This window comes from uncultured Phocaeicola sp. (assembly GCF_948499155.1).
GTDB classification, from domain to species: domain Bacteria; phylum Bacteroidota; class Bacteroidia; order Bacteroidales; family Bacteroidaceae; genus Phocaeicola; species Phocaeicola faecalis.
In genome coordinates this window covers 57,672-115,342 of sequence record NZ_CAOOSE010000010.1, presented here as the reverse complement: position 1 = coordinate 115,342, position 57,671 = coordinate 57,672, and the positions used below count along the sequence as shown (strand labels likewise).

The 57,671-nt window shown below is 43.7% G+C and carries 42 protein-coding genes (2 of these 42 cut by a window edge); 27 read left to right on the top strand and 15 right to left on the bottom strand.

Features of this window, described 5'->3' with window-relative positions:
* Both QYT14_RS09645 and QYT14_RS09640 read left to right on the top strand, forming a co-directional pair.
* Window positions 1-1,113: the 3' portion of a TonB-dependent receptor gene (locus tag QYT14_RS09645; protein ID WP_288324643.1), read on the top strand. It extends 2,229 nt beyond the left edge of the window; the window shows 1,113 of its 3,342 coding nt (coding positions 2,230-3,342); its start codon lies off the left edge, out of view; its stop codon occupies window positions 1,111-1,113.
* Window positions 1,114-1,143: 30 nt separating this feature from the next.
* Window positions 1,144-3,099: a RagB/SusD family nutrient uptake outer membrane protein gene (locus QYT14_RS09640; RefSeq protein WP_237039171.1), complete on the top strand. Its 1,956-nt coding sequence runs from the start codon at window positions 1,144-1,146 to the stop codon at window positions 3,097-3,099.
* A gap of 334 nt (window positions 3,100-3,433) precedes the next feature.
* Here the strand turns inward: QYT14_RS09640 and QYT14_RS09635 are convergent, their stop codons facing one another.
* Complete coding sequence (locus QYT14_RS09635) at window positions 3,434-4,651, bottom strand: S-adenosylmethionine:tRNA ribosyltransferase-isomerase (protein WP_288324644.1); 1,218 nt, start codon at window positions 4,649-4,651, stop codon at window positions 3,434-3,436.
* Between the two features lie 1,064 nt (window positions 4,652-5,715).
* On the opposite strand from QYT14_RS09635, the gene QYT14_RS09630 reads away from it, so the two are divergent.
* The 8 genes from QYT14_RS09630 (at window position 5,716) to QYT14_RS09595 (ending at window position 17,341) form a co-directional block, all read left to right on the top strand.
* Window positions 5,716-6,318: an RNA polymerase sigma-70 factor gene (locus tag QYT14_RS09630; protein ID WP_288324645.1), complete on the top strand. Its 603-nt coding sequence runs from the start codon at window positions 5,716-5,718 to the stop codon at window positions 6,316-6,318.
* 68 nt (window positions 6,319-6,386) lie between these two features.
* Window positions 6,387-7,400: a FecR domain-containing protein gene (locus QYT14_RS09625; RefSeq protein ID WP_288324646.1), complete on the top strand. Its 1,014-nt coding sequence runs from the start codon at window positions 6,387-6,389 to the stop codon at window positions 7,398-7,400.
* Between the two features lie 235 nt (window positions 7,401-7,635).
* Complete coding sequence (locus QYT14_RS09620; RefSeq protein WP_288324647.1) at window positions 7,636-10,866, top strand: TonB-dependent receptor; 3,231 nt, start codon at window positions 7,636-7,638, stop codon at window positions 10,864-10,866.
* A gap of 11 nt (window positions 10,867-10,877) precedes the next feature.
* Window positions 10,878-12,509: a RagB/SusD family nutrient uptake outer membrane protein gene (locus tag QYT14_RS09615; RefSeq protein ID WP_288324648.1), complete on the top strand. Its 1,632-nt coding sequence runs from the start codon at window positions 10,878-10,880 to the stop codon at window positions 12,507-12,509.
* A 19-nt stretch (window positions 12,510-12,528) separates the two neighbouring features.
* Window positions 12,529-15,075, top strand: a complete 2,547-nt coding sequence (locus QYT14_RS09610) for a GH116 family glycosyl-hydrolase (protein ID WP_288324649.1) — start codon at window positions 12,529-12,531, stop codon at window positions 15,073-15,075.
* 4 nt (window positions 15,076-15,079) lie between these two features.
* Window positions 15,080-15,667, top strand: coding sequence for a hypothetical protein (locus QYT14_RS09605; RefSeq protein ID WP_288324650.1), 588 nt, complete (start codon window positions 15,080-15,082; stop codon window positions 15,665-15,667).
* Window positions 15,668-15,835: 168 nt separating this feature from the next.
* Entirely contained in the window at window positions 15,836-16,927 is a 1,092-nt protein-coding gene (locus QYT14_RS09600; RefSeq protein WP_288324651.1) for a DUF2027 domain-containing protein, read from the top strand.
* Between the two features lie 3 nt (window positions 16,928-16,930).
* Window positions 16,931-17,341, top strand: a complete 411-nt coding sequence (locus tag QYT14_RS09595) for a PaaI family thioesterase (protein WP_237039180.1) — start codon at window positions 16,931-16,933, stop codon at window positions 17,339-17,341.
* Window positions 17,342-17,465: 124 nt separating this feature from the next.
* Here QYT14_RS09595 and QYT14_RS09590 read toward each other — a convergent pair whose 3' ends face one another.
* The 5 genes from QYT14_RS09590 to QYT14_RS09570 form a co-directional block, all read right to left on the bottom strand.
* The gene (locus QYT14_RS09590; protein ID WP_237039181.1) at window positions 17,466-18,074 is read right to left on the bottom strand and encodes a histidine decarboxylase, pyruvoyl type; all 609 of its coding nucleotides are present in this window, start codon (window positions 18,072-18,074) and stop codon (window positions 17,466-17,468) included.
* A 184-nt stretch (window positions 18,075-18,258) separates the two neighbouring features.
* The gene (locus QYT14_RS09585; protein WP_288324652.1) at window positions 18,259-19,965 is read right to left on the bottom strand and encodes an acyl-CoA dehydrogenase family protein; all 1,707 of its coding nucleotides are present in this window, start codon (window positions 19,963-19,965) and stop codon (window positions 18,259-18,261) included.
* A complete protein-coding gene (locus tag QYT14_RS09580) occupies window positions 19,965-20,984 on the bottom strand; it encodes an electron transfer flavoprotein subunit alpha/FixB family protein (RefSeq protein WP_237039183.1) in 1,020 nt (339 codons plus the stop codon). The genes QYT14_RS09585 and QYT14_RS09580 overlap by 1 nt, the downstream gene beginning before the upstream one ends.
* A 5-nt stretch (window positions 20,985-20,989) precedes the next feature.
* Window positions 20,990-21,883 carry an electron transfer flavoprotein subunit beta/FixA family protein gene (locus tag QYT14_RS09575; RefSeq protein ID WP_237039184.1) on the bottom strand — a complete coding sequence of 298 codons (894 nt, stop codon included), beginning with the start codon at window positions 21,881-21,883 and terminating at the stop codon, window positions 20,990-20,992.
* Between the two features lie 129 nt (window positions 21,884-22,012).
* A complete protein-coding gene (locus QYT14_RS09570; protein ID WP_237039185.1) occupies window positions 22,013-22,393 on the bottom strand; it encodes a DUF4891 domain-containing protein in 381 nt (126 codons plus the stop codon).
* 184 nt (window positions 22,394-22,577) lie between these two features.
* On the opposite strand from QYT14_RS09570, the gene QYT14_RS09565 reads away from it, so the two are divergent.
* The 5 genes from QYT14_RS09565 to QYT14_RS09545 all read left to right on the top strand — a co-directional run bounded on the left by QYT14_RS09565 (window position 22,578) and on the right by QYT14_RS09545 (window position 30,190).
* Entirely contained in the window at window positions 22,578-23,120 is a 543-nt protein-coding gene (locus QYT14_RS09565; protein WP_288324653.1) for a hypothetical protein, read from the top strand.
* A 96-nt stretch (window positions 23,121-23,216) separates the two neighbouring features.
* Window positions 23,217-24,608 (top strand): TolC family protein, encoded by a 1,392-nt coding sequence (locus QYT14_RS09560; RefSeq protein WP_288324654.1) that lies wholly within the window; start codon window positions 23,217-23,219, stop codon window positions 24,606-24,608.
* Between the two features lie 48 nt (window positions 24,609-24,656).
* Window positions 24,657-25,793 carry an efflux RND transporter periplasmic adaptor subunit gene (locus QYT14_RS09555; protein WP_288324655.1) on the top strand — a complete coding sequence of 379 codons (1,137 nt, stop codon included), beginning with the start codon at window positions 24,657-24,659 and terminating at the stop codon, window positions 25,791-25,793.
* A gap of 3 nt (window positions 25,794-25,796) precedes the next feature.
* Window positions 25,797-28,913, top strand: a complete 3,117-nt coding sequence (locus QYT14_RS09550) for a multidrug efflux RND transporter permease subunit (protein ID WP_288324656.1) — start codon at window positions 25,797-25,799, stop codon at window positions 28,911-28,913.
* Window positions 28,914-28,999: 86 nt separating this feature from the next.
* A complete protein-coding gene (locus QYT14_RS09545; RefSeq protein WP_288324657.1) occupies window positions 29,000-30,190 on the top strand; it encodes a mechanosensitive ion channel domain-containing protein in 1,191 nt (396 codons plus the stop codon).
* Between the two features lie 9 nt (window positions 30,191-30,199).
* On the opposite strand, the gene QYT14_RS09540 is transcribed toward QYT14_RS09545, so the two are convergent.
* Window positions 30,200-31,699 carry a HAMP domain-containing sensor histidine kinase gene (locus QYT14_RS09540; RefSeq protein WP_288324658.1) on the bottom strand — a complete coding sequence of 500 codons (1,500 nt, stop codon included), beginning with the start codon at window positions 31,697-31,699 and terminating at the stop codon, window positions 30,200-30,202.
* 116 nt (window positions 31,700-31,815) lie between these two features.
* Here QYT14_RS09540 and QYT14_RS09535 point away from each other — a divergent pair, with 116 nt between their 5' ends.
* The 9 genes from QYT14_RS09535 to QYT14_RS09495 all read left to right on the top strand — a co-directional run bounded on the left by QYT14_RS09535 (window position 31,816) and on the right by QYT14_RS09495 (window position 42,274).
* Window positions 31,816-32,178 (top strand): DUF1232 domain-containing protein, encoded by a 363-nt coding sequence (locus QYT14_RS09535; RefSeq protein ID WP_237039192.1) that lies wholly within the window; start codon window positions 31,816-31,818, stop codon window positions 32,176-32,178.
* A 194-nt stretch (window positions 32,179-32,372) separates the two neighbouring features.
* A complete protein-coding gene (locus tag QYT14_RS09530; protein ID WP_237039193.1) occupies window positions 32,373-33,077 on the top strand; it encodes an FHA domain-containing protein in 705 nt (234 codons plus the stop codon).
* Window positions 33,078-33,115: 38 nt separating this feature from the next.
* Window positions 33,116-34,819 carry a serine/threonine-protein kinase gene (locus QYT14_RS09525; protein ID WP_288324659.1) on the top strand — a complete coding sequence of 568 codons (1,704 nt, stop codon included), beginning with the start codon at window positions 33,116-33,118 and terminating at the stop codon, window positions 34,817-34,819.
* Window positions 34,816-35,787 (top strand): serine/threonine-protein kinase, encoded by a 972-nt coding sequence (locus tag QYT14_RS09520; RefSeq protein ID WP_237039195.1) that lies wholly within the window; start codon window positions 34,816-34,818, stop codon window positions 35,785-35,787. The genes QYT14_RS09525 and QYT14_RS09520 overlap by 4 nt, the downstream gene beginning before the upstream one ends.
* A complete protein-coding gene (locus tag QYT14_RS09515; protein ID WP_237039196.1) occupies window positions 35,784-37,172 on the top strand; it encodes a protein phosphatase 2C domain-containing protein in 1,389 nt (462 codons plus the stop codon). The genes QYT14_RS09520 and QYT14_RS09515 overlap by 4 nt, the downstream gene beginning before the upstream one ends.
* Before the next feature lie 17 nt (window positions 37,173-37,189).
* Window positions 37,190-37,780: an FHA domain-containing protein gene (locus tag QYT14_RS09510; RefSeq protein ID WP_288324660.1), complete on the top strand. Its 591-nt coding sequence runs from the start codon at window positions 37,190-37,192 to the stop codon at window positions 37,778-37,780.
* Between the two features lie 23 nt (window positions 37,781-37,803).
* Window positions 37,804-39,393, top strand: a complete 1,590-nt coding sequence (locus QYT14_RS09505; protein WP_288324661.1) for an FHA domain-containing protein — start codon at window positions 37,804-37,806, stop codon at window positions 39,391-39,393.
* Window positions 39,390-40,949 carry a WG repeat-containing protein gene (locus QYT14_RS09500; protein WP_288324662.1) on the top strand — a complete coding sequence of 520 codons (1,560 nt, stop codon included), beginning with the start codon at window positions 39,390-39,392 and terminating at the stop codon, window positions 40,947-40,949. The genes QYT14_RS09505 and QYT14_RS09500 overlap by 4 nt, the downstream gene beginning before the upstream one ends.
* A gap of 8 nt (window positions 40,950-40,957) precedes the next feature.
* On the top strand, window positions 40,958-42,274 hold the full coding sequence (locus QYT14_RS09495) for a hypothetical protein (RefSeq protein ID WP_288324663.1): 1,317 nt from the start codon (window positions 40,958-40,960) through the stop codon (window positions 42,272-42,274).
* Window positions 42,275-42,558: 284 nt separating this feature from the next.
* Here QYT14_RS09495 and QYT14_RS09490 read toward each other — a convergent pair whose 3' ends face one another.
* From QYT14_RS09490 to QYT14_RS09465, 6 genes are read right to left on the bottom strand one after another with little or no spacing between them, the layout of a single operon-like run.
* Window positions 42,559-45,021, bottom strand: coding sequence for a PQQ-binding-like beta-propeller repeat protein (locus QYT14_RS09490; RefSeq protein WP_288324665.1), 2,463 nt, complete (start codon window positions 45,019-45,021; stop codon window positions 42,559-42,561).
* Between the two features lie 41 nt (window positions 45,022-45,062).
* Window positions 45,063-46,592, bottom strand: a complete 1,530-nt coding sequence (locus QYT14_RS09485; RefSeq protein WP_288324666.1) for an alpha-L-fucosidase — start codon at window positions 46,590-46,592, stop codon at window positions 45,063-45,065.
* Window positions 46,593-46,642: 50 nt separating this feature from the next.
* Window positions 46,643-48,265 carry a glycoside hydrolase family protein gene (locus QYT14_RS09480; protein ID WP_288324667.1) on the bottom strand — a complete coding sequence of 541 codons (1,623 nt, stop codon included), beginning with the start codon at window positions 48,263-48,265 and terminating at the stop codon, window positions 46,643-46,645.
* 40 nt (window positions 48,266-48,305) lie between these two features.
* Window positions 48,306-49,328 (bottom strand): zinc-binding alcohol dehydrogenase family protein, encoded by a 1,023-nt coding sequence (locus tag QYT14_RS09475; RefSeq protein ID WP_288324668.1) that lies wholly within the window; start codon window positions 49,326-49,328, stop codon window positions 48,306-48,308.
* Window positions 49,329-49,357: 29 nt separating this feature from the next.
* Window positions 49,358-50,281, bottom strand: a complete 924-nt coding sequence (locus QYT14_RS09470; protein WP_288324669.1) for an amidohydrolase family protein — start codon at window positions 50,279-50,281, stop codon at window positions 49,358-49,360.
* A 12-nt stretch (window positions 50,282-50,293) separates the two neighbouring features.
* Window positions 50,294-51,226, bottom strand: coding sequence for an aldo/keto reductase (locus QYT14_RS09465; protein ID WP_288324670.1), 933 nt, complete (start codon window positions 51,224-51,226; stop codon window positions 50,294-50,296).
* 150 nt (window positions 51,227-51,376) lie between these two features.
* Here QYT14_RS09465 and QYT14_RS09460 point away from each other — a divergent pair, with 150 nt between their 5' ends.
* Entirely contained in the window at window positions 51,377-52,411 is a 1,035-nt protein-coding gene (locus QYT14_RS09460; RefSeq protein WP_288324706.1) for a LacI family DNA-binding transcriptional regulator, read from the top strand.
* A gap of 365 nt (window positions 52,412-52,776) precedes the next feature.
* Here QYT14_RS09460 and QYT14_RS09455 read toward each other — a convergent pair whose 3' ends face one another.
* A complete protein-coding gene (locus QYT14_RS09455; RefSeq protein ID WP_237039211.1) occupies window positions 52,777-53,220 on the bottom strand; it encodes a DUF6078 family protein in 444 nt (147 codons plus the stop codon).
* Window positions 53,221-53,375: 155 nt separating this feature from the next.
* On the opposite strand from QYT14_RS09455, the gene QYT14_RS09450 reads away from it, so the two are divergent.
* Complete coding sequence (locus QYT14_RS09450; RefSeq protein WP_288324671.1) at window positions 53,376-55,466, top strand: BT4734/BF3469 family protein; 2,091 nt, start codon at window positions 53,376-53,378, stop codon at window positions 55,464-55,466.
* A 247-nt stretch (window positions 55,467-55,713) separates the two neighbouring features.
* A complete protein-coding gene (locus QYT14_RS09445) occupies window positions 55,714-56,085 on the top strand; it encodes a thioesterase family protein (RefSeq protein WP_237039262.1) in 372 nt (123 codons plus the stop codon).
* A gap of 75 nt (window positions 56,086-56,160) precedes the next feature.
* Here QYT14_RS09445 and QYT14_RS09440 read toward each other — a convergent pair whose 3' ends face one another.
* On the bottom strand, window positions 56,161-57,671 hold the 3' portion of the coding sequence (locus QYT14_RS09440; RefSeq protein ID WP_288324672.1) for a right-handed parallel beta-helix repeat-containing protein. The gene runs 211 nt beyond the window's last position; only the last 1,511 of its 1,722 coding nucleotides appear in the window; its start codon lies beyond the right edge, outside the window — the gene reads right to left on this strand; its stop codon occupies window positions 56,161-56,163.

Here is a 57,671-nt window from a genome sequence, read left to right as displayed (position 1 = left end):
ACCATGGGTAGTGTGAGTGCTCCTGTTACCAATACATCGAATATGCGTAACCGTGGTATTGAAATGAACTTGCGTTGGTCCGACAAAATCAAGGACTTTGAGTATAGTGTAGGTATCAATTTCGCTTACAACAATAATAAAGTAACGAAATATAAAGGCAAACTGAAACAAGGATGGGAAGTGGATGAAAATGGGAACCGTGTCTACGTGACCAACCGTGGTGATGTGGCAGACTATGGCAACACTATAGTAGTAGAAGACCACATATACAACGAACATTTCCTTTACGAACGTCACAAGGGTAACGGAAACGTTTACTTGGCAGACGGCGTGACTCCTGACCCCCATGGAGGTCCGCGTGACGGTATGATACGTACCAAGCAAGACCTTGACTGGGTACGCGCCATGATAGACTACCGCGATGCGGACGGCAACCGTGTGTACAACATCAACAACCAGAGTGTAGGGCAAGGCAAGGGCCTGTGGTACGGTGAAATGGTTTACGCGGATGTCAACGGTGACGGTATGTACGGCACAAACGACGATGACCGTGTATTCACAGGCAAATCCACCACTCCCAAATACACATACGGCATCAACTTCTCTGCTGCATGGAAAGGAATAGACCTGAACATGACCTGGGCCGGAAATGCGGGCATGTATCGCCGCATCTACGAACGCGGCTTCAATGACATGAGTGACGCAGGCTGGCAGGAAGGAACCATCGTGGCAAGAAACGCGCGCCACATCTACTATTATTGTGACCCGGAGCTGTCTGTTACCGATCCGAATTACGACCCTGCCAACGACCCGAACGCAAACATCTACGCGTCCTACATGCGTATAGGCAACACCAACAGTGCGCATCGTGCGAATACCGGCGAATTGTACAATGCTTCATACATCAAGCTGAAAACATTGCAGATTGGTTACACCTTTCCACAGGCATTGATGAGGAAGGCTTATATCAACAAGTTGCGTGTCTTCGCTTCATTCGAGAACTTGCTTACCATCACGAATTTCCCGGGTGTGGATCCTGAAATGGGCGGCTCCGGATTCCAGTCCTATCCTATTCCCCGTATGATTTCCGGTGGTTTAAATATTACTTTCTAAATCTACTGACTAACAACTGAAACAATGAATATGAAAAAAATAATTCTTCCTCTCATAGGATTAGCTTTTTGTGGGTTGCAAAGCTGTGTGGACCTGAACATGGCTCCCCACAACCAGATTGCTTCCGGAAACATGTGGACAAACTCCACATTGACCAACGCAGGTGTGGCTGCCATCTATCAGAACTTGCGCGGATGGGGCATCTACAATCAGGACTATACCAATGCGACTCCTGCTTTCGAAGCATTGAGCATGTCTACTGATGCTTACCGTACACCTCCTTATCTGAAGGGCACTTCAGGTTCCGGCGACGGACTGTTTTCAAACGCCTGGAAGTATTTATACGAAGGTGTCCATCGTGCCAACTCTGCCATCGATGTTCTGTCGGAGCCGGGCAGCGGCGGCGTGGACGACGAAACCCGCTTGCGCCTGTTGTGCGAGAGCAAGTTTCTCCGCGCTTTCTACTACACCAGGCTGAACGAGCTCTTCGGCCGTTATGGTCTGGGGGTGCCTCTCTATCTGGAGCCGTTGGGGTCTGTGGACGAATGTACCAAGGGACAATCTCCTGAAGACGAAGTCTGGGCACAGGTCATCCAGGACTTGACCGACTGTATAGATGAGCCGAATTTCCCCGACCATTATGCCGAAACAGGACGTGCCTGCAAGGGCGCTGCCTACACTTTGCGCGGACGTGTCTACCTGATGATGGGAGCAAAGTATAATTACGACAATAAAGTAGGCACCGTGACGGGTACCAAGATAGACGAAAGTCTGCTCCGCAAGGCCGTGGCCGATTTCGAGAAGGTGGGACAATGCGGTTTCAGCTTGTTCAAGGGCGGATACAAGCAAATCTTCACTGAAGCGAACGAAGGATGTGAGGAAATGATTTTTGCCGTTTCCAATACGGATAAGCTGAAGGGATACGGAAACTCCACTCAACGTTATTGCGGAACTCGTTCCATGGTGGGACACGACGGAGTGGAAGGCTGGTCTTACTTCGCGCCATCCAATGCCTTGGTGGATTTGTATGAGTATAAAGACGAGCAGAGGGATTTCGACTGGAATGACATTATCCCCGGTTATTTCGATATTTCCGAGAGAGACCGTCTGATTTATTTTCTCCGCGACTCCTTGGAAAACGGAGACGTGCTGGGTGGCCCTGAATTGAGAAAAATGATTGTAACGAAGATCAATACTGTATCGGAGAAAAACCGCGGTTTGTACTTGGGCGACGGAAACGAAGCCCGTCTGAAGAAAGCTTGGGAGAACCGTGACCCTCGTCTGCGTTACAACGTGATTCTGCCGTATGATGAACCTTACATGGGAGGCGATGCCAAGCGCCTGAATGCAGGCGACCTCAATCCGGTGCCCTACGTGTTCCGCTGGCCGGTGAAGCAATCGCGTCATTATGTGGATATGCAAAAAGACCCTTCCTGGGGTGTGGATGCTCCGTATGACCTGATGCAGGACGGTAACAGTGAAGCGGAATTTGCCTACCGTTACCGTAAGTTCGTCATGGAAGGCTATGAATGTGAATATGCGCAGGACAGCCCTATCGACGAACCTGTGTACCGCTATGCTTATGTCTTGCTGATGTGGGCTGAGGCATTAGCCCAGTTGGATGACTTGACAGGTGCGGCCGAAAAGGTCAACATGGTTCGTCAGCGTCCATCGGTAGAAATGTGGCCATATACATTTAGCAACAAGGAAGATGCGCTGAACAAAATCCGCAACGAGTCCCGTCGTGAGTTCTGTATGGAAGGAGTCAACTTCCTCGAAGAATTCCGTTGGGGTACTCTTCGCCAAACCAAGTTCGAACCTTTCATGAACTATCAGCCCGGTTCTAAGACTTGTCCCGGATTCCAGAGCAGTGGTAACGGTGGTGTAAGCTGGTCTACAACAAATGACTATAGCATCTTCCCTGTACCTCGGTCGGAAGTAGAAAAGAACCCGAATCTGACAAAAACTCCGGGTTGGGTGTACTAAAAGATTTCATGACCGTATAGGTGTTTTAATGTAAAAAAGGGGCCTGTCAAACTCTTTCTTGAGTTTGGGTAGGCCTCTTTTTTATTGGGCAAGTGGGGCCATATACCTGTTCGGATTTTCAAGCATGTGCTTGCGGATATCGTTCCGGCCGGAACTTGCACCACCGTTAAACAATGGCGAGCCCCTTTTCATACGGATGATTAAGCCTTTCCATACTGAATACTACTACGTCCTGCCGTAGCGGGACGTAGTAACCGTCTGTAAAAAAACCTTAATGGTAGGGAAGAAAACGCTTAGTGGTGCGGAAGGAAGATGTTATGCCTGTGACAGGTTCTCAGGGTATCAGCAACGAACTGTCTCCGTAGCTCAGGAACCTGAAATCATGTCCCAAGGCATAATTGTAAATCTTCCGCCAGTCTCCTTTCACAAAGGCGGAAACCAACAACAGTAATGTGCTTTGCGGTTGGTGGAAATTGGTAACTATCTTCTTCACAATTTTGTATTCGTAGCCCGGAGCAATGATGATTTGCGTACTAGTGTGCAATGCTTCCATGTGGTGACGATTCAGATAGTCAAGTATATATTGTAAAGCCTGTATAGTGCTGATACCATTGTTCTCTTCGTAAGGCATCCATTGTTGCACGTGCAGTTCTTCCTGATTGGCATCAGGATTGCGGCTGATAACTACACCTATATAATATAGGCTCTCCAATGTTCTCACCGAAGTGGTTCCTACGGCAATGGCACATCCTTCGTGTGCAATCAGTTTCTCAATAGTCTGTTTGTTGACAGAGATGTACTCTGTGTGCATTTCATGTCCTTCTATTTCTTCACTTTTGACAGGCTTGAAGGTACCTGCCCCTACGTGCAAGGTCAGTTCTTCACGGTCGATGCCGTGGGCGTCCAATGCTTTCAATACACGTTCGGTAAAGTGTAACCCGGCAGTGGGCGCGGCTACCGATCCCTTTATCTTGGAATAGACCGTTTGATAAGTTTCTTTATCGCTTTCCTGTGTATCACGGTTGAGGTAGGGAGGAATAGGCAGTTCGCCTACCACTTCCAGCAGGTCGGCAAAAGTAATGCTGTCATCATTCCATTCAAAATCAATCCAATGGCTTGTGCCGCGACATTCACCGCGTGTGGCAGTCAGTGTCACTTGTTTCCCTTTCACGTCTACCACGCGACTCAGTGCTCCTTCTTTCCACTTCTTCAGATTGCCAATCATGCAGAGCCAGCTGCATTTTTGCGTTTGCTGGAAAGACAGTACATAATCGTTCGGCTGTATAGGCTCCAGACAGAACACTTCAATCAGCGCCCCTGTTTCCTTGCGGAAGTGCAGACGTGCCTGAATCACCTTTGTATTGTTGAAGACCATCAGTTCGCCCTGTTCCAGATATTCCGGCAGCGAAGTGAATGTATCTTCGCTCACTTCACCGTGGCGGTATACCAACAGTTTGGATTGGTCACGCACCGTCAGCGGAAACTTTGCAATCCGTTCGTCGGGCAGCGGGTAGTTGTACTCGCTTATTTTGATATGTTTTGTATCTTCCATTTGATTTCGTTTCATAATTTGCGCAAAAGTACCGATATTTGCTCTGTACATTGAATATAAGTTTTTTATATTTAAATGTAACCAAACTCGTACGTGTATGTTTCTTATTGAACCTGACAAAGGTAACAATTATTTTTTATCTGATTCATCCTCTTTTCATTTTTTCTGGGTCAGTTATTATTGGGGGGGATTTAACATATCAAACACCTGTCTCCGGATGTTGTCTTCTCCGGTTTTCAACCTCTGCATACGTTTTGAACTCCCTAAGTCGTTTCATTAGGCGGAATAAGCGTTTTCGTCCTTTCGATTAAGCCTGTCTGTCAGTCGAATTACTACAGTCTTCGGCAGTGGACTGTATAGTCCGTTACTGTAGACCGTACAGTCCACCGTAACGGACTGTACGGTCCGCTGTCGGAGACTGTAATAATCTTCCGTTTAAGAAGACTTGGCTGACCCTAAGAAACGGCTTACTCTTCCCTTTGTTGGTGATATGACATGTTAAATCCCCAAGAGAACAATGTGACCCTTCTTTTCTCCTTTTCAATCCCTCTTAAATCTTTATATATATGAGAAAAGAAGATTTACTGGGGTAACCCTGTTTCGGTTGGTGGGCGGGATATTCATTCGAAGGTTATGAAATCGGAGGTAATTATACAGGCTTTAGTCGCTATACATTATGGAAACAAGAGTAGTGGAGGTAATTGGTACTGATGATATTTAACGAACTGTTGTTTGTTAGATGGTACAAAATGGGAAAAGTCATAAAATCCTATTCTTTTTTCGTCTAAAAATGTATCTTTGCGCCTGATATGGCAACAAAAAGAGTACTTGTAGATAGGAATTTTGGCTGTGTCATTATGCGTACACATCGTTTGACATGTCATTTATCATGTTATCGGATGATGTTACCATTTCATTTAATGGATTATGTATTGTAGCATGAATTTTCCCATTCCCATGGAATGAACTTCACAAGTTCAATACGGATTTTTAGGTTAAATGCTATAATCTACTACGATGGAACACCGTATTAGAGTTACTGATTTTTTGTTGTTATAACTTTAATGATGGCTATGGAAAAACTTATTATAGAGCAGTTGAAGCAAGGAAATGAAGATGCTTTTAAATACATATATAAACAGCATTATGTATTGCTTTGCCGTTTTGCGAACCAAATGTTGGCCGATGCTGCTTTGGCTGAGGAAATAGTGGATGATGCGATTTTTTATTTGTGGGAACACCGAGGTGATATTGAAATTGAATATTCAATTCGTGCATACCTTATGCGTGCTGTCCGTAATCATTGTTTAAATGAGCTGAATTCGCTAAGGAGGCGGGAGGAACTTTTGGTCTCTTCATTTTTCCTTCCGGAGAATATGGAGTTTCTAGACCGGATTTTTGTTGAAGATGAGCATCCTTTAGGTTATTTATTGGAGCAGGAATTGGAAAGTGAACTGATTCGGAATATTGAAGAACTTCCTTTAGAATGTCGTACGGTGTTTAAAAAGAATCGTTTTGAACAGAAAAAATACGAAGAAATAGCAATAGAACTTAATATTTCAATAAACACGGTTAAATATCACATGAAGAACGCATTATCCTGTCTTCAGCAACGGATGGAAAAGTACCTGAAACTACTTGTTCTCTATATTTTCTTAGGAAATTGAAAAAAAACTTCATTTAGACTACCCTTTAAAACTTATTTTTTGCCTTATATAATAACAGCACTTAATATATGCAGATGAAAGAAGAATATAACGATATAGACAGATTGATTACATCTTATTTATCAGGGAATTTGGATAAAGCATCTTTTTCCGAGTTGCAGAAATGGAGTATGGAATCGGAAGCCAACCGTATTTATGTTCGGAATAAGTTAGAACTTTGGTTTTCTTCGGGAGTATCGGGAAGTGTTGCGCCATTTGATGAAGATAAGGCTTTTACTTTGTTTCAGCAGCGGGTAGCTATACTCTCGAAAAAAGAAAAACCGGCAAGCCGTTCTTTCTCTTGGAAAATGTTATATCGTGTAGCTGCTGTGCTTTTGGTTTTATTAGTCCCTTTTGCTACTTATTACCAGGGAAAACATACAGTAAAACAGAACTTTTCGGATATAGTGGTGGAAGCTTCATTAGGTACACATACAAAATTAAATTTGCCTGATGGAAGTTTGGTTTGGTTAAACGCTGGTTCTAAAGTTACTTATTCTCAGGGGTTTGGTGTAGATGATCGTAAGTTGACATTAGAAGGAGAAGGTTATTTTGAAGTAGCCCACAATGAGAAAGTGCCCTTTGAGGTTTGTACTAAAGAGGTGAGTCTCCGTGTATTGGGCACAAAATTCAATTTTAAGAACTATTCTAATGACGAGGAGGTGATGATTAGTTTGGTAGAAGGGAAGGTGGCACTACAGAATGAGATTAAAGCGATGGCAGAACTTTATTTGGAACCGAATGAACGAATGGTACTGAATAAATTGACTGGTGAAATGGTTAAGTCGAAAGCGAATGTAGAGTATGCAAATATTTGGAGAGATAATAAATTGTTTTTTGATGAAGAGTTGTTAGAGGATATTGCAAAAAAACTGATGCGAAGTTATGATGTGTGTATAGAAGTTGCGGATTCACTGCGGGATAGACGTTTTTATGGTGATTTTATGATAAATAAAAATACCATCGAAGAGGTGCTTACAACCATAGCTTCTACCAGCAGGATGAATTACCGATACGAAAATGGAAAGTATATACTTTATTAATATATTGTAGAACCTTAAAAATCTAAATTTATGAAGCAAATAATTTCTACCGGTTGATGTGTAAAGTAGGAGATGCTTGATATAAAAAAGGAGGATGCGGCCACACCCTCCCGATTAAATCAAATCAAGTATTCTTTTTAAAAACACTTGTTGAGTTAAAGAAGTAGCAAATATAGTAAATCTTTAATTCTTATAACCCTATTCTAATTTATTTATTTTAAAAATCAGAAGAATTATGAGATGTTTTGATAAGGCTATTTTAGTAGCCTCAGTAGCACTTTGCTTTAATTTATCGGCTTTTTCGCAGGATATTACATTGAAAGCCAATAATATAACAGTTAAGGAAGCTATCGAACAAATAAAGAAATCATCAGGATATTCATTTGTCTTTTCATCCCTTGATTTGGATACGAAAAAGCGTGTCTCCATTTCTGTAAAAGATGCGATAATAGAAGAAGTTGTAAAACAACTTTTAAAAGGACAACCCGGCTTGAGTTATGAAATTCAAGATAAAAAAGTAATTATTAAAAGAGCACAGCAACCGCTGAAGCGTGAGCAGCAAGGTGAGGTGACAGGAAGGGTGATTGATGTAAATGGTGAGCCGATAATTGGCGCAACAGTTATAGTACAAGGTACTTCCAATGGTACAATAACTGATTTTGATGGTAATTTTACTCTAAATGCAATGAATAATGCTGTTTTGGAAATCTCTTATATTGGTTATGAGACCCAGCAGTTGAAGCCACAAAACGGCAAGATGCTGGTTGTGACCTTAAAGGAGGATACACAAGCATTGGAGGAGGTTGTTGTAGTAGGATATGGTATACAAAGAAAGGTTAATTTGACAGGTTCTATCGGAACTATTAAAGCAGATCAGGCATTGAAAGCGCGTTCTGTTACCAATGTTCAGGAGTTGTTGGCAGGTGCGGTTCCCGGTATGACAGTGACCAAAGGTAGTGGTGCGGTTGGCTCCGGAGCTACTATAAATATCCACGGTACTTCCACGATTGGGGGAAGTTCCGGTGTTCTTATTCTGATAGATGGTGTCCCCGGTAATCTTTATACATTGAATCCTAATGACATAGAAAGTATCTCTATTTTGAAGGATGCTGCTTCCGCTTCTATTTATGGGTCACGTGCAGCAAATGGGGTTATGTTGGTAACAACAAAGAAGGGGCAAACCTCAGAACGGCCGGTTGTTGATTTTTCTACCAATATAGGAATTCAGAATCCACAGTTCAAATTGGATTTTGTCGGTGCCGAAGATTATATGCGTTTGTATGATGAGGCAATGGTTAATGACGGTAAAGCTGCCTTTTTTGGTGAACAAGGCATACAGGATTTGAAGAACGGGAAATATGCAGATAATAAGTGGTATAAAGAAATATACCGTAAAAATACATTGATTAATAATATTCATGTGGCTGTTTCGGGTAAAGAGAAATCTATTACTTACCGTTTTTCTCTTTCGAATGACTATCAGGAGGGTACTTTACCTAACAATGATTATAACCGTTTGATATTCAAACCTGATTTGCACTTCCAGCTGTTAAAGAACTTGTCTGCACAAGTTAATTTGCAATATACACAGACAAATATAAAGAATCCGCAGGGAGGAACAACAATTTGGCAAACTCAGGCAGCGAGAATATCACCTGTTACCCCTATTTATGAGGCTAACGGACTATATGGGGTTGGTTCTTCGATGGGAGGAAACCCTATTGCCGGTGTCAATGAGGCTGGTTATTCAAAAGAGCGTCACAAAGAGATGCTTGCTATATTTAGTGCTACTTATACTCCTTTGAAAGATTGGAATATAAAAGCAAACATATCTGCCTATACGCATGACCAGACGACAAAAGACCGGGTCAAGACTTATTATTTATATGATGCCAAGGGAAATGTGGCAAAGACGGAAAATCTTGTTTCTTCTTTGAAAGACTCTAATGCTTATCAATACCGCACACAATTGCAGTTTACTTCTGATTATGCGCTTACGTTGGCTGACTCGCATCATTTCAAATTTTTGGCTGGTTATTCACAAGAATATTTCAAGCAGGAAGGATTTTGGGCCTCCAGAGATAATATGCCGTTTGATGATATTGATGTATTGGGGGTAGGTAGTGATAATAAGCAGAATGGAAGTTCGACAACTCGTGATGTGGCTATACAATCTTGGTTTGGACGTGTTAATTATGACTATCAAGGACGTTACTTATTTGAGGCAAGTTTAAGGGCGGATGGCTCTTCTCGTTTTGCAGAGGGGCATAGATGGGGTGTGTTCCCTTCATTTTCTGCCGGATGGAATATTCATCGTGAAAAATTTATGGAAGGTGCATCTTCGTGGTTGTCCGAATTAAAGATCAGGGGATCTTGGGGAACATTGGGAGATGCGGAAAAAGTTGGTTATTATCCGACTGCGCAAGTCTTAAGTTACGATCCTAAAATCTATTCGTTTAATGGGAAACTGGTTGGTGGTGCATATAATAATGTTGCTATAAATCCTGATATAACTTGGGAAATATCAGAATTGGCCAATATGGGGATTGATTTTGGGATGTGGGATCAACGTATCAAACTGTCTGTTGATTATTTTAATAATCTTCGTCGTAATATATTATATACTCCTCCTGTTCCCTCTGAATTCGGACTTTCTGCCCCAATTTCAAATTTGTTGAGAATGAGAAATCAAGGAATGGATATTCTGGTATCTTATAATGACGGCAAAGGGGATTTTTCATGGGGAGTAGATATGAATACGAGTTTCTCAAAAAATAAAGTATTGGAAATGGGGAACTCAGATAAGTGGATTGAAGGAAATGCGGTGACCTACTTAAATGGGCGGTACCAATTACCTTTCGGTTATGAGGCAGAGGGCTTATTTCAGAGTGAAGAAGACATAAAGAATCATGCCAAGCAAGGAAATGTTCTTCCTGGCAATATAAAATTTAAAGATCAAGATGACAATGGAGTTATTGACGGTAATGACCGTGTTATCTTGAATGATAAGTTACCGATTGATTATGGGGTCAATTTGCATTTTGGATATAAAAACTTTGATTTCTCTATGAATATGTATGGTAAATTGAATGTGAAGAAGTACATATCCGGTTATGAAGGATGGGCTTTCTATTTATCTCAGAATGCACGCCCTATGCATTTGGATGCATGGAGTGAAAATAATCCGGATGCCACTTATCCTCGTCTTACTTTAACGAATACGGCTAATGACACTCAATATAATAGCTATTGGTTGCGTAATGCTGATTATCTGAAAATCCAAAATGTGCAGATTGGTTATACCTTCTCAAAAACATTATTGGAGAAAGTGAATATTAAATATCTGAGACTTTATTTATCGGGACAAAATTTAGCGACCGTTACCGGTTACGATGGTTTTGACCCGGAGGGTGGATGGTATCCTTTGTCTAGAACATTTTCATTTGGTATAAATCTTCAATTCTAATAATAGATAGTATGAGACACTATAGTTTTTATATTTTATTTGTTGCTGTGCTTACATTGACTGGTTGTGCAGATTTTTTAGACCGTGATCCGTTGGAACAAGCTTCTGCAAATACTTTCTGGAAAACAGAAGTAGATGCAGAGAAAGGAGTAAATGCTTTATATCCGTTATTGCCAGGTGAAAGGGATTTTTGGAGAGATTGTGAAAGTGACAATTCCTTGATGACGAACTCGTGGGGAGAGAGTGGTTTAGGATATATTTGCCAGGGAATACATAATGCGGCTACAGGCTATTTGTCTGAAGAATGGAAATACGACCATATTTATCGCATCCTTTATTGTTTGGATAAACTTCAGGGAATGGAAATAAAAGAAGAAAAGAAACAGCGTTTTGAAGGAGAGATACGTTTTATTTTAGCGTTGAAATATTACAGGATGGCTCGGCATTTTGGGGATATTCCTCTCATTAAAGAAAAGCCTGTTTCTTTGGAAGAGGCTACATTGCCTCGCTCTCCTAAGCAGGAGGTTTTGGACTATGTCATTGAAAATGTGGATAAGGCGATAGAATATTTACCGGAAACTTATTCGGGAGATGATGTGGGTCGTATTACTAAAGGAGCAGCCTTGATGTTGAAAGCTGATATGTATCTGGATATGGCAAGTTATAAAAAGTTTCATCAGGGAGAGGATGCAAAAGAACTTTGGAAGGAAGCTGCTTCGCAGGCAAAGAAGGTGATTGACCTTAATTTATATGGCTTGGAAAATGATTTTGCCTTTTTGTTCAAAGCTGCAGCCAATAATAACAATAAAGAAGTTATTCTTGCCCATCAGTATATGGAGGATGAATTGACACATATGTTGCCTGTGCTATGTTCGCCATCAGGAGTTGGGGTGACAGGTCAAGGCTGGGCTAGTTTTTGTCCGACGCGCGATTTGGTTGATTCGTATGAGATGACTGATGGAAAGACTATTTATGAATCCTCTTTGTATGACATGGACCACCCATGGGAGAACCGGGATGTACGTTTGAAGAAAACATTTATGTTGCCGGGACTGGATATTCTCAGACCAGATGGAAGTTATACTCCGTATATGCCTCATCCGGCTTATAATAATCCGGAACGCATTAATAATGAGGGTGGCGGAATAACGGGATATATGTATTTGAAATATAACGATTTGGAATTAGAGAAAGTTGATGCTTCATGGACGAATTTCAGTTTGTATCGTTATGCGGAAACGTTATTAATTTATGCAGAGGCATTGAACGAATATGATCCGTATAATGCAGAAATAGTATGGGCGGTCAATCAAGTCAGGAAGCGTGCCGGTTTGCCCGGAGTGGACAGTCAACTTGGAAATCAGGAACGGATGCGTACTATTATCAGGGAAGAAAGAAGACACGAATTTGTTGGTGAACATAAGCGTTATTTTGATATTTTGCGCTGGAAAACAGCAGAAGTTGTATTGAATCAACCCGGATATGGTATCAATAAGGATGAGCACACTGCTATCGGAGATTATACTCAGGAAAAATTCCTTGGGCAGGAACGCACATTCGATCCGCAAAAACATTATCTGTGGCCGATTCCCCAGTCTGCAAGAGATAAGAATCCTAATTTGACTCAAAATCCTAATTGGTAATAGCTAAAATTAAAAATATATGATTACACATTTACAGAAATGGAGTTTGTTGATCTTTTTGGCAGCGGGTTCATTGTCTGCTCAGGAATGGAAACCGTCTGATTGGCCTGCATTGAAGCATTATGATAAGGACCACTTGTTTCAGATAGCTCTTCCCTTAGGTGGAATAGGAACAGGTACCGTATCTCTTGGTGGAAGAGGAGAATTGCGTGATTGGGAAATAATGAATGTTCCGGGGAAGAAATATAGCACGGTAACTACAGGTAATAATGCTCCTTTTTTTTCTATTTATGTTAAGTCACAGGATAATATTCCTGTGACGACTTTGCTGGAAGGTCCTCTTTACAGCCATGAATATTTGCACTATGAAGGTCGGCCGGTTAACCATCACGGCTTTCCCCGTTTTGCCAAGGCCTCTTTCGATGGGGCTTACCCGTTCGGGCAAGTGAATCTTTCGGATGCAGAATTACCGGTTACTGTAAAGATAAAGGGATTCAACCCATTGCTTCCAGGAAATGCTGATGACAGCGGGTTGCCGGTGGCGGTGCTTGCCTATGAGGTTACGAATACCGGGAATACTCCTTTAGAGGTTTCCGTATGTGGCTCTATGAGGAATTTTATTGGGAAAGATGGTAGTAAGTTTCGGACAGACTGGAAAGGAGATTATATTCCGGTTGGTGCTGAGAAGAACAGGAATGAGTATCGGGAAAGCGGAAATCGGAAAGGTATTTATTTATACTCTGAAGGGGTTGATAAACAGGATCCGGCATGGGGGACAATCGCTTTGGTGACTTCCTCAACAGGACAAGTAAGTTATCGGACTTCTTCAAAAGCTGATTCATGGAATAATGCTATTCTGAACTTTTGGGACGATTTTAGCAAAGATGGGATTATGGTAGAAAGGGAGCGGTCGGCAGATGAAGATCCGATGGTTTCTTTGGCAGTAAAAAAAACAATTGCTCCTCGGGCTACGGAAGCTTTTGTTTTTTATCTGACTTGGAATTTCCCGAACCGTAAAGGATGGTCATCTACCATAGTAGGCAATTATTATAGCCGACAGTTTGCTGATGCGTGGGAAGTGGCCGAGAAGGTGATTCCCCGTATGAGGCAATTGGAAGAAGAGACTCTCTTGTTTGTTAATTCATTTTTGGGTAGTTCTTATCCTGAAACAGTGAAAGAGGCAGCTTTGTTTAACTTGGCTACATTGCGCTCGCAGACAGTATTTCGCTTGCCTAGTGGCCATTTAATGGGTTGGGAAGGAATAATGGATCGTTTTGGCTCTTGCCAAGGGTCATGTACCCATGTCTGGAATTATGAGATGGCTACTCCCTTTTTGTTCGGTGGTTTGGCACAGACTATGCGCGATGTGGAATTTAACTATGCCACGAAAGAGAATGGGTTGATGAACTTTCGGGCTGATTTGCCTTTGTCGGAAGCTGCAAAGGGGACTTCGGCTGCAGCTGATGGGCAGATGGGATGTATCATGAAGATGTATCGGGAATGGCAACTGTCGGGTGACTATGCTTTTCTCCGGAAAAACTGGGGACAGGTTAAAAAAGTACTCTCTTATGCTTGGATAGAGAAAGGATGGGATGGCAATCAAGATGGAGTGATGGAAGGGTCACAGCATAACACAATGGATGTGAATTATTTTGGTCCTAATCCTCAAATGGGATTCTGGTATATGGGGGCATTGCGGGCAGCCGAGGAAATGGCATGGGCTATGAAAGATAAATCTTTTGCCAAGAAGTGCCGGAGGTTGTTTGAACAGGGGAGTCGGTGGATGGATGAGCATTTGTTTAACGGCGAATATTATGAACATCACATTACTGATCCTGAAACTTTTGAATTCATCAATATGAAAGATGCAGAAGGTAAAATTCCGGCTTTCCAGTTGGGCAAAGGGTGTCTGGTTGACCAACTAGTGGGGCAGTATATGGCACATATTTGTGGGCTAGGATATTTAGGAGACAAAAAGCATATTCATACAACTATGGAAAGCATTATGAAATATAACTATGTATCCGATTTCAGCCGGCATTTCAACAATATGCGTTCTTACGTAATGGGTAGGGAAGCAGGGCTTCTGATGGCTTCATGGCCTAAAGGACGTTTGGAGGTACCCTTCCCCTATTTTGCGGAGGTGATGACCGGATTTGAATATTGTGCGGCTGTGGGTATGATATATGAAGGAATGACGGATGAGGCATTGACTTGTATCCGTTCTATCCGTGACCGTTTTGATGGTGCCAAGCGTAATCCGTTCAGTGAACCAGAATGTGGACATCATTATGCTCGTTCAATGGCTAGTTGGGCGAGTGTAATCGCGCTGAGTGGATTTCACTACTCGGCAGTAGACAAACAAATGCAGTTTACGTCTGCTCCCGGAACCTATTTTTGGAGCAATGGTTACGCATGGGGAATGTGCCGGATTTCTGGCGGTGAAGCTACATTGGAGGTACTGAAAGGAACTTTGGGCATTGAACGCCTCCGCATTGGGGATGTGACTGTGAAAACGAAGAAAAAGCAACTCGCGGCAGGAGAGTCCGAGAGTATAAAATTGTAAATTTATGCGTTATTGGTGTATTTTATTGGTTTGTATCAGTCTTATGTTGCCGGCCTGTCATAGACAGGCTGGCAATGCTCTGCATCTGGAAGAGATGCCGATGGCTGATTGGAAAGGAAGCTTGCAAGAAAAGCTGCCTTTATTGGGGCATCGTAATTGGATTGTTGTTACAGATATGGCATATCCCTTGCAGGTTGGTCCGGGTATCATCACTTTATATGCTCCTGAAACTTTTGGAAATGTTGTCGCTTTTATAGTGGACCAGATTCGTCGGTCGGAGCATGTCTTTGCACATATATATCAGGACCGTGAGCAGTTGGCCTTGACGGAAGAACTGTGTCTCGGTGTGACGGCATACAGAAATTCGTTAGGTAAAGTATTAGATGGTGGAGGGAAAGTGACTTTTCTTCCCCACGAAGAACTGATTTCAAAGTTGGATAGTGTCAGCAAGCTCTATCAGGTGGTTGTCATTAAAACAGCTTTGACATTGCCTTACACATCTATTTTTTTTGAATTGGATTGTAAATATTGGGATGCAGTTCGGGAAGTAACTATAAGGAAACTGTCTAAGGATACGGTAGATAACCATTGACTACACCGTATTTTGTAATGTTTTCCATAAGGTTGTCATGCAATGTGGTAAAAGGATAAGACAAGTGCGAGTCATGTTAATTAAAAAGCCGTCTACAGTATATTAGAACAAACTTTTTGTAATTTGCGCAAAAGTACCGATATTTGTGCGAACTAAAAAGAAAACAATATGAAAATAGGAGATAAAGTCCGTTTTCTCAGTGAAGTGGGTGGCGGCATTGTGACAGGATTTCAGGGGAAAGATATTGCATTGGTAGAAGATGCCGATGGGTTTGATATTCCGATGCCTATTAAAGAATGTGTGGTAATAGATGCTGATGACTATAATATGAAGCGCAAACCTGTTGCGCAGAAAGAGGTGCCCGGTGCTGCCAAATCCAAAGGAGCTGTGCAGACTGTGAAAAAAACAATGGAAGAGGAGGAGGAAGACGAGCGCCCCATCACTTACCGTGCCGCCGAGCGTAAAGGAGGAGATGTGCTTAATGTAATGTTGGCCTTTGTTCCGCAAGACATCAAGGCGATTTCGAGCACCGGTTTTGATGCTTATATTATCAATGACAGTAATTATACGCTTTCCTTTGCTTACCTCTGTGCCGAAGGTCATAATTGGCGTGTGCGGAGTTGTGGAACAGTGCAGCCGAATACCAAATTCTATATTGAAGAGTTTGACAAGAGCATTCTGAATGAATTGGAGCATGTGGCTGTACAAGTGCTTGCTTTTAAAGATAACAAAAGCTTTATGATAAAGCCGGCCGTATCGGTGGAACTCCGTATAGACACGGTCAAGTTTTATAAACTCCATACGTTCCGCGAAAGCATATTCTTTGAAGAACCGTCATTGATTTATGATATTGTGAAAGATGATATGCCTGCCCGCCAGACCTTTTTAAATGCGGATGATATTAAGGGGGCGCTTTTGGCGAAGAAAGCTGCTGATACTATTCCGGCACGAAAGCCCGAGGTAAAGGTTCCGCAGAGTGATATCGTGGAGATAGACCTTCACGCCCATGAGTTGCTCGACTCTACTGCCGGTATGAGCAATAGTGAGATTCTGAACTATCAGCTCGATGTGTTCCGCAGGACTTTGGAGGAATACAGGAACAAGAAAGGGCAGAAGATTGTTTTCATTCATGGCAAGGGCGACGGCGTTTTGCGCAAAGCCATTTTGCAAGAATTGAAATATAAGTATAAGAACTATCAAAGTCAGGACGCTTCTTTCCGCGAATATGGCTTTGGAGCGACTATGGTAACGATTCGTTAATATATGCAGACATTAAAAGAGTTTCTGAAAACAGATCAGTTTGCTTCGTGCACCGGTGTGGAGCTGCTGGAAATAAAACCGGGATATGCACGTGCGCGTATGTTGGTTACGGAACGGCATCTCAACGGTGGAGGAGTGTGTCAGGGAGGGGCATTGTTTACGCTGGCGGATTTGGCTTTTGCTGCCGTGGCAAACAGCCATCGTCGGCTTACACTTTCCGTGACAGCGAATATTACTTTCCTGCGTTCTGCAAGACTGGGATATGTGTATGCAGATGCCACGGAGGTGTTTAATCACCACCGTATTCCTTTTGTGGAAGTGAAGATAACGGATGAAAAAGGCGAATTGATTGCTATATTTACCTCATCGGGCTACAGAAAAGAAACGGAGTTGCCGGTGGAGGAGTTGGAATAATATACAGTAAGAAGAGGGCGTGTCGAAACGCTCATAAACTAAAAATCACCCTCGCTACAGGCAGTTGTAGCGAGGGTGATTTCGATAAAAGGGAAGTTTTGACACATTTGCATACAGGTATCTATTATCCTTCTTTTACTTTCGCTTTTCCAATCTGACCGGGTTCGACGAATAAATATTTATATCCTACACGGATAGCAGCCAGATTCAATGCTTCGAGACGTGCACGACGTACCAGCAGGGCAGTCATTTCGTGTATGCGTCCGTCTACATAACCGATCATTTCACTTTCGGTAGTTTCTTCCGAGCCATACGTGCCGGCACTTTGCACCACCATGAAGGGTGATTCCGTACCTGCTTTATCCATACCGATAGCTATTGCAACATATATCCACATCGGCCCGTGAGCAACCACTTTACGTGCTGTGGCTGTGCGGCTTTCTCCTTTTGCCAACGTGCCGTGGCAACCGCCGGCAGACGACTGAATCAATTGTCCCAATCCATATACCGAAGCCTTGTCATCGGATGCATCCAATGGTTGTTCAAACAAAACTTCTTCACCTGTTCTCGGGTGAGTGACATGATAGTGGTCTACTTCGGGTATCAATCCTCCGGCTTCGTTATCGCCGACAGCTCCGGTTACCAGTTTGACATTCAGAAAACTACCGTTTAGGGCAGCTTCGTATACCACATCTGTCAGTGCGGCATTGCTAGTTAATTCTAATTCTTTCATAAGTCAAGGTTCTTTTATTTGTTTTTTCCCACTACCAACACGCCGAAAGCAGGAAAAGATTATAAAAGAACGGCAAAGTTTGTGAAAGGGGATACAAAAAAAGGAAGAAGTATCAGTTTCAATACCTCTTCCCTTTTATTCTTATCTTTCTCGCTTTCCCGTTATGGTGTCGGGGTGGCGGTGTTTACAGGCGGTAGTCAGCCAACTCTTCAGCTTTAAACTTGCGGATGAAGTTGAAGTGCTTTTCTATTTCGGCCTCTGCATAGTTTACATATACATGAGCTGATTTGGCGAACAATTCAGGCGCTTTAGTTGCATCTTGAATAAGGAGATGTGACATGACACATACAGCTGCCATTTCATAAAGACGGCGTGCAACGAAATCAAGTAACTCCTGATTCTGGGTCTCTTTTACAGCATTAGTGCATGCGTCAAACTTGTTAGCCATTTCTTTCACGCGGTCCATCAGCGGTTGCATTTCTTCACTGCAAGGGATGGCTTCGTAGTTGCGAAGAGTAGCGATGTAAGAACCGTTGGTAACGTAACGGATAGCGGCTACGGTCTGCAACTGGGTAGTACCTTCGTAAATGCTGGTGATGCGTGCATCGCGATAAATGCGCTGGCAAGCATATTCCATCATGAAACCTGAGCCACCATGAATCTGGATACAATCGTATGCATTCTGGTTGGCATATTCAGAGTTCATACCCTTTGAAAGCGGAGTGAAGCTGTCGGCTAACTTGGCATAAGTCTTTTGTTCCTGACGTTCTTCGGGAGTCAGTTTCCGTTCGCGGGCAATATCATCCAATGCTTTATAAATATCTACATAGCGCGAAGTTTGATAAAGCAATGCACGGCCTGCATCCAGCTTGGCTTTCATGATAGCCAGCATGTCATATACTGCCGGGAAGTCAATAATCGCTTTACCGAACTGCTTACGTTCTTTAGCGTATGCCAATCCTTCGTTGTAAGCAGCCTGTGACAAACCTACTGACTGGGCAGCGATACCCAGACGGGCACCGTTCATCAATGCCATAACGTATTTAATCAAACCGAGCTTACGGTCACCGCAAAGTTCGGCTTTCGCGTTCTTGTAAACCAGTTCGCAGGTAGGAGAACCGTGGATACCTAATTTGTTTTCGATACGGCGAACGTCTACACCACCTTCGTTTTTGTCATATATGAACATAGACAAACCGCGTCCGTCTTTTGTTCCTTCTTCGCTACGTGCCAATACCAGGTGAAGATTAGCGTCACCATTAGTGATGAAACGTTTTACACCGTTCAGGCGCCAGCAGTTGTTGGCCTCATCGAAAGTGGCTTTCAGCATCACTGACTGAAGGTCAGAACCGGCATCGGGTTCAGTCAAGTCCATAGACATGGTTTCTCCGGCACAAATACGGGGAATGAAACGGCTGTGCTGGTCTTCGTTACCGAATTCATATAGTGTTTCGATACAGTCCTGCAAAGACCAGATGTTTCCGAAGCCCGCATCGGCAGCGGCAACTATTTCAGCGCACATGGTGTACGGGGTGATAGGGAAGTTCAAGCCACCGAAACGACGGGGCATGGTCATACCGTTCAGTCCGGCTTTTACCATGGCATCCAGGTTTTGTTTGGTTCCTGAAGCATATTCCACACGTCCGTTTCCGCAGTGAGGACCTTCTTCGTCCACCCCTTCGGCATTGGGAGCGATGGTTTCACCTGTTATCTCACCTGTGATTTCCAGAATCTTATCGTAAGAGTCCATTGCATCGGCATAATCCTGCGGTGCATAGTCGAACTCGTCTTTATCTCTATAGTCGCGCTCTTTCAGTTGGCAGATGCGCTCCATCATCGGATTGTTCAAGTGATACTTGAGTTCCGGTATATCGGTATAAAAGTTTGCCATTACTTACTGTTCTTTTTATAATACTTAATCAATTTTGGAACGACTTCTTCCACAGTGCCGTTTATCACATAGTCGGCAATGGTGTTGATAGGAGCGTTCGGGTCACTGTTTACAGAGATGATGATACCTGCATCCTGCATACCTGCGATGTGCTGGATTTGTCCGGAGATACCGCAAGCGATGTACAGTTTGGGACGGACGGTAACACCTGTCTGGCCAATCTGACGGTCATGGTCTGCATAACCTGCATCGACAGCCGCACGGCTGGCACCCACTTCGGCGTGAAGTTCTTTAGCCAGTTCGAACAGTTTGTCAAAACCTTCTTTAGATCCCATACCATAACCTCCGGCAATCACGATAGGTGCGCCTTTCAGGTTATGTTTGGCCTTTTCTACATGGCGGTCGATGACTTTCACTACATAGTCTGTTTCAGGAACAAACTTGGCAACGTCGTGGTTCACCACTTCACCTTTGTAGTTCTCATCCAGAATTTCTTTCTTCATCACACCTTCGCGAACGGTCGCCATCTGCGGACGGTGTTCGGGGTTGACGATGGTTGCAACGATGTTACCACCGAAGGCGGGACGAATCTGGTACAACAGGTTTTCGTAAGTAATGCCGTTCTTCTTGTCTTCGTGAGCGCCGATTTCCAACTGAGTACAGTCGGCAGTCAGTCCGCTGGTCAGTGCCGAAGAAACGCGCGGACCCAAGTCGCGACCGATAACGGTAGCACCCATCAGACAGATTTGCGGTTTTTCTGCTTTGAACAGATTCACCAAGATAGAAGTGTGGGGCAGTGAAGTATAAGGGAATAAGCCGGGAGCATCGAATACATGAAGTTTGTCGACACCGTAGGGCAATACTTGTTTTTCAATTCCTTCAAGGCCGGTTCCGGCAGCGATTGCCTCAAGCTGGCAGCCTAACTGATTAGCTAATTTACGACCTTTGGTTAAAAGTTCGAGACTCACATCGGCCACTGTTGTGCCTTCAATCTCGCAATATACAAATACATTATTCATAATCGTTATCCTATTGTGTGGTTAGCTAACAGTTCTACAATCAATCCTTCTACATCCTGGTCGCTTCCTGTCATGGTCTTGCTCTCTTTAGCCTGGAAGACGATGTTTTCAATTTTCTTCACTTTGGTGGGAGAACCTGACAGACCGCACTGTTTGGTATCGCCACATACATCGGCTACACTCCATTCAGTAATATTGAGGTAAGGATACTTTTCGTATAGTTCGGCGTATGGCAGCGCTGCTCCTTCTTTGGTGATGGCAGCTTTTTCCTGTGCACCGAGGGCACGTTTATATTTCTGTAACAGTTTGGCGTTGCGCGGACGGCAGGGAGCTGCACTTCCGTTTACAGTCAACACAATAGGCAGAGGGCCTTCCACTGTTTCCACTCCACCGTCAATATGACGTTTCACCGTGATGCGACGGGCAGTTTCGTCTACATTCAGAATCTCTTCAGTGTAAGTTATCTGGCTTAATCCCAGTTTTTCTGCAACCTGCGGGCCTACCTGTGCGGTATCACCGTCGATAGCTTGGCGTCCGCCGATAATCAGGTCATATTCGCCTATTTTGCGGATAGCGGTGGCGATGGCATACGAAGTGGCCAGGGTGTCGGCCCCAGCAAAAGCACGGTCGGTCAATAAATATCCATTGTCTGCTCCTCTGTAGAGTCCTTCACGAATGACTTCGGCAGCGCGTCCGGGGCCCATGGTCAGAATGGTAACAGTGGAGCCGGGATGTGTGTCTTTCAGTCTGAGTGCCTGTTCCAAGGCGTTCAGGTCTTCCGGGTTGAAGATGGCCGGAAGTGCTGCACGGTTGATGGTGCCGTCAGCGTTCATGGCATCTTTCCCAACGTTGCGTGTGTCGGGAACTTGTTTTGCCAGTACTACAATTTTTAAACTCATATATTTATATATATTTGGTATTAGTAAAATCTGTTTTGGCGACAAATTTAAGCAAACTATTTAAGCGACAAAAGGATATGACGAGAAAATGTGCACATTCTTGTGAAGTTTGAGCAATTTGTCTGCATGCTAGTATTCGTCAAGGAAGCGCAGGAAAACAATATTTTCTCCGGTTTTTACCTTTCCGCTTGCTATCCATTCGGGTTTTACGCGGAAAGTTTTGAGACATTTGTCTATTTTGTTGGTAATCAGTGAAGGTTGTTTCTTTTCGTATTCCAACACATTTATCTTTCCTTCTTTATTTATAGAAACTTTTGCTTTGACATTGCGAATCGTTTTGCCCATGTTGGATTTACTTTTATCCAAGTCTATCCAAAAGATAACGGAAGCCTTGGGGAACTTACCGGTTTGTATCACTTCATGGCAAACTGTCATGGCATTTTTTTTCGGGGTAGAGGCATATCCGGTAGCAGACAATGCCATAAACAGGATTAACAGAATGTTTTTCATATTTGATATGGATTTATATTAAACTGCCTAAAGATAGGAATTTCTTTGAAAATGAACGAAATAGAAGAGGATAAATTTTATTTTGCAAAATAATTGTTAGCTTTGTCATCCTATTAAGCTGTAGTTTGTTATAACAAATAGTAGGGTATGCACTGTGATAAAAGAAACATTAAATAAATGGATTATGAGAAAATTATTATTTTTATTTGTAATGGCAATGCTTGGTGTCACTGCTATGGCACAGGATGTGATTTATGATAAAACCAATGATGCGGGAGTACGTACCGTAGTGTGCTTGGGTATGGATTTGGGAGTGTCTAATGGGATGAGTGTATATGTAGCTTTGGCGGGCTTCCAGTATAAAAGTACGATTCGTTATTCTCTGGCTGTGACAATCGGTTCGGGACATGAAGTGGAAATTCCGGATGACAGCCAATGTCTGCTGACTCTGGGCAATGGAAAAGTATTGGAACTGCCTACTGTTTCGGGAGGCGCTTCGGTATTGCAGTCCATTGATATTGAGTGGGGCGATGTGTACCAGACATTCCGTCGTTTCGGCTATTATAATATCAAGGCGAAAGACTTGAAGAAAGTAGGCAAGAACGGCATTAGCCAAATCGACTTCCAACTGTCTCCATCCAATTATGCGGTCACGTTCAATCAGGATGAATTGGGCGGATTGTTGACAGGCTCTATGTCGGTGATTAATAATTTGTTTGGAAAATAAGCATTATACATAGAGGCAGTTAAAGTGTCTCACCTCTCAAACAAAACGTATTCTACGCTGTTTATCACTATGTTTTGAAAATTAAGTGATAAGATTATGGCGAGAATACGTTTTGTTCTTTTTATGTTGCTTCTTTCTTCACTGGGGGTGAAGGGACAGCAAGCGGAAAAATATTTGGCTCATCCCTTGCCTTCCGGATGGCAGGAACAGGATGCCATGTTTCAACAGACTCTGCCGATGGACGACCATTGGTGGAAAGTGTTTGAAGATGTTACCCTTGACTCGCTCATCCGTGTGGCGATAAAGCAGAATCCTTCGGCACTGATGGCTATAAACCGCATGGACATGGCAAAAGCGAATCTGAGGATGACGCGTGGGGGATATTATCCTTCTTTATCGCTCGATGCCGGGTGGAGCAGGCAGCAAACCAGTGGAAATACCGGAACCGGACAGCCTCAGTCGCGTGTGGGATATTTTGATGCCGGAGTGAATATGAGCTGGCAGATAGATGTGTTTGGTGCTATTCGCCAGCGTGTGAAAGCGCAGAAAGAGAATTTTGCGGCCAGCCGTGAAGAATATAATGCCACAATGGTTTCTCTTTGCGCAGAAGTGGCATCCGCTTATTTTAACCTGAGGGAGGCGCAGCAAGAATTGGGCGTATTGCAGCGCAATGCTTTATCTCAGAAAGCGGTGGTGGAAATTACCGAAGTGCGCTATAACACCGGCTTGGTATCGAAACTGGATGTCGCGCAGGCCAAGTCTGTGTATTATAGCACATTGGCTTCCATTCCTTCTGTTGAATCAAGCATTATCCAATATACCAATGCATTGGCCGTGTTGCTGGGACTTTATCCGCAGGATGTGGCGTCGTCTTTGAAAGACGGTCGCCCATTGCCCGACTATATAGAACCGGTGGGGGTAGGGGTGCCGGGACAACTCTTGCTGCGTCGTCCTGATGTACGTGCTGCAGAAAGGCAGGTGAATGCTCAAGCTGCATTGCTTGGGGCATCCAAATCGGATTGGTTACCTTCTTTCTTTCTGAATGGGTCTTTAGGTTATGCTTCGCATGATATAAAAGATTTGACAAAAAGAAGCAGCATGACCTGGAGTATTGCTCCTTCTATGAGTTGGACTGTCTTTAATGGAGGGCAGCGTCTGAACGCGGTGAAACTGCAACGGGCTCAGTTGGATGAGACAATCAATCAATTCAATAATACGGTGCTGACGGCTGTGCAAGAGGTGGATAATGCCATGAGCAGCTATCGGAATTCTATCAAGCAGATTGTGGCTTGCCGTGAGATGGTGAATCAGGGCAAAGAAGCGTTTAAACTTTCTCTCGACCTGTACAAGCAAGGGTTGAGTCCATTTCAAAACGTCTTGGATGCACAGCGCTCGCTTCTTTCTTATGAAAATGCCTTAGTGCAGGCACAGGGTTATTCATTGATTTGTCTTATACAAATGTATCAGGCATTGGGAGGAGGGTGGTAAAATTCATATAATAAAAGTAAACTAATAAATTAAAGCCTATACCAAGATATGAAAAAACTAATGATAACCATCGCACTGACCGCCCTAACTCTGACGGCTTGCGATAAGAAACAGTCTTCCGGCACGACAATGGGAGCTTTGCCTATTGATGTAGCACACCCGCTGGTACAGAATGTCACACTAACGAAGGATTATCCGGGTTATCTGGAAGCGGAATCGACCGTAGACCTGGTAGGACGGGTGAACGGTACGTTACAGGCAAAAAACTTTGTTCCGGGTTCGCGAGTGAAGCAGGGGCAGGTATTGTTTGTGATTGAACCGACACTTTATGAAAATGCTGTCAAGCAAGCGGAAGCTGAACTTAAAACGGCTCAAGCTAATCTCGATTATGCCGTTAGCAGTTATCAGCGTATGAAAGAGGCTATTAAAAGTGATGCGGTCAGCCGCATACAATATTTGCAGGCCGAGAGTACCGTTACTTCCTGTGAGGCGGCAGTCAGTAATGCGGAGGCTGCCTTGAAAACAGCACGTACCAATCTCAGCTATTGCTATGTGAAAGCTCCCTGTAACGGAGTGGTGGATATTTCCAATTATTCGGTGGGTGCTTACATCGGGGGAGCCTTGCAGCCGGTGAAGTTGGCAACGGTTTATAAAGACAATCGGATGTATTCGTATTTTAATATCGCGGACAATCAATACCTGACTTATCAGTTGGTACAGGAGAACAACAGCAAGATTCCGGCTGCTACTCATTTCGTTACATTAAGTTTGGGTACGGATGGTAGCCAGACATGGAAGGCTAAACTGGACTACTTGTCTCCGAATGTGACGCTGACAACAGGAACACTTCGTTTGCGTGCCGAACTGGATAACCCTGAAGGGACGTTACGCCCCGGACTGTTTGTCAGTGTGACGCTGCCATACGGCGAGGCGGATCATGCAATATTGGTGAACGATGCTTCTATCGGTACAGACCAGCTCGGAAAATTTCTGTATGTGGTCAATGATAGTAATATTGTCAATTACCGTCATATCGAACCGGGACAGTTGACGGATGGAAATATGAGAATCGTTAAAAGCGGACTTTCTCCGAATGAACGATATGTGACTAAAGCATTGCTGAAAGTACGTCAAGGAATGAAAGTTGACCCGGTAATGGAAAGTGAAACCACCAAAAAACAATAGCGTATGTTCTCTAAATTTTTTATCGAACGGCCTATATTTGCCACTGTGCTTGCATTGCTGTTTGTGGTGGCCGGGCTCGTTACATTAAATATATTGCCTGTGGCGCAGTATCCCGACATTACACCTCCTACGGTGCAAGTCAGTGCTGTGTATCCGGGGGCTAATGCCGAAACTGTGGCACAGACAGTAGGTATTCCAATCGAGCAACAAGTGAATGGAGTAGACGGAATGCTTTATATGAGTTCTAACTCTTCTGCATCCGGTGCATATTCATTGACTGTGACATTCGAGGTCGGAACGGATATCGATATGGCGACCGTGATGGTGCAGAACCGGGTCAGTGTGGCATTGAATTCTCTGCCTGAGGCAGTGAAGGTACAAGGGGTGACTGTGCAGAAGCAATCGTCTAATATTGTGATGATGCTTACATTGAGCGGTGACAGTATTTATGATGGTCTTTACCTTACTAATTATGCTAATTTGAATCTGGTGGACCAGTTGACCCGTGTGCCGGGAGTGGGGGCGGTGAATGTCATGGGAGCAGGCGACTATTCTATGCGTGTGTGGCTGAACCCCGAAACAATGCGTATTCGCAATATCACTCCGCAACAGGTTTACTCGGCCATTCAGAGTCAGAATATGGAGGTTTCCGCCGGTTATGTGGGGCAGCCTATCGGTACTTCGGCCAATAATGATTTTCAATATACACTGAATGTGAAAGGACGACTCTCTACGCCCGAAGAGTTCGGAGATATCATATTGAGAGTGGAGGATCAGGGGAAGGTGCTCCGTTTGAGGGATGTTGCTAAAATTGAATTGGGAAGTGCCGAGTATGGAGTTGTTTCCCGATTGAAGGGACAGCCTACGGCAGGTATTGCCGTCTATCAGTTGCCGGGCAGTAACTCGCTGGATGTGTCTAAAGGAGTGCGTGCACGTATGGCGGAACTGGCTGAAACTTTTCCGGTAGGGGTGAAGTACAATGTGACATTGGACACTACAGATGTGGTTCATGACTCCATTGATGAAGTAATGAAGACCTTCGTGGAGGCGATTATTCTAGTGGTGCTGGTTATCTTTTTCTTCCTGCAAAGTTGGCGGGCGGTTCTTATTCCATGTCTTACTATTCCCGTGTCCCTTATCGGAACATTGGCGGTAATGGCTGCTTTGGGCTTTTCCATCAATACGCTGACGTTGTTCGGGCTGATACTGGCGATTGCCATTGTGGTGGACGATGCCATTGTGGTGACTGAAAATGCCACCCGCATTTTGGATGAAGGGAAGTTGGATGCCCGGGCTGCTACTGAGCAGGCTATGGGAGAGATTACCGGACCTATTGTGGGAGTGGTACTGGTGTTGCTTGCCGTATTTATTCCCACGACACTGATTAGTGGCATTTCCGGTCAGCTTTATAAACAGTTCGCATTGACTATCGCAGCTTCTACGGTCATAAGCGGTTTTAATTCGCTGACACTGACTCCTGCAGTTTGCGCCTTGCTGTTGCGTCCCACTCCGGCGCATAAAGCACGTTTGTTCCGTTGGTTCGACAGCATGAACGACTGGATGCAGCGGGTTTATGACGCTTCAGTGAAATGGTTGTTGGCACGTCCGGTCATTGCTATCGGTTCTTACATTGTTATATCGGTCATTGCTATTCTGATGTTTGTGAAGTGGCCCAGCACCTTTATCCCCGAAGAAGACGACGGGTACTTTATGATTGCCATACAGCTTCCGGCTGCTTCTTCGTTGGAGCGTACGCAGATGGTAGGCAAGCAGATTGATGCTATTTTGTCAGAGTATTCCGAGGTGAAGACTTATTTAGGCGTAAACGGATTCAGTATTATGGGAGGCGGGCAGTTGCCCAATGCTGCCACCTATTTTGTGGTACTGAAGAATTGGAAAGAGCGTGCGGGTAAAGAGCATACAGCTCAAGCGGTGGTCAATCGTTTTAACGGACAGGCATATGCCATGATACAGGAAGCCCAAGTCTTTGGTATTATTCCTCCCGCTATTCCGGGCATGGGTAATACGGGCGGATTGCAGCTCGAACTGGAAGATCGCAAGTCGTTGGGTGCGGAAGAATTACAAAAGGCGGTTGAGGCTTTGTTGGCTAATTATCACACAGAGCCGGCTATTGCCTCTATGAGTAGTATGTATCAGGCGGATGTACCTCAATATTTTCTGAATATAGATCGTGACAAGGTTCAGCTGATGGGTTTACAATTGAATCAGGTTTTCTCTACACTGGGATATTATATGGGACAGGCATACGTGAATGATTTTGTGGAGTTCGGTCGTATCTATCAGGTGAAGCTGGAAGCCGGCGAACAGGCACAGAAGGTGATTGATGATGTACTGAAACTGAGTGTGGTCAACTCAAAAGGAGAGATGGTGCCTTTCAGTAGTTTTACGCAGATAGAACAGAAGCTGGGAATGGATCAGATTAACCGGTATAATATGTATTCGGCTGCTTCCATCACATGTACTCCGGCAGCAGGCAGTAGTTCCGGTCAGGCGATAGAGGCAGTGTCGGGTCTGATAAAGAATCAATTGGGCAATGAGTTTGGCTATGAATGGACTTCCGTTGCTTATCAGGAAACGCAGGCCGGCAATACCACTACCATTATCCTGATTATGGCATTGTTGGTGGCTTATCTGGTTCTTGCTGCCCAATATGAAAGTTGGACAAGCCCGGTGGCTGCTGTGATGGGCTTACCGGTCGCTATTTTGGGAGCGATGCTCGGTTGCTGGGTAATGGGAGTTCCGGTGAGTATTTATACGCAGATTGGTATCATTCTGTTGATTGCTCTTTCGGCAAAGAATGGTATCTTGATTGTGGAGTTCGCTCGTGATTACCGTAAAGCCGGCAATCCGATCCGTGAGGCGGCATACGAGGCGGGGCACGTGCGGTTGCGCCCTATTCTAATGACTTCATTTACCTTCGTGCTGGGTGTGATGCCATTGTTGTTTGCTACGGGCGCAGGGGCCGGCAGCCGTGTAGCATTGGGTGCGGCAGTAGTATTCGGCATGGCTGTGAACACAATATTTGCAACGGTTTATATTCCTAACTGGTATGAAGTAATGCAGAATATTCAGGAAAAGTGGTTGACGAAGAAAAAATAATAGTTCTTAACTGGAAAGAAAAAACGCCTTGTTGCCTTTGCGGGTAATAGGGCGTTTTTCTTATCTTTGCGGAAAACGAATGTAGTATGGATACAATAAATAGCGAACTTACCAGTTTACTTCAGCAGATGGGGGTACATCAGGAAAGCCTGGGGATGACTCACCGTATCATTATTATAGCCGGTATTATTATCATTGCTTTTGTGGCAGATTTTTTTTGTAGGAAAATAGTAGTTCCTACCATAAAGAAACTGACAGCAAAGACACAGGCTACCTGGGATGATTATCTATTCAATGATGCCGTACTGGATAATATGTGCCATCTCATCCCGCCTATTATATTATATGCATTGCTTCCTTTTGCTTTTCCGTATGAACCTGTGACTTTGACGTTCATCCTCAAGCTATGCTGGGTATATATTACTGCTGTGGCAATGCGCTTGATTTGTTCTTTTCTCACTTCACTTTATACTATTTCCAGCGAGCACGAGAAGTTGAAGAACCATCCGTTGAAGGGGGTGTATCAAATGCTGAAACTGATAGTGATATGTGTAGGTGTAATCATCATCATCAGTACGTTGATTGATAAAGATCCGGTGAATATTCTGACCGGTTTGGGGGCTTCTGCCGCTATTCTGATGTTGGTGTTCAAGGATACTATCATGGGATTGGTTGCCGGAGTACAACTTTCAGCCAATAATATGCTTCGTCCGGGTGACTGGATTACGATGCCTAAATATGGAGCTGACGGTACGGTGATAGAAGTGACATTAACTACCGTGAAAGTGCAAAACTGGGATAATACCATCACGACTGTTCCTCCGTATGCTTTAGTGAGTGATTCTTTTCAGAATTGGCGCGGCATGAGAGAAAGCGGCGGGCGAAGAATAAAGCGTTCACTGAATATTGATATGACGACAGTGCACTTCTGTACCCCTCAACAGTTGAAGAACTTTGAGAAGCGCGGCTGGTTGGAAGGGTTTGAAAGAACCGGAAAGGAGGAGGTGAACCTGCATATATTCCGTCATTATCTGGAACGGTACTTGCGACATCACCCTCGCGTAAATACAAGTCTTACTCTCATGGTACGGCAACTTCAGCCTACTCCGCAAGGCTTGCCTATCGAACTTTATTTTTTCTCTGCCAATAAGGACTGGATACCTTATGAACGTCTGCAAGCTGAAGTTTTTGACCATGTATTGGCTGTGCTTCCCGAGTTTGGATTGAAAGTATTTCAAAGTCCTACGGGAACTGATATATTGGCTCTTTCAAAGTAAGCGGGTATCTTATTTATCATGTAATTCCAGTACAAATCGGGTTCCCTTCTTGTATTCGTTATCCAGATGCAAGGTGCCGTTAAGTTTATAGGCGATGAGGCTGCAGGTCGGTAAGCCCAGCCCATTGCCTTGCGTTAAATCATGGATTTCGGCAAATGGCTTGAATAGCTTTCCTTTTATTTCAGCCGGTATGCCTGTACCGGTATCGGTGATGATAAACTGTCCTGTGTGTGCACTTCTTTTCTTAAACTCTAATGTGATTTTGCCGTTGTCCGTATGTAATGCGGCATTTCCCAATAAATAAAGTAAGATACGTTCCAATGCTTCTGCATTTGTCTTAATATTTACTCTCGGCACATTGACTACGGCTTCCACTTCGGGCTTGAAGTTTGCCTTGGCTTTTTCCATAATGGTTTCGCACAAAGCATTTATGTTCATCTCTTTGATGGGATAATGTTCCTCACGCGTCTCTTCCAAAGTGACGTATGTCTGAATATCAGTCATGAGTTTTTTCAAAGCGTCTATATTCTTCTGTAAGATTTCGACCGAGAATACTTCTGTAGTCGCTTCCTCCATTGTGCTCAGGGTAGGCTCTATCTGCGCACTGATGTTACTGATGAATCTTGATTTTTGTTCATTATTCTCATTGGCGATACCCAGACTGTGTTTTAACTTCTTTACTTGGCGTATATGTTTGAAAAGTAAAGCGGCAAGAAACACAAGTGCAGCGGCAAGAATGGCTGTCAGGATGCAAAGTGCAATGATAATGAAAAGATTGGTACTTATCTTATCTTCTTTTTCTTGTAGCAATTGCCGGTTTTCATCATATTTTTGTTGTAGAGTTGTCAGTTCCTGAGCAGCTTTAACTGCTTGGATGGAATCTTGCCAAGATGTGTAAAGCTTGCGCATAGCACTGGCCAGTGGCGCATTGTTATTCTGTTCTGCATAACTCAGCATATCTTTATAGCATTGGTCTATGCCTTTTTCGTCTTTTCCTTTCGAACGTTTCTGAAACAACTCTTTATAGCATGCCAAGCTTTTGTCCGGCATACCGAATGTTTGATAATAATTAGCCTCGGTAAAGAGAAGGTCTTCCGACAAGGCATCCGATTTCATTTGGTCTGCATAAGTATGTAGTTGATTGAGTTGGTTTTTACATTGCTCTGCATTTTTCAGGCGAGTGTACATGCGTAAGCGTTCTTTGGCCACCTGATAGCGGAGTGGATAATTTGCCTGTTTTGTTTCTTGTTCATTGGCATAAATCAATGCATCCATCTGACGGCAAGTGGCGAAAGCTTCTTTATATTGTCTGTTTTCGGTAAAGAGTATGCTGACGCGCACTCCTTCTTCTATGGCTTGTTTATATTGTTTCTTTTCTGCCAGTTGGGTAAATTTGGTCCACTTGGAATTCAGTTCTGTTGTATTAACGCCTGACGCTGTCGTAGAAGTCTGTCCTTGCCCTGCCAATACGCAGAAAGCAAGTACTAATGTTAGAAGAATTTTTTTCATTTGTAATACTGCTTTTCTGCAAATATAACCTCATTTTTTAAAAAATGTTCTTAAAAGTGCAACTTTTTTCAGAACACTCGCGTCAAAAGGGTAGAAAACCATATAAAAAAGCGAGTATGAAAAGAATTATGAATAAAATCGATTATGATTTTTGGTGGGAAAAGATAGTAGATTATGCAAAGCTGGCGGGAAGAACAACGGCTCGCCCTGTACTTTTATTGTATTATGTGTTGAGAAGTAACGAAACTCCGTCATCAGACAAAATGTTGATTGTTGCAGCTTTATCTTATTTAATACTTCCGATAGATTTGATTTCCGCCAAACGGTTGCCTGTTATCGGCTGGATAGACGAGGCGTTTTCTTTAGTTTATGCTTATAAGAAAGTGTGCAGGTATGTCACTCCCGAGATAGAATCGGAAGTGGACAATATATTGGAACGATGGTTTCCTGAAGTGAAGTATGAACTGATACAGGAATGATGCCGAACTAGAATAACAAGGGAAATTAGTTTGACTCTCTAAATAATATTTTCATAGGAATAATCCTTATTTTCGTCTGTTTGGATACCCATAAGAGCCACATAACGCCTTAAGCGCGTTGTGTGGCTTTTTTATATATTAAAAAAAAACAATCTTTGTAAATTATATAAGGAACAATTAAAACAATAGATACTATGTCACAAGAAAAAACATCTGTACCGGGTATGGAAAATTCATACTATGCAAACAAGAAGAATAATATGTATTCGAGAACTACAACTCCTGACATGGGAAGTCGCGGAACAATGGTTCCCGGAATGGAAGAGATGGCTCCTAATGTTGGCCGGCACGAATCGAGTGCTAAAGGAGGGGGGGCTCCGGTAGTCGGATTTTTGTATTCTATATCCCGCCAGGGTATTGGTGAATATTGGCCTCTTCATATCGGCTCAAATAAAATCGGGCGTTCAAGTAATTGTGATATATGTTTGAAGGAAGGTACTGTATCGGATATTCATGCGGAACTGAATATCAAGCAGATGAAAACTACACATAAGATATTGGCTTCAATTAAGGATATAGGTTCCAAAAATGGCATATTCGTAAATGAAGAGGAGTTGGATTACAGCGCTCATGAGTGTTTTAATAATGATTTGATTACAATCGGTCTTAATTATCGATTGCTCCTGATTTTGATTGACACGCAAGCCTTGGGGTTGACCGTATCGGAAAACTTTATACCTATAGAGGAGGAAGAGGATGTGGATTTTCCTTTTACTGCGCCTAAAGGTACAGGCGACAGCTTTAACCCGTATGACCATAATAATCGTCCAATGAATAATGGAACAGTCGCAATGGACGGAGTTCAAGGTACAGAACCGGGAAAAACTAAGTTTATGTAACAGGCTCAGCCCTTTTTAATCTAAATGAAGAAAAAGATATGTCTATTATTTGCATACAAAGCATAAATGAAAAACAAAACCACATTCGTTACGAGGTGGATACGGATAGCCAGCCCCTTGGCGTGGGAGGAATGGGGTCGGTGTATCGTGGTAAGCGGATTCAAGAAAAGACCGGTGTATGTGTGGATGTAGCCATCAAATTCTTGTTTGACGATTTGCCTGCACACGTCATCGAAAGAGCGCGGAGAGAAGCTTCTATCCAGATTCATAATGAAAATCTGGTGGAAATGTTTGGCTTTATTCAGATAGATGAAGTGGTTTCTCCAACCGTTGTTCATCAGCATTATCATGTGGTAAGTGAACTGTTGCACGGAGTAGTTTTGTGTGATTTATTAAAAGGAAAAACAACAGATAGCAATGGAGTGGATATTCCTTTTGCACAGGAGTTATATAATCAATATGTGACGGATCGTTGTGGCTTTGCACTGTTTGTCATCAAAAATATATTATCGGGGATTATGGCTTTGCACGACAAAGGATATATCCATCGTGACCTTGACCCCAGTAATATTATGATTACATCAGATCGGAAAATAAAGATTATTGATTATGGTATTGCTAAACAGCTTTCTACACTGACTACACAAGACCAGCAACTGACTACCGCCGGACAATTTATGGGAAAAGCAACATACGCTTCTCCTGAATTAGTTGTTGGCGATGTGGTGCACCAAAATGAAACAACAGATATTTATGCCATCGGAATAATGCTGTTTCAATTTATTGTGGGGCATGTACCATTTGAAGGGGCTACTCATGAAGTTCTAGAAATGCAGTTGCATCAAAAGATGCCTCTGCAACAAGTGCCACAGAAAGAAATTCGAAAAATTATAGCCAAAGCTACAGCCAAGAAACAGAAAGACCGGTATCAATCGGCAGCAGAGTTTAGAGTGGCAGTAGAGCAAATAAGTAAGATTTCCATGCCTTTGGTAACGGAACAGGAAAAGTCCGGAAATATTATGGAGACTGTTCAGGCAATTATGGGCAAGATGGGGCAAAAGAATGTATGGGTTGCAGTGCTCATTGTAGTTGCGTTGGTCGGTGGAGGCATTACTTGGAAAATCATAGCCGACAATCAGGAAGAGCAGCGGGCGGAACTTGAAAGAATAGAAACCGAGAAACGAATTGCAGCATGGGAAGCTGAAATGAATAATATGATTTTGGATTCTTCAGTTCCCTCGGAACAAAGGGTGACAGATTCTATATCAGGGCATAGTGTGATGGTAAAGACTGCCGCTCAGCTCACACAAGAAGCTTTTGAATTGTTGGGTGATTCGGGTAAAGCAGTCGATGGCTTGAATTTATTGGAGAAAGTAGCTCAAAAAGGATATCGTTCTTCTATGGATGCAGCTTATTTGATAGCGCGTTTGCACTATCCGGGAGAAGATTCGTCTGAGTCTATTCAACAAATAAAGAACTATTTATCGGAGGCGCTGAAAAAAGACGGTAAGGATGCACATCAGATGATGAGTGGTATTGTAAAAACAGATTCGACTTATTATAAAGCTTTGTATGAATTGGGCTGTGATTTCTTAGCCGGTGAAATACGTACAGGTAAAGCCGATAGCCGGGATTTGACGAAAGCTTTAGAGTATTTCAAACGAGGATTGACATTTGCCACACAAGCGAATGATAATGAATATATAAGTAAATGTTCTAGAAGAATAGAAGCACTCCAATGAAACCTAATTATAGAAATATAGTACAAAAAGGCGATGAGATCTATTTATGCGTAAACGGTGAATGGTTCTTTTACAACCAGACAGAACCACCTTTGGGCGCCGGTGCTATGGGCACTGTTTATTTGGGGCGTTCTTGTCAGACTCAGGAAAGGGTGGCAATTAAGCGCGTTGTGGATAAATATGCCAATATACCAAGTATTCGTGAAAGAGCCAAATTGGAAGCGTCATTGCTTTTCCGGCATCGTAACTTGGTAGAGATGATAGGATATTGCGAGTTAAATCCATATAATGGCCCGATATTTATAGTGAGCAGACTAGTGCAGGGAATAACATTGGACGAGCATGTTAATGTTCATTTACGAAATAGGAAAGATGCGGTAAAGCGAATCTGCGAAAGTCTTTATCCTGTGATGGATGCTTTGGATTATCTTCATCAGAAAGGAATCGTTCACATGGATATAAAACCGGCTAATATTATGATAGAGCACGGTTCTAATATAAGGTTAATGGATTTGGGTATTGCTTATACCCCCGATTCTGTCAGTATGACATCTCCGGGTTTGATAGGTACTCCCAAATATGCTGCTCCTGAACAAATCATCGAACCCGGACAGACCCAATTGACTGTAGATAAAACAACGGATATCTATGAGTTGGGAGTAACACTGTATGAGTTGTTGGCCGGCTATAATCCTTTTGATTCTTCTACAAGGGAAGAGACTATACAAAGACAGCGAATGGAAGTATTGCCGGATATACAGGGAGTACCGAAAGCCGTTGTGGATGTGCTTCGCAAAGCGACAGAAAAACAGCAACACGAGCGTTTCCAGTCGTCGGGAGAGTTTAAGGTGGCTTTACAAAAGGCTTTAAGTGCTCCTCCTCCATCGGTGGTGCCGACATGGTTGGTCATGGTCGGTGTGGGTTGTCTGGTTGGAATAATTATTATATTATTAATGTTTGCCTTATGATACCAATAAATACACAATTGCCTATTGCTGTCGGTTTTGTTGACTCCAGACAAGGTGGTAGGGCTGAGAACCAGGATACATGCGGATATGCCGATACTCCATTAGGATTATTGGTCGTTGTGTGCGATGGGATGGGGGGAGGTCCTTCGGGTAAGGCTGCTTCGTCTACTGCTACTGATGTAATTATTCAGACAGTGCGTTCCGGCAAGTCTTCGGATTCTCCTCTGACAGTTCTTCAACAAGCCATAAAGATGGCGAATCAGGCATTGATTTCAGAGATACAGAAGAAACCTGCATTACGCGGTATGGGGACTACGGTTACTGCTTTGCTGATTAATGAGTATTCGGCCATTGCTGCTTATGTCGGAGACAGTAGGATATACCAATTTCGCAGAGGACATAAGAAGTTCCGCACATTTGACCATTCAATGGTTTTCGAGATGGTTAAAAACGGTACTATTAATGAGGAGCAGGCACGTTTGTCGGAACAGTCAAACATGATTACTAAGGCCTTGGGCGCTAATAGTGACATTGAAGCGGATATCGTGGAACTGCCTTATGAAAAGGGAGACCGTTTTATGCTGTGTACGGATGGAATATGGGGAATGTTTCCGGAACGGAAGTTGATTGATATTGTGGCGGGTACCCCTTCTTTGGGAGGGGCTGTCGAAAGTATTGTGATTCGTGTGGATGAAGAGGGAATTGCAAATGGCGGCAAGCATGATAATCTAACCGTTGCATTAATTGAAACAAATTTTAATTCAATATTAAAAGAAAAGATGAGTACAAAAATAAGGAATATATTATTTGCTTTGATATTTATCTGTTGTGTCAGTATAGCAGGCAATATCATTCAGGGCTTTTATTTACCGGGTCAAGCGGTGGCTCCCTCCAAGAATGAAGAGTTGGATATAGAAGCTTTGCAAAAGGTATGGAGTGAAAAACTTCAGGCAGAGTTTGATGAAAAGCTGAGAAAGTCAGAACAGGAACAGAAGAAAACTATAGATTCGTTATCGCGGATTATTACCAATAATCCGGGCAAGGCGAAAGAATATATGGCGGTTATAATTAATCAATATGATATTATAGAGCGGTTGGATGATATTATTAATAATTTGCAGGAATTACGTAATGTTTCCGAGGGGAAGGAAAAAGAGCAAAAGTTGAAAGAAACAGTGACAATGGTTCAGGAACTGGAACCTGAATTGAAAAAGAAATATGGCATCTCTGAAAAAGAGTTTAATGGTAAAGAGAAGAATGGACGCGAATACGGCATTTTACTTCTTTTGAAACAAAATATAGCTAAAGAAAACAGCGGTAGAGCACAAAGTCATTATGATTCTATTATAAATAGGATAAAAGAGATTAGAGATAAAATAAAATAGCCATAAAATTAATGAATATGAAGATACTAACTATTGGTCGTGATGAAAGCTGTAATATCGTTTTGTCGGATAGTACAGTCAGTCGGCGCCATGCTATTTTAAAAATCCATGCAACCGGAAAGATGGAGATTATTAGTATGGGGCAAAATGGAACATTTGTCAATGGTGTTAAATTGAAATCGGATACTGTCTATCCTATCACCCGAAGAGATGTGGTTTCTTTTGCACATGTGCGCCAATTGGATTGGAATCAGGTACCTGATGTTCAAAGATATTACAGATATGGCATTATGGCGGTAATAGTTCTGGCGGTAATCATTACAGCCATTGTCGTTATACAGGATATGAAGGATGATACTCCCCAGTTTCCGGTTGTTGAATGTCCGCAGAATGAAAAGGTGCTTCCGGAAAAGGATGTGGCACCACAGGCAGAGACAAAGAAGAAGCAGGATTCTCTCTCTGAAAAGAAAGAGAAGAGCGATGTGTCGAATCATTTCTTCCCTAAGAAAAAGACGGAGGACAAGAAAGAGGAGAATAAGAAAAACGGAGATAAAAAAGAGAATGATTCTGAATCCAAGAAAGAACAGGCTGTACCTATTATATACTAATACTAATAAAAAAACAATATACAATGAAACTATTAAAAATTGGAAGTTCGTCTTCCTCGAATATTGTATTGAATAGCGAATTTGTGAGTAACCATCATGCAGAAATCTTATTATTGGATAGTGGTGAAATCATTTTGGAAGACAAAAACAGTACAAACGGAACATTTGTGGGCGGCAAGAGAATTACTCCCAACAAGGAAGTTACCATTCAACGGGGGGATTATGTGAAATTTGCTGATGTTGAATTGCAATGGAGCCGAGTTCCTGCTTTAGAAAATACCAGCAAATATAAATCGATTCTTAATATCGGTACGAACTTTCGGAATGACTTGGTTATTTCCGGTGCCTTTGTCAGCCGTTTTCATGCTATGTTCAAGGTGGCAAAAGACGGAAAGTGTTATCTGACGGATTTGGGAAGTAAAAATGGCACTAAAGTGAATGGTGTAAAGATACAACCGGGTAAAGAAATTAGGGTGAAAAAGGGAGATATTGTTCTCTGTGGAGATGTGGATGTAACCGAGCAATTACCTTTCCCCACCCCTTATCCGTGGATTAAATGGGTAGCTGCTGTCGGTGTGGCTGCTGCGGTTCTTTTTGGGGCAATATGGATATTGGGACGTAAGACCGTTGACCCTACCAAATTCAGACCGGCGGTTGTTTGGGTAATGGCTAATTATTATTATACGGTTACATTTGACGATGTTCTGTTGGGCAGTCAGCCTTATACAGTTCTGTGCTCGACGGACGGCAAGCATGCCCGGGTTGTAGGTTCCGACAATATACCTAAGGGGTATAATAAGTTCAGTTATACGGCGACGGCATTTTTTATTGACCGGGAAGGACGTATGGGGACTAACAGACATGTGGCCTATCCTTGGGACAAGGCTTATATGAATCCTGAAACGGAAGATATGTTAAGGCAGGCTATAGAAGAATTTTTGGAGGAACTGATTCCGACAAAGGAAGTAAAGACAGACAGCGATTTGACACTTCTGGCATCGAGTTCCGTCGGTACTGTTTTAATAGAAAAAGCGTTGGGAGAAAGTCCCAGACAAAGGGTAAAGTCACTCAATGCTTTGATTAACAGAGTAAGACAAACGAAGTATACCATATCCGGTGCATCCGATTATATATCGGTAGGCTATCCCGGACAAAACTATACCCATTATGATGACTTTGAGAGATGCTATGTTGTAAAGGCTTCTGATACGGATGAAAAGGATATCGCTATCTTGCAGTTGAACAAAAAGAAAACTCCATCCGACATCGAATATATTTTCGATGTAAAACGATTTAATACAGAGAAACTGAAACCGTTGGAAGAAAAATTGTATACCATCGGTTATCCGGCAGGTACGTATCGTGCGGTGGAGAAGACCAACCATTCACTCGAACCGGATATTCGGGAAACAATGTGTAGCAAAGTGCCGGGAAGATATGATTTTGAATTCCAGGGAGAAGCTGTCGGCGGAGCCAGCGGGTCACCTATTTTCAATAAATATGGCGAATTGGTAGGTGTTCTTTGGGGAGGCTGGAAAATGGGGTCTACTTTAGGCTTGGCATGTCAGGCTAGGTATCTGAAAGAAATGTATGAAGAGGAGGTGGGCCTATGAATAAAGTAATGACGTATGCCTGTTGGCTATTAACGATTTGGGCATTCATTCCGTGCGGAATGAATGCTCAAACGGCTAAGTGGGCGATAGCTCCTCAGTATTCGTCTATCACTCCGTATGGGGAAGACATGTACAAGGTGAAAATAGGAAAGCAAGTGGGAATGGTGGACAAAGACGGTAAAATAATAGTTGGTGTGTATGCCGATTCTATTACCAATATGGTTGAAGATTGCTCACTGGTATTACGCTTTGTAGATGGTAAGAACAAGCTGGTGAGCATCTTACATAAGGATAAGACTACCTCACAAATCTCCGAGGAATGGTATGTGGGAAACTATACTTTCTTCTCTGAAGGCAAATTGCCGGTCTGCAACAAGAAGGGAAAATTTGGATACATTGGGCCTAATGGCCGGGTGATACTGGATTTTGCATACAGTGTGGCGCATCCGTTTTCTGAAGGTTGGGCTTCTGTTTGCAAGGGGAAAAATCTTTTCTCCGCAGGGCTTAATGCTGTCAGCGGGTTACTGAATGCAAAAAACAAGGACAAAGTCTTCTATGTAAACGAAAACGGACAAAATCTGGTGTTGCAATCCGATATAGGTGATATATATACAGGGACGACATTTAAGAATGGAGAAGCGTTGGTTATAACAAAAGACAATCGTTATTGTGTCATCAATACCTCAGGGCAGTTGCTTAAGATAGACAATAATATTGTCTTGTCGTTTGATGAGTATTATGCTATTGGACAGCATGCGGATAAATCAGCAAAGGGAACTAAATCCAGAATCGTATATGATGGCCCGACTGTTTATTCGGAAGATGATTTGTATGGTTATAAACAGGGAAGCACTATCGTATTGCCTGCACAATTTGACGATGCGCAACCCTTCAGCAGAGGATATGCCATTGCTTCTAAGGATAATAAATATGGTTTGCTGAAACTTTATCCGGGATATTTCCAATGCCGTTCTTCCGTAGGTTCGTTAAAGTCGGTGGATGCAGGAATGGAGTCTGTGGACTATGTAGTGACAGTGCCTCAGGCCTGGCAGGAGACGGAACTGGAACTTTTCTGTTCCAATGACCGTGATGAGAAAGTGAATCTCAGCCAGCCCGGGAATGCGAAAAGCACCCGCGTCTTTTCGCTGGTTTTACCTAAAAAGGAGACCCGCAATCTTTCACTTGAAGGAGAAAACCTGCAGCTTTGGAATAGCAACATGATAAAAAACACTTCAAATGTTGCGAACAATAATACCGGAGTCGGCATTGCCATTGCTCCTTCCAAGGTGAAAGCGAATGCAGACGATGTTGCTTCGGTCGTAGTTACCCTGACAAATCAAACAGGAGGTCCGGTGGAATTTGAGGCTGTGATAACAGGCAATCAATTAATAACGAAGAAAGAAAAGGTGAGTCTGGATGCCGGACAGAGCAAAAAGATTTATGCTACATTTACTAAAATCATAAAAGAAGAGAAACGTGTCGTGACGGTTACTGTTCCTGATATGAATAAAGTAAGTAAGAGCATAACTGTAGAACCCTTCTTTGTCAATTTTTAAAGGATAAAATGATGAAAACTAAGAGATTTTGTTGGATACTATTATTAAACCTGTTGGTTTTAACTGCCGTTGCCGGGCCTTATGAGACAGTTGTGCTGAAAAACGGCTCTGTGCTCGAAGGTTATATTTCTGTTCAGCATCCGGGAAAAGATATTATCTTTTTTGCAGAAAAGGCAACGGTTTATATTCCGGTGAAACAGGTGAAGTCTATGTTAGATTATGATATCGAGATAGAAACACTGTCCGACTCTTGGAAAGCTTGGGCAGGGGATAACCCATTGCTGGTAAAGACTGTCAGAAACAGCAAGTTTTTGCAAATGACTGACATCATTCTGGCGGAAACAGCAGAGAATGATACAATAGCCCTCGATTCTGCCCTCGTTCGGGAAGCGAAGGCCCCGCTTTATTCAAACTGGAATGTTGTTCCCCGCAAAGTGCGTATATTGGAAAAAGGAGAAGTCATCAAATATCTTGATTTTACTCCTAATTCCTATTATCTGGATTGGAAAGATATACAAGCTATAAAGCGTGCCCCCAGAGCTGCAACTGATTTGACAGGGTTGATTGATGTGGTGGCATTGCGTACGGGCGAGAAGTATGAAGGACAAATCATCGAACAGATACCGGGAGAGAGAATCCGTTTGCTGAAGAATGACGGCATAGTGGAAGTTATCAATGCCGGACAGATTGCTTTTCAGCAGAAAAAGAAATTGAACCCTAATCAGTCGTTGTTTGAGCAAAGTCCGTTGTTGGATGTGGTTTGTATAAAGAAGGATGAGGATACCGGTATTATTGTAGAGCAGAACTATGGAGGCGAAAAGGAGTCCGGCTATTTATTGATTCAGAATGAGCGGGGAGATATTTTGCGCAAGAACAGTATTGCTGTCACGGAAACAAGAAAGCAAGCGAATCCGAATTATAAACCTTTGACGGATGTTATAGTCGGTAAAGGTGAAATACTGGTAAATCGGAAAGAATCGGCAAAGGCTATTATTGAAAAACAGGAAGGGTTATTGATAGTGGATACAGCTTCCCGGGCCACTGTCTTGTCGGCCGATTCCACCGGCGGTATGCTGATTGTGGAAAAACAGAATGAATCTTCCGCTTATAGACCTATCCTGCTCAAACTGGTTCTTATGAAAGTAAAAGGAAAAGGATTCTGTAATGTGTTTACTTATGAAGACCTGGTGACTAATGGAGTACAGCCGCAAGAGTCGGTGGTCAGTGTCAACGGAACTTTAAAATTGTCCTATGTTGTAGGTAAGGGGAAATATATACTGTATGACCCGCAAGGACAGTCCGGCATCTTTCTGTCAATAGAATAAAATATCCTCATATCCTCCCACCTGCATCCTCTTGATACATTAAAAATGGAGTGCAGGTGGGAGAGGCTATGGGGGATATGACCTCATTCTCAACAATATCCCATAGAGATAAGTCTGCTCGTTTTCTCACAGAAGAATGTTGATAAAAGCTGCTTTCACACATCACACCTATTAAACTCCTTTGTTCATAGGTGTTTCAGTGTGAAGGATACAAAGAAGACACTTTCATACAGAGACTTATGAATTAATAGGTTTCATCCTCTTCCCAAAAGGTGACGGCCTTTTTATTCTTTATGATACATAGTGCGGAATGCATATACATTCCCGCCAAAATCAGTTACAATCAATGCATTGCCTGAAATAGCGACTGTCCCGAAAATAGGTGCTCCTGTTTTATATTTCCAAAGTTTGTTTCCTGTGTTTGCATCTATGGCATATACGGTTCCGTCGGAAGCACCCACATAGACTGTATTTCCTGCCAACACGGGGCTGGTCTCTATCGTTCCCGAGAAAGACCGGGTATAAGGAGCTGTAAAAATCAATGCATCTTCTACCGGACAATTCCATTTTTCTTCCAAAGTCTGGTTGTCCAATGCTACAAGTCCTTTGTTGGCTGTGCCAAAGATGATTTCTTTTTCGGTTAGTAAAGGCGTGGAGGTTACATCCAGATTATAGGGAAGTTGCTTGCGAATGATGATTCTGCCTGTCCGGGCTTCTAGGATAAAGAAATTCTTTTCAGCAATGATATATAGTAATGAGCCGTGCATGGCGGCTGAGGCCCCTCGATTGCGTAGCCCATGGTCGGATATATTCCATAGCATCTTGCCTGTTTTTGCGTCATTGCCGTAAAGGGCGGTCCACTGCACGGAACCCACCAGAACGTCATTTCCTACGGTCAGTGTTGAAGTTGTTCCTTCACGTTGTGCCCAGTCTTTGTTTCTCCATATCAGTTTTCCGGTTGTAGCCTCGAAAGCGGAAAGAGCCTTTCCACTTCCGGCATAGACGATACCTTTATCGGTAACCAGACCGTCTATCAGGTTGGGCAGACCGTTTACCGGCAGTTGACTTTCCCAACACAGTTTACCGGTCTCGGCATCTACGGCATACAGATTACCTTGTACATCCTGCGCAAAAACGATTCCGCTTTCTATGGCGATGGTGTTCTTGATGGAGGTTCTTACGGGATATTTCCATAAAAGGGAACCGTCCTTTCCGTTCAAGGCATAGATGGCGGCGCGTCCTTTTAAATCTTCGTCGGTAGAGGCGGTATATACCTTATTATTATATACTAGCGGAGAAGTCATAAAAATATTCGCTCCCACATTGGTACTCCACGCCAGTTGTAAGTCACCTTCCAGTGGGGCGGCGGTGGCTGTGTGAGTAGCATTTCCCAACAGGTTTTTCCAGTCTGTGTTTAAGGTTATTTCTGGAGAACTCTTTTCATAGACGAACTTACTATCGGTTTCAGCAGTTCTTCCGTCTTTAAAGCGAGTGCGTACCCTCATTACCAATTCTTTTCCGGCATAGGTGTCATGCAGCGGCATTATTGCTGTCCAGCTCCAGTCGGTCTTTTGAGAGAGTTTTTTATAGGGAATAATCGTTTTCCCGTTTTCCAAACAAGTGTAAGTTACCTCGGCTACCGGTGATGTAGATGAGTAGGTGTTTACTGTTACTGTTTTAGTACCTGTTCTTCCTTGTGGAGAAGCGATACGGAGATTGCGGTCCAGGTAGGTATAACGCAGTTCGGTGGAAAGGTTTCCTTTAGGGTTGACAGTCATCACGCGATAAGCGCTTTTGGCATGGTCTATTCCACCTTTATCTAACGAACTGGTACAGATGGTATATACATTACCTTGTTTTTTCATGTAGTTGATGTGCCAATGACCGTAAATCCATGCTTTCAAATTATAGTCGTTCAAATTGATGCTGTTGCCATTTTTCCCTTTGTATATAAAGGTGTCATCGTTGGTCAGCAGGTCGTGGTTGAATATCATGATGGGTGTACCCGGTTTGATGTGCGCTAAATCATTTTTCAACCAGTTACACACATCTTCCGTGGTGTATTCCGGGCGGGCGTCTCCATAGGGCATCGGAGTAACGATGTAATGCACTCCCGCCACATCAAAGGAATAATAGACCGGACCGTACACGCTTTCAAAGATTTCTTCTCCATATTTCCCCCGTTCCAAGTCATGGTTACCGATGCAATAGAATACAGGACAATTCATGTTTTCCGTATTCATTAGTCGGATATGTGCTTTAAGACCTTTTTCGTAACAGATATCTCCAGTGTGGACAATGAAGGCGGCCTGCTCGTTGGCGGCATAGTCGCGCACATTATTCACCCAGTCTTCGTGATGAGTGGTGTTGAATATCTCGGTGTCCGAGATGTGGATGAATCGGTGTGAGCCATCTTTACGTATGCCCGGATTATAGGGGATTAGACCGAAATCGTATCCTTTTTCCTTGGTTTCTATTCTGTGATAATGGCGGTTCATTGTCTTGTATCCTGACGGGGTGGTGATGAAGATAAATTTTTCACGACCATGTCCTGGTAACGTATAGGTCCCGTCTGTGGCGGTCTCTACTACATTCAGTCCGTCAGAAACTTTGATACCTTTTAATGTCTTTTCTCCTTTCTCCCAAATTCCGTTGTTGTTTTTATCAACAAAAACTCTTCCGGTATAGGAAGCGGATAATGAGGAGCCGGTGGCTAATAAAGCGGATAATAAGAAAATTTTTTTCATATATTGCTTTTTCATTTTGAGTCTTACATATTTATTCCGGTTTATTTATACTCTATCTTTAACACATGTGCGTAATCGGTCGGTGCGTTTTTGGGAAATTGTACTTCCAATCCTTTTAGCGTCTGTTCCCATTGTAACGTTTCGTTGCAACCCAACATGGATACGGATTTGATTTCCGGTATATTAGCATTGCCTTTTGCCAGATTTCTGATTGTTATTTTTCCATCAGTCCACGCTAGAGAGATGGCATATAAAGCTTCTTCACGGGTGGTGAAACGGATGTCTTGTGCGGTATATGCCGTTTTTTGGTTGTCGGTCATGTAGCCCGAAGTTCCTTTAGTGTTTCCTTCTCCGGATACTACCCAAGGGCGGGAAGCATAGATAGCCTCTCCGTTCACTTTCAACCATTTGCCTATTTCTTGTAATACATGCTTTTGTTCGTCGGTGATGGTGCCGTCGGCTTTCGGACCGATGTTCAGTAACAGATTTCCGTTTTTGCTGACGATGTCCACAAAATCATCAATAATGTGGTCTGGGTCTTTATTTTCCTCGCCTACGCAATAGCTCCACGATTTTTTACCGATAGAGGTATCAGTCTGCCAAGGGAAACGACGTATTTCATCACTCTTTCCCCGTTCGATGTCGAATACCTGAATATTGTCGCCATAACCGAATTTGGTGTTTACTACCACTTCCTTGCCCCAGTCCTTTGCATTGTTATAATAGTAGGCCATGAACTTGTAGAAAGTAGGTTGAAAAGGAGTCTTTCCCACCGTCCAGTCAAACCAGATTAAATCGGGTTGGTATTGGTCTATCAGTTCGTAGGTGTGCTTCAGAAACTGTTCTCTGGAACGTGCGTTGGTGCCTTCGTATTTGTCCACGGCAGGGTTCATGCCACCGGGACCGTCCGGTTCATGCAGACGTTCGCCATACAGCGTAATGGTGGTGTCTTGTACATCCGAAGGAGTTTGCATTCCATATTCATAGAACCATGCATTCTCACAGCGGTGTGAGGATAGGCCGAAACGAAGTCCCGCTTTTGTGGCGGCTTTTTTCAGTTCGCCGATAATGTCGCGTTTGGGACCCATGTTTACTGCATTCCATTTGTTGAAAGTGCTGTTGTACATGGCGAATCCGTCGTGATGCTCAGCCACCGGGACGATATACTGTGCACCCGAAGCCTTGATTATTTCCATCCACTCATCCGGATTGAACTTCTCGGCTTTGAATAAGGGGATGAAATCCTTGTAACCGAATTCCGTCAGCTTGCCATACGTTTTTTCGTGATATTGGTTGATGTCACTGCCTTTTTGATACATGAAGCGGGCATACCATTCACTGCCGTATGCAGGTACTGAATAAACTCCCCAATGGATGAAGATACCGAATTTGGCATCGCGGAACCATTCGGGCTCTTGGTAATGTTGGGCTATGGAAGCAGAGTCCGGCTGAAATGTTGTTGTCCCTTTGGGTGAGGCAACAGTGGTAATGTCTGGAGAATAAGTGTCAGCATGATTGCTGCAAGCAGCCAAAGCTCCGGTAAGGGCTATATATGCGAAAATCTTTTTCATGTAATTGACTGTTAAGTGGGTTGAATATTGTTTGAATACCTATTGAAAATCTAAAATTTATTCACGGCTATTTCATTGCCGTTTCGATAGAATTTGACGCTCAGTAACCGTTGGTCTTCCAGTCGATTCTCGCCTTTTATGGAGAGTGTCTTGGTTTCGTAAGACTTTAATGGCGGTAATAAGGTTTCTACCACGGTCAGTTCGTTGGAAGTTATCTTTAATGTCGTTTCTTCCGAAGTGGAAAGCCCGAAGTTTTGTACTTCCACCTTCCATAGCTTCTCTGCCTCATCATATCGAGGGCGCAAAGCAGAGAGGATAGCCGGTGTATAATTGATATAAGGCAAACGAGCGTAACCGATGACAAATTCGCCTTTCTTATCCTTACCTATTAATTTAGGAGCGAATTCCTCGGCAGTGATACCACTCTCTTTTCCCTCGAAAGTGATGATTAAGTCTTTCCCTTCCTTTTTCCAGCTCAATGGCTTGCATCCCCGGCCGAAGTTCACTTCATTAAAGGAACCGAAACGCAAAGAGGGTATGTCCAATTGGCTGGACGGATTGAATCCTTTTTCAGCGGCTATCCTTACTTCGATAGTCGGAGTGGAAGCATCGATGGGCGTTGTATTGAGCACTGATAGAAGCAAGTCCTTTTTCAGCGGAATACAGATATTTTTGGAACTATGGTGGTCATTCCCATGATCTTCCCATTTGATGGTGTCTATCACGGCAAAGTTCATTTGTATGGGGCGTCCTTCCTTGTCCTGATATACTTTGGCACGCTCATATTTAAACCAGTTTTCCACTTTCCCGTCTTTGTGTCGGGAGATGCCGGGTACATACGCTTCACCTTGTTCCGTAACCCAATGCACCCCATCCAGAGAACGTTGGTAAAAGGCGATTCTTCCCAACCAATCGTTCACTATCAGGTGGTATTGCAGTGAGTCACGCCATACTACCGGGTCTTCAAATTCGCCTTTCACATTGGGATAGGCGCGTCTTTCGGTTATTTGGTTATAAGGTGAAAGACCGCTACGGCTTATCCATACTCCCCCTCCGCGACATATCATCAGGCGTGAGCCATCCTGACGTTCGGCAAAGGTAAGGTTGGAAAGTCCTTCTATGATTTTCCGGTCGCGTGGGTTGAAATCGAACTGTTTGAATTCCCATGGACCATCCACACTGTCGGCTATGTAGTAACCATTGATGACATAAACCACAATACGACCGTCTGTTAAAGTGAATGCTTCGGGATTATGGCCTTTTCCTATGGTGTCCTGTATGGCATACGGCCCATGGAGTTGCTTGCTGGCAGCATGATAAACGGTAGAGTTAGGCCATTCCATGTGCCCTTTTTCTGCATTTTCCGGCCATCCGCATACGAAGAGGTGATATTTCCCCTCTTTTCCCTTCAGAATATTTCCACCCCAAAAAGAAATATCCGGATGTTCTATTCCATTGTCCACGAACCGGGGAAGTACTTCTTGGGCTCCCCACACCTTATCGGATAGTTTGCTGCCTTGCATGGCTTCAAAGCGGTCTACATATTTTCCGCCCGGTATTAATTTATCCCATTCGGCAGGGCGTTGTCTTTCGGTGATTTGAGCCGATGCCGAGAGAGCGGTGGCGCATGCGACTATGGCTATACTTGTTATTCTTCTTATTTTTGCATTCATAGGTTCATTCGTTTAAAGTTGATTTTTTTATTCGTTTGGGCTATCGTGTGAAATCTACTAGGATGCGGAATACTTTTCCCGGCGTATCTGTCCATTGTTTCATGGCGGTCAATGCTTCTTCCGGTTTCACGCAAGTTGTAATGAGTTCGTTTATAGGACAAGTTCCTTGTTGTAGATAGTGAATGACGGCACGGAAGTCTTTCGGCGTGGCATTGCGCGAGCCTTTGATTGTCATTTCTTTTTGGACGAATAGCTTGGTCTGGAAAGAGGTTTCAGACTTGGCGTATCCGATGCATATTACTCGTCCGGTAAAGGCAACCTCTTCTACTGCCATGACATAAGTGGCAGGGCTACCTACCGCTTCTATTACTACGTCCGGGCCGGAACTATTGGTGAGCGCTGACAAACGTGTGTGTACATTTTCTGTCTTCGAGTTAATGATGTAATGCGCGCCCACCCGTTTGGCCAGTGCCAGTTTGCTGTCGTCCAAATCGATGGCAATGACCGTTGCACCGCGCAGGGCGGCACGCACTATGGCACCTATGCCTATCATGCCGCAACCTATTACCGTCACCGTGTCACTGTCTGTCACTTCGGCACGTGATACGGCGTGAAAACCTACACTCATCGGTTCTATCAGAGCGACTTCGCGGGTTGACAAGGAATCGGCAGGTATCACTTTGCTCCAAGGTACAGCCTTGTATTCACACATGGCACCATTTCGTTGCACACCGAATGTTTCATTGTATTCGCAGGCATTTGTTTGCCCATTGCGGCATGCAGTGCATTTGCCGCAATGGGTATAAGGATTGAGGGTGACGGTCATCCCCTTTGACAGGCCGGCAGGTACGGCGCTTCCTATTTCTTCGATAACGGCGCCAATCTCGTGTCCGGGGATGATGGGCAGTTTCACCATCGGATTGCGGCCTAAAAAAGTGTTGAGGTCTGAGCCGCAGAATCCTACATATTCTATTTTCACGAGTACTTCATCCGGCTGCAGGGTTGGTCTCTCAATCTCTGTCACTCCCATGTTGTGGGGGGCGGTAATTTGAATAGCTTTCATATTATTATTTTATCAATTGATTTTTAGGGTTATTCAGACATATTCTTTATATAGGGCAGCGAGCACAGATTTTGCAGGCCGTAAAATCGTGCTGCATTTCCACCCAAAAACACTTTCTTCTCTTCTTGCGTCAGCAGGTTCGATTTCAGGATGAAATCGTAAGACATGCGGTAGGTAATGGCGGTCATCGTACGTGGGTAGTCCGAACCCCACATCAGTTTGTCCATTCCCACCCAATCGGCCGCTTCCTTAATGGCTTTCACAGCTCCGGTAAACGGATAAAACTCGTCGTTGAACAGCCAAGTGATGCCACCCGATTCTATCATGACATTCTCATGGCGCGCCAGTTTGATTTGTTCTTGCCAGTGAGGAGTAGTTACCATGCCGAAGTGCCCGATAGCTATCTTAAGCCGGGGGCATTCACTGATGATTTCTTCCATTTCCCCAACTTGGGTATTGCCGTCGGCCAAATCAATGGAAAGAATCGTGCCGTGTGCTTCCATGTATCGAAACATCTCCACCATTTCGGGACTGTTCAGCATCACTCTGCCTTCTTTTAGCAAGAGGCGGTGGGCAGGAATTTTAATCGCCTTGAATCCTTTGGCTATCAGTTCTTTGGCCTGTTGTAAGAAACCGGGTTTTCGGAATTCGCACATACCGCATACAAAGAATCGGTCGGGATACTTTTCGGTCACCTCCAGCAAATAATCATTTTGTATGCCGTCAATGTATTCCTGAGTGACAACGGCGGCCGAAACTTGTGCATAGTTCATATTCGATAGAAATACTTCCGCACTGTTTCGTCCGTCAATCATAAAAGGCGGAAGCATCTGGCGTTCCTCACCCATGAAGAGCGAACGTCCGTCGGACAATGTACGGATGGGCATGCCGTCGACTTCTGCGTCTTGTCGGAGCCAAAGGTGAGAATGAGCATCTATTATTTTAAAGTCCATATCTTTCCTTCGTTACGAATTGGCCCAACTGACACGCATTTGCTTGCCGATAATCTCTTGTACTTCTTTCACCAAATTCCAGTCGATAGGCTCTTCGACATAAGCGATGTTCTTCAATACATTGTCGGGATTGGCGGAACTGAACAAAGTAGTGGCAATGCGCGGGTTACCGGTGGAATACTGAATTGCCAGCTTTTCAATCGGGTAATTTTTGGACATGCAATGCAGGGCCGCTTTTTGGCATGCTCTGACCAGTGCTTTCGGGGCCGGATGCCATGTGGGAACGCCACGTTGCGAAAGTAATCCCATTGAAAGAGGAGAAGCATTGATAATGCCGATATTCTTCGATTCGAAATAGTTGAAGTAATCGCTCAGCTTTTCGTCATTTAGAGAATAATGACAAAAATTCAATATACTCTCCACTACGCCGGGCTCAGAATGTTCTACTACCCATTGCAGATTTTCCAGTTGCAAATCGGTGATGCCTACGTGTTTCACGATGCCTTTATCTCTCAGCTCAACTAATGCAGGCAGTGTTTCATCCACAACTTGATGCAAGTCGGCAAATTCGATATCGTGTACATTGATAAGGTCAATATAATCGACATTCAATCTTTCCATACTTGCATAGACACTCTCTGTGGCATATTTCGCCGAGTAGTTCCATTTATTGACTCCGTTTTCGCCATAACGTCCTACCTTCGTAGACAAGTAGTACTTGTTGCGCGGAATCTGTTTCAGTGCTTTCCCCAACACCGTTTCTGCTTTATAATGACCGTAGTAGGGAGACACATCGATAAAGTTTATTCCTTTTTCCACTGCGGTAAATACGGCTTCAATACTTCTCGCTTCAGTGGTATCATGGAATACTCCTCCCAGCGAAGATGCACCGAAACTGAGGTTTGAAACGCACATTCCGGTTTTTCCGATTTCATTGTATTTCATTGGTTGCAAAATGTTGTTTAATCAGTTAATGGTTTCAAATTAAGGCAATATATGGCTAAAGTGTGAGGGTATCCCTTGAGAAAAAGCACGCAAACCTTTGCGTAAACAATTCTTATGATTACCTTTGTGGAAAGTTTGATTGGGATGGGTATGAGTGGTAAAAAGCGTGTGTCTCTAAAAGATTTGGCAGAAGAGCTGGGTGTCTCTGTATCTACTGTCTCACGGGCATTGAAAGATAGCCCCGAGATAGGGGAGGAGATGCGTGAACGAGTAAAGAAGTTGGCCGGAGAGTGGAATTATCGTCCCAATCCTTTTGCAATGAGTCTGCTCAAGAACACCCCGCGAATCATCGGAATCATTGTGCCGGATATTGTGACTCATTTCTATTCTTCCATTATTAGCGGCATTAGCGATGTGGCGCGCCAAAATCATTATTCTGTTATTATTACCTCTTCTTATGAGCAATATGAGCTGGAGAAGCAGTGTGTGGAAGATTTGGTGAATATTCGTGTGGAAGGAATTCTTGCCTGCATTTCACAAGAAACGACGGACTATGCCCACTTTGAATCTCTGACCATGCAGCGCGTGCCCTTGGTATTCTTTGACCGGGTGTGTCTGCACAGTCGTTGCTCTTGCGTAGTTGCCGATAATGCAGAGTCGGGTAAGGTAGCTACCGAACATTTTTTGCAGCATGGGGTGAAACGGATTGGTTTTATTGGCGGAGCGAATCATCTGGATATAGTAAAACAAAGGAAGCATGGATATTTGGATGCGCTGAGGCAATATCAGATTCCCATTGAGAGGGAATTGATTGTTTGTGGAAAAATGACTTATGAAGAGGGACGTGGGGCAACTCGGAAGTTGCTGGCATTGCCCTGTCCTCCCGAAGCCATTCTTGCCATGAATGACACGTTGGCTTTTGCTGCGATGAAAGAAATAAAAGAGCAAGGACTGCGCATCCCGCAAGATGTGGCATTAATTGGATATACCGATGAGTTGCACTCTAATTATGTGGAACCGGCGTTGACAGCCATTACCCATCAAACTTATGAGATGGGGGTGGTATCATGTAATTTGCTCCTGCAACATTTGCAAAAAACTCAAAGGCCGAAGAAGGTAGTGATTCCTACTCGTCTGATAGTGCGGGGGTCGTCTGTAAAACAACCTTTCTCCAAAATAGAATGAATTTTGATTTTTTGCTCTCATACTCTCATTGATATAGCTGAAATATCGATGAACAAAGGTTTTCAGGGGTGAGAGATGGGGATGAGAGATAAGCAAAAAAGTGAGAACGATGCTCTCACTTTTGCCTAATGCTGTATCTTTTGTGCACTTCCTGCTATACAAGTTGATACATTCTTCCTTTGCTTTTTTCACTTACATACTTTCCTGCAATGTGTTTCATGCGGTTGAAACACTCTGTTCCGGGGCGGAGGACAATGTGTTCAATAGGCAGAAACAGGTTGTTTAATAGGGGAAAACAATCTGTATCATTCGGGAAACACATTGATTCGAATAATTGCATATTTCACCACTGCCGAAAGGAGCTATCATTGCCACCAAACGTATTGATCCACGAAGTCATCGTAAGCCGGTTCGGATGTTATGCCGTAGTTACGGAATACCTGACGGATAAATGCTTGGTCTTTCGGACTAAGAAGAGATTCTTTGCGATAAAAACGATAATAGCCGCTTCTGCCGAAATAATACAATAAACTCTGTTTGATGGCAATAGCCGCATTGTGTGGAAGGTTGTCGTACAGGTGCGCCACTCCGCGGGCGAATCGGACTGTTTCTCCCGAACGGTAATATGGACATTCCGCATTCGTTTCAGGAGTGTAGGTAGGATTCACTATTTTGATAAACTGGCAGTCTGCCGGGATATGAAGAGCCGCTTTACGGCGCAGGCAGTCAGCGGATTGCGGACACTGCTCATTCAGGCAATGGGCGAAGCCTTGGGGAACTGAATTGTAATCAAATTCTTTTGTTTTCATCTTGTTTTTATTCTAAGTTTAAAGTGTATAAAGGTAATCAAAAACTATCGGAAAAACAAATAGAAGAAAAGTAATATTATTTTAATGATAAGCGGGCGTATATTTGTTTTTGTGGAAGAAAAGCATTACTTTTACAGTGACTAATAAAATAATGGATGAAGATAACAAAATTAGGATGTAGAGGAAGTAAAACTACACATCGGAAATTGGATGACGAAAGTGTACTCTCTCTTCTTACGGCCGGTAATACACAAACACTAATTGAGAAAGTTCGTGAAAAATTACAGTCGGCAATGCCCGATAGGTCTTATAAATTTATACAGCGAATTCCTCGGCTAATCTTTGCAGGAATATTCAAAATGGATGGAGAACGGTTGCTCCTAAAAGAGTATACCGGTTGTGTCTTGCTGGAAATCAAACATTTGAAAGGATTGGAAGAGGCACGTGAACTGCGTGCTCAAATAGCTGCCTATCCTCAAACGTTGTGGGCTTTTGTGGGGGCAAGCGGGCGAAGTGTGAAATTTGTAGTTCCTTACACCCGTCCTGACGGAACCTTGCCGCAAACGGAAACGGAAGCGGCGTTGTTTCATGCGCATGCTTTTCGTCATGCTGTTAAGACTTACGAACCTAGATTGTCTTATCCCATCGAACTGAAGGAACCTCATCTCACCCAAAGTTGCCGTCTGAGTTATGACCCTGAAGTCTATCATAACTCTCAGGCGCTTGCCATTCATCTTGAACAACCTACGCAAATGCCTGTGGAAACGGGATTTCAAGAGAATTTTCATAAATTGACACCTGTGGAGAGTGTCGGAAAATCTTGGTACGAGAAGCAACGTTACGTTTCTGTCCAGTTTGAGCTCGCTTTGGGCCGTGCGATAGAGAAGTATGGAAACATTGATTTAAAATTGGATTTCAAACCGTTGCTTCATCTGCTGGGAGAAGGCTGTTTCTGTGCCGGCATTTCCGAAGAAGATGCCGTGAAGTGGACGATGCTGTATTGGGATACCATCTTGTCGGAAGTTGAGATAAGGGAGACTTTGCACCATACGTATCAGGTGAAGAAAGGATTCAATGAAAAGGCATTGTGTAAGCCCGAACAATTGCAGGCGTTGAAAGTGAATGAGTTTATGAACCGTCGTTATGAGTTTCGGCGAAATGTGATGACGGGAGTAGTGGAACATCGTGAACAGGGAACGTTCTGTTTTCAGTTCAGACCCGTTACCGATTTAGTTTATAACAGTATAGCACTGAACGCCCAGCTTGAAGGCTTGCAGTTGTGGGACAGGGATGTGCGCCGTTATATCAACTCCGATAGAGTGAAGGATTTTTCGCCGATAGATGATTTTTTGCAGAAGCTTCCTCGTTGGGATGGACATGATTATATCCGTGATTTGGCAGGACGTGTGAAATGTGACAATCTGCATTGGCAGGACTTATTTTATCGATGGTTTTTGGGAATGGTGGCGTATTGGCAGGAACGCGACACGAAGCACGCCAACAGTACTTCACCATTGCTGGTGGGTCCGCAAGGCATTGATAAATCTACTTTTTGCACAGAGATTCTTCCTCCGGAGCTACATCTTTATTATACGGATGATTTGGATTTCAGCGAAAAGCGCCATGCCATGCTCTATCTGAATCGTTTTGCGCTGATTAATCTGGATGAGTTCGATCAAATCAGTGTCCGTCATCAAGGCTTCCTGAAGCATTTGTTGCAGAAGCCTTCGGTCAATGTGCGCCGTCCCAACAGTGCTTATATAGAGAAAGTGCGTCGCTATGCTTCGTTCATTGCCACCAGCAATCACGAAGATTTGTTGAATGACCCTAGCGGCAGCCGTCGTTTTATCTGTGTGCATGTTTCGGAAATAGATAATTCGCAACCGATAGATTATCAGCAACTTTATGCTCAGGCGGTAACTGCATTGGATAATGGGGAGCGTTATTGGTTTACGCGCGAAGAGGGTATGCGGCAGACGGAAAGTAATCGTGAATTTCAGCAGGAACCTATTCAGGAGCAGTTGTATCATCAGTATTTCCGCGCTGCGGAGGATGAGTCGGAAGGAGAATGGATGCTGGCAGTGGAGATTTTCCAATGTTTGCAGAAAAAGAGCGGTATCAAGTTGCCGGTCGGAAAGATGAATATGTTCGGACGTTTCTTGAGCAAGTTGGGGATTCTGAGTCATCGTACTAGGGATGGTGTGTTTTATAGAGTGGTGGAACGTACAAAAAATGACATATTTTGAAAAAGGTGAGAGCAATGCTCTCACCTTTTTAGGTATCTCTCATTCGTATCTCTCATACCCGAAATCCTTTATTCATCAGGGATAAGGGGAAATGATGAGGCATATGAGAGATGAAAATGAAAAAGGGCAAGTACCGGTTGAATTCAAACTTCCTTGCGATAGCAGAAATAAATTGGTTGAGTAACATAGCCGGTTGATAGAAGAAAAATGAATACCTTTGTATTTAAATATAATGAGAATAGAACGTATGGAAACAGGATTGACTTATACTTCGACCGTTACAGTGTCGGAAGACAACATAGCTGCCACAATGGGCAGCGGAGATTTAGAGGTTTTTGCTACACCGGCTATGGTGGCATTGATGGAAAATGCGGCAATGAATGCCGTAGTAGGAGAATTGCCTGAAGGTGCCACTACTGTAGGTGCGATGATGAATACGACTCATATCAAACCTTCGGCCATGGGAGATACGGTTTCGGCAACTGCTGTATTGAAGGAAGTGGAAGGCAGAAAGCTTACTTTCGAAGTGCAGGCCAAGGACAGTAAAGGGGTGATTGGCGAGGGTACACATGTGCGCTATATTGTCGATAGGGAGAAGTTTATGAGTAAGCTGGCTTGAAATTAGTTTGAGGAGGTGTGTATTTTATGTTTTTAGGCAAGTAAAAACATAGAATGCACACCTCCTTTTAATTGCTTAACGTACAACATCTTGAACGATATTTCCTCTTAGCGTGGTATCGTTGCATTCCTGTGTTGTGACCAGCTTTTCGATACTTTCTTCACCGGAAGTAAGAAATAGGTTGTTGGTGATGTGCAGCCCATTCACTGATTTGGCATGGATGGCATCAGTCCCTTTTAGCAGGAAGCGGTTGTTGACGATGCGGATGTTGCGATGTACATAGCCTTCATGACGATTGTTCTCGGGGGCGATGAAGATGACGGGCGTACCGCATTCGATGAACCGATTGTTTCGGATGGTCACATCGTGCACCATACCCGACTCGAACCAACTGCGTGCATCGTCTGCTATCAAGATGCCGCTCATCTGCATTCGGAAGAAAGTGTTGTTTTCTATCAGTACTTTACGTCGTGTGGTAACTAAAAGTCCCCGAGAGGGAATGCGGGAGAAGAAATTGTTTCGTACAATGACTTCGGGAGTATAAGTGACATTCTCTACGACTAGGTCTTGCATACTCTTGAGATGCTGCGGCACGTCCCGTGTCAGGGTGACGATTATCTCGCGGTCGTTCTTCATTACCGCTTTTTTTACTTTAGCAGAAGCTAGCGGCAACAAAGTATTGGGGTGGATGAATTCGATTTCATTTCCCGGAAGGAAGGACTGGAAGCCGTAAGTCTGATGGTGCATATATTTCAGCACCATTTGGTTGGATGCCGGGAACTTGGTCACTTTCAAGTGGGTGCCATGTATGTTGATAGGGTCGTCATGCGCTCCCGAGAAGCGGGAATCTTCAATCAATACCCTGCCTTTGCACCCGGACATCTGTACAAAGTCGGCAAAACCGGCGCACGTGCGTCCGCTTCCAGACTCCGGTTCAAAAATCAGTTGTCTGTAGGTCAGATTCTCGGACATCTGTCCTACGAGACCGAAATTACCCAGAAAAGCAAAATGAATTCTTTCTAGTGTAATGTTCCGGCTATACTGGATGCAGCCGCATACTTCATCTCGGATGCCGTCGCGCATCTGATAAACTAGTCCGGCACGTCCCACAGGTTCATGGTCATAGGCAAAGCGAAGCAGTCCCGGTTCCAGTTCCACCGCCCTTCTCAGTCCGGTCAAAGGGGATTCTGTCCGCCAGGTCGCATCCGTTTGCGGGTTGTATGCTTGGGCGATTCCTCCGTCCAGCCGCCAGCTGTCGCCTACGAAAGCAAACCGGCCTGCTTTTATTTCATAACGGCTTTGCGGATGAATGCGGACGGTGAGATGGCGTTCTCCTTTCTCTACTATGGTGAGTTCGGGCACGGTGGGGTCGTCTGCTGTTATGGTGAAGTCTTTCAGCGTGATGCGTTCGCACCGGTCCATGAAGAAGGTGGTCATCTCACCATGAGTGATCAGTCTGGCACCGTTTCCGTCGAACGTCACATTCTTCAAGTCTTTCATCCAAAGTCCGATGTGTTTCACCGGGTCCGGATTTTCGGTTTCCGAAGTGGTGTTTGACACCGGATAACGTTTGGCGGTGGCACTCT

Excerpts from the sequence above, each read along its gene's own strand:
- QYT14_RS09630 (WP_288324645.1), top strand. The coding sequence starts at position 5,716 with ATGATGGCTATGGAAAAACTTATTATAGAGCAGTTGAAGCAAGGAAAT.
- QYT14_RS09640 (WP_237039171.1), top strand. The coding sequence starts at position 1,144 with ATGAAAAAAATAATTCTTCCTCTCATAGGATTAGCTTTTTGTGGGTTG.
- QYT14_RS09535 (WP_237039192.1), top strand. The coding sequence starts at position 31,816 with ATGAAAAGAATTATGAATAAAATCGATTATGATTTTTGGTGGGAAAAG.
- QYT14_RS09565 (WP_288324653.1), top strand. The coding sequence starts at position 22,578 with ATGAGAAAATTATTATTTTTATTTGTAATGGCAATGCTTGGTGTCACT.
- QYT14_RS09635 (WP_288324644.1), bottom strand. The coding sequence starts at position 4,651 with ATGGAAGATACAAAACATATCAAAATAAGCGAGTACAACTACCCGCTG.
- QYT14_RS09470 (WP_288324669.1), bottom strand. The coding sequence starts at position 50,281 with ATGGACTTTAAAATAATAGATGCTCATTCTCACCTTTGGCTCCGACAA.
- QYT14_RS09555 (WP_288324655.1), top strand. The coding sequence starts at position 24,657 with ATGAAAAAACTAATGATAACCATCGCACTGACCGCCCTAACTCTGACG.
- QYT14_RS09515 (WP_237039196.1), top strand. The coding sequence starts at position 35,784 with ATGATACCAATAAATACACAATTGCCTATTGCTGTCGGTTTTGTTGAC.
- QYT14_RS09605 (WP_288324650.1), top strand. The coding sequence starts at position 15,080 with ATGCGTTATTGGTGTATTTTATTGGTTTGTATCAGTCTTATGTTGCCG.
- QYT14_RS09615 (WP_288324648.1), top strand. The coding sequence starts at position 10,878 with ATGAGACACTATAGTTTTTATATTTTATTTGTTGCTGTGCTTACATTG.
- QYT14_RS09510 (WP_288324660.1), top strand. The coding sequence starts at position 37,190 with ATGAAGATACTAACTATTGGTCGTGATGAAAGCTGTAATATCGTTTTG.
- QYT14_RS09480 (WP_288324667.1), bottom strand. The coding sequence starts at position 48,265 with ATGAATGCAAAAATAAGAAGAATAACAAGTATAGCCATAGTCGCATGC.
- QYT14_RS09575 (WP_237039184.1), bottom strand. The coding sequence starts at position 21,883 with ATGAGTTTAAAAATTGTAGTACTGGCAAAACAAGTTCCCGACACACGC.
- QYT14_RS09585 (WP_288324652.1), bottom strand. The coding sequence starts at position 19,965 with ATGGCAAACTTTTATACCGATATACCGGAACTCAAGTATCACTTGAAC.
- QYT14_RS09485 (WP_288324666.1), bottom strand. The coding sequence starts at position 46,592 with ATGAAAAAGATTTTCGCATATATAGCCCTTACCGGAGCTTTGGCTGCT.
- QYT14_RS09625 (WP_288324646.1), top strand. The coding sequence starts at position 6,387 with ATGCAGATGAAAGAAGAATATAACGATATAGACAGATTGATTACATCT.
- QYT14_RS09560 (WP_288324654.1), top strand. The coding sequence starts at position 23,217 with ATGGCGAGAATACGTTTTGTTCTTTTTATGTTGCTTCTTTCTTCACTG.
- QYT14_RS09530 (WP_237039193.1), top strand. The coding sequence starts at position 32,373 with ATGTCACAAGAAAAAACATCTGTACCGGGTATGGAAAATTCATACTAT.
- QYT14_RS09460 (WP_288324706.1), top strand. The coding sequence starts at position 51,377 with ATGAGTGGTAAAAAGCGTGTGTCTCTAAAAGATTTGGCAGAAGAGCTG.
- QYT14_RS09505 (WP_288324661.1), top strand. The coding sequence starts at position 37,804 with ATGAAACTATTAAAAATTGGAAGTTCGTCTTCCTCGAATATTGTATTG.
- QYT14_RS09595 (WP_237039180.1), top strand. The coding sequence starts at position 16,931 with ATGCAGACATTAAAAGAGTTTCTGAAAACAGATCAGTTTGCTTCGTGC.
- QYT14_RS09545 (WP_288324657.1), top strand. The coding sequence starts at position 29,000 with ATGGATACAATAAATAGCGAACTTACCAGTTTACTTCAGCAGATGGGG.
- QYT14_RS09610 (WP_288324649.1), top strand. The coding sequence starts at position 12,529 with ATGATTACACATTTACAGAAATGGAGTTTGTTGATCTTTTTGGCAGCG.
- QYT14_RS09570 (WP_237039185.1), bottom strand. The coding sequence starts at position 22,393 with ATGAAAAACATTCTGTTAATCCTGTTTATGGCATTGTCTGCTACCGGA.
- QYT14_RS09620 (WP_288324647.1), top strand. The coding sequence starts at position 7,636 with ATGAGATGTTTTGATAAGGCTATTTTAGTAGCCTCAGTAGCACTTTGC.
- QYT14_RS09590 (WP_237039181.1), bottom strand. The coding sequence starts at position 18,074 with ATGAAAGAATTAGAATTAACTAGCAATGCCGCACTGACAGATGTGGTA.
- QYT14_RS09520 (WP_237039195.1), top strand. The coding sequence starts at position 34,816 with ATGAAACCTAATTATAGAAATATAGTACAAAAAGGCGATGAGATCTAT.
- QYT14_RS09465 (WP_288324670.1), bottom strand. The coding sequence starts at position 51,226 with ATGAAATACAATGAAATCGGAAAAACCGGAATGTGCGTTTCAAACCTC.
- QYT14_RS09490 (WP_288324665.1), bottom strand. The coding sequence starts at position 45,021 with ATGAAAAAAATTTTCTTATTATCCGCTTTATTAGCCACCGGCTCCTCA.
- QYT14_RS09580 (WP_237039183.1), bottom strand. The coding sequence starts at position 20,984 with ATGAATAATGTATTTGTATATTGCGAGATTGAAGGCACAACAGTGGCC.
- QYT14_RS09455 (WP_237039211.1), bottom strand. The coding sequence starts at position 53,220 with ATGAAAACAAAAGAATTTGATTACAATTCAGTTCCCCAAGGCTTCGCC.
- QYT14_RS09525 (WP_288324659.1), top strand. The coding sequence starts at position 33,116 with ATGTCTATTATTTGCATACAAAGCATAAATGAAAAACAAAACCACATT.
- QYT14_RS09495 (WP_288324663.1), top strand. The coding sequence starts at position 40,958 with ATGATGAAAACTAAGAGATTTTGTTGGATACTATTATTAAACCTGTTG.
- QYT14_RS09475 (WP_288324668.1), bottom strand. The coding sequence starts at position 49,328 with ATGAAAGCTATTCAAATTACCGCCCCCCACAACATGGGAGTGACAGAG.
- QYT14_RS09500 (WP_288324662.1), top strand. The coding sequence starts at position 39,390 with ATGAATAAAGTAATGACGTATGCCTGTTGGCTATTAACGATTTGGGCA.
- QYT14_RS09540 (WP_288324658.1), bottom strand. The coding sequence starts at position 31,699 with ATGAAAAAAATTCTTCTAACATTAGTACTTGCTTTCTGCGTATTGGCA.
- QYT14_RS09450 (WP_288324671.1), top strand. The coding sequence starts at position 53,376 with ATGAAGATAACAAAATTAGGATGTAGAGGAAGTAAAACTACACATCGG.
- QYT14_RS09445 (WP_237039262.1), top strand. The coding sequence starts at position 55,714 with ATGGAAACAGGATTGACTTATACTTCGACCGTTACAGTGTCGGAAGAC.
- QYT14_RS09550 (WP_288324656.1), top strand. The coding sequence starts at position 25,797 with ATGTTCTCTAAATTTTTTATCGAACGGCCTATATTTGCCACTGTGCTT.
- QYT14_RS09600 (WP_288324651.1), top strand. The coding sequence starts at position 15,836 with ATGAAAATAGGAGATAAAGTCCGTTTTCTCAGTGAAGTGGGTGGCGGC.